The sequence below is a fragment of the Streptomyces sp. NPDC056734 genome (assembly GCF_042790455.1).
Lineage (GTDB): Bacteria > Actinomycetota > Actinomycetes > Streptomycetales > Streptomycetaceae > Streptomyces.
Genome location: NZ_JBHTZD010000032.1, coordinates 1 through 56,062, shown reverse-complemented (window position 1 = coordinate 56,062; position 56,062 = coordinate 1). Strand labels below are relative to the sequence as shown.

The following is a 56,062-nucleotide window of genomic DNA, read 5'->3' as shown; positions in this document are numbered from 1 at the left end:
TGCGCTCGGGCCCGAGGTGCGGGTGGGGCGGTATCGGGGGGTTGTGGCGGCGTTGCGGAGGCGGGATGTAGAGGGGGCGCGGAAGGCTTTGACCGGGGGCGCGTGACCCTCCGGGTGGGTTGGGGGCGCCTAGTCGTCCGCGGGGCTTGGGTGGGGTGGCGGGTGCGGGTTCGTCGTGGCTGGTCGCGCAGTTCCCCGCGCCCCTGACCGGCAGTGGTGCGGTCCGGTGTTTCGAGGCGTCCGGCGCTTTTTGCCTCAGGTCCTCCGGATGGTGCGTTCGCCTCACCGGGTTCCGTATGCGTGGCTGTCGTCGCGCCTCCGCTGTGGGCGGTATGGGCTGGGACACCGTGATCACGGCAAGGTCCCTCGAATTCCTCCACAACTGCTCGAAAACGCCGCCGATTTACGGATTCGAGCCGGGTGGTCACAAACGGCCGCGGAATTTTGGCCGAGGATTTCCCGGGCGCACGGTACCGTCGTGTTCGCACACCACCCGAGGTACCGAATCAGCCTCTGGCCATGACCAACACCCCCCAATGGCCAGGCACTTGTATCCCGGCGGAACAAAATCAGTCGGCGAGTCTACGGCCCGTCGCGCCGCCGTGAAGCCAAAAGCGTGAGATACGGAAAAGCCGGGGAGTCACGGGGCAGCACAAGGCGCGGCGCGATGCGTCGAAGAGGCGGAGGAAACGTTGAAAAAAATGCGGGCCGCAGGCGAAAGGGCCGGGATTTCTCCGGTATCCGGGCACGGCGAGGCGGTTCTGCTGTGAGTACGCCCAAGCCCCCCATCGGCGCGTACGTCGTCGACACCCGCACCGGCCAGGTAGGCGTCGTCATGGGCCACGAGGGGCCGTACGTGCAGCTGCGCCCCGTCGGCGGCGGCCGGGAGTGGGACACCCCGCCCGGCGCGGTCCGGGCGGCCAGCGGGGCCGAGCGGCTGCGCGCGGCCACGGCCTACGAGAACGCGCGCAGCCGCGGCGAGGTCCCTTGAAGGGGCTCCGCCGACCACACGCACCGGCCGAGTGGGCGAGAATGGGGTCATGACGCTGCCCCACCACCACGGCATCCCGCCGCGCCCCCCGCAGCCGGGTGAGCCGGACCGCGGGACGCCGTGCCCCGGGCCCCCGCGCGGAGGTGGGCGGCGATGAGTCTGTTCCGGGACGACGGCGTCGTCCTGCGCACCCAGAAACTCGGCGAGGCGGACCGGATCATCACGCTGCTCACCCGCGGTCACGGCCGGGTACGGGCCGTGGCACGCGGGGTGCGCCGCACCAAGTCCAAGTTCGGCGCCCGGCTGGAGCCGTTCTCCCACGTCGATGTGCAGTTCTTCGCCCGCGGCGGCGAGCTGATCGGCCGCGGGCTGCCGCTGTGCACCCAGAGCGAGACCATCGCGGCGTACGGCGGCGGCATCGTCACCGACTACGGCCGCTACACCGCGGGCACCGCGATGCTGGAGACCGCCGAGCGGTTCACGGACCACGAGGGCGAGCCGGCCGTCCAGCAGTATCTGCTGCTGGTCGGCGCGCTGCGCACCCTCGCCCGCGGTGAGCACACCCCGCACCTGGTCCTGGACGCCTTCCTGCTGCGCTCCCTCGCCGTCAACGGCTACGCCCCGAGCTTCGGCGACTGCGCGAAATGCGGCCTGCCCGGCCCGAACCGCTTCTTCTCGGTCTCCTCCGGCGGCTCGGTCTGCGTCGACTGCCGGGTGCCCGGCAGTGTCGTACCCTCACCGCGGACCCTGGACCTGCTCGGGGCGCTGCTCACGGGAGACTGGGACACGGCGGACTCCTGCGAGCCCCGGTATGTGCGCGAGGGCAGCGGGCTGGTCTCCGCCTATCTGCACTGGCATCTGGAGCGGGGGCTCAGATCCCTGCGGTACGTCGAGAAATTCGCCGCGCAGGAGAAGGCCGCCGCCGTACAGGAGAAGTCCGCCGCACAGGAGAAGTCCGCCGCGCGGGCCGAGTAAGAGACACGAGACACCGGCAAGACGGCAAGAAGAGACACGGGCAAGAGGAGACGAGAAGCACATGGTGGTACGCGGGATCCTGGGGCGCCAGCGCCGCGAGTACAGCACACCGCAACCGCACCCCTCCGGTGCCCGCCCGCCGAAGCTGCCCGGTGAGCTGATCCCGCGCCATGTGGCGATCGTCATGGACGGTAACGGCCGCTGGGCCAAGGAACGCGGCCTGCCGCGCACCGAGGGCCACAAGGTGGGCGCCGAGTGCGTCCTGGACGTCCTTCAGGGCGCCGTCGAGATGGGCGTGGGCAGCATCTCCCTGTACGCGTTCTCCACCGAGAACTGGAAGCGCTCACCCGACGAGGTGCGCTTCCTGATGAACTTCAACCGTGACTTCATCCGCAAGTCCCGCGACCAGCTCGACTCCCTCGGCGTCCGGGTCCGCTGGGTGGGCCGGATGCCCAAGCTGTGGAAGTCGGTCGCCAAGGAACTCCAGATCGCCCAGGAACAGACCAAGGACAACGACCGGCTCACCCTGTATTTCTGCATGAACTACGGCGGCCGGGCCGAGATCGCCGACGCCGCCAAATCCCTCGCCGAGGACGTCCGGGCCGGCCGCCTCGACCCCGGGAAGGTCACCGAGAAGACCTTCGCGAAGTACCTGTACTACCCCGACATGCCCGACGTCGACCTGTTCCTGCGCCCCAGCGGCGAACAGCGCACGTCCAACTATCTCCTGTGGCAGAGCGCCTATGCCGAAATGGTCTTCCAGGACGTCCTGTGGCCCGACTTCGACCGCCGCGACCTCTGGCGAGCCTGCCTGGAATACGCCTCCCGAGACCGCCGCTTCGGCGGCGCGATCCCCAACGAGGAACTCCTGGCAATGGAAGGCAGGCAGCAGTAGCGGAGAGGGGCGGGGGAGGGGAGGGGCGGGGGGGCGCAGCCCCCGCCCCTCCCCTCAGGGGCGCGGGGAACTGCGCGACCAGCCACGACGGCGGGACAGCCCGAACCCGGCATCAACCACCACGGCGCTCACGCCCCAGCGGCAGCACACTCCGCACAGGTGCCAAAAATCTCCACCGTATGCGCCACATTCACAAACCCATGCTCCGCGGCGATCGCCTCCGCCCAGGACTCCACGGCAGGCCCCGCCACCTCGACGGCCTTCCCGCAGGCCCGGCACACCAGATGATGATGGTGCTCCCCGGAGGAACACCGGCGATACACCGACTCCCCCTCGGACGTGCGCAGCACATCCACCTCACCGGCGTCGGCCAGCGACTGAAGCGTCCGGTACACCGTGGTCAGCCCGACCGCGTCACCCTTGTGCTTGAGCATGTCGTGCAGCTCCTGGGCGCTGCGGAACTCATCGACCTCGTCCAGTGCCGCGGCCACGGCGGCACGCTGCCGGGTGGCGCGGCCCTTCACGGGCGGTCCAGCGGTGGTCACTGGTTGCCTCCTTGCGTCTGCGGTGTGCCGGGCGCCATTGTGCCAGCCCAGCCGGTCCGCGGTCAGACGCCGATCCCCTTCTGCGCTCCCCGGGCGGCCGGGACCACGCATTCCGCAGGGTCCCCGGCGGGCTCGGCCGCGGCGGCGAGCCGGGCCCGGCGCCGGGCCAGCGGAGCCGCCAGCACGGTCAGTACCCCGAACGCGCCGATGGTCAGCAATACGATCGTCGCACCGGGCGGCACGTCCTGGTAGTACGAGGTGACGGTCCCGCCGAGCGTCACGGCCACCCCGAGCGCGACGGAGATCGCGAACGTCGCCGCGAAGCTCCGGCTCAGCTGCTGCGCCGCCGCCACCGGCACCACCATCAGCGCCGACACCAGCAGCAGCCCGACCACCCGCATCGCCACGGTGACCGTGACCGCCGCGGTGATCGCCGTCAGCAGATTCAGGGCCCGCACCGGCAGCCCCGTCACCCGCGCGAACTCCTCGTCCTGGCTCACCGCGAACAGCTGCCGCCGCAGCCCGAGGGTGACCAGGATCACGAACGCCGCCAGCAGACAGATCGCGGTGACGTCCGACTCCGAGACCGTCGACAGCGACCCGAAGAGATACGAGGTGAGATTGGCGTTGGAGCCGCCCGGCGCGAGGTTGATGAACATCACGCCGCCGGCCATACCGCCGTAGAAGAGCATGGCGAGGGCGATGTCGCCGCGGGTGCGGCCGTACCAGCGGATCAGTTCCATGAGGACCGCGCCGAGGACCGAGATCAGGGTCGCCATCCACACCGGGGACCAGGACAGCAGGAAGCCGAGGCCGACGCCGGTCATCGCGACATGGCCGATGCCGTCGCCCATCAGGGCCTGGCGGCGCTGCACCAGGTAGATGCCGACGGCCGGGGCGGTGATGCCGACCAGGACGGCGGCGAGCAGGGCCCGCTGCATGAAGGCGTAGTTCAGGATCTCCATCAGCTGAGCAGTCCCGTACGGATCGGCGACGCGCCCTCGGGGGCGTGCGGGTGGACATGGTCGTGGCCCGGCAGGGCGTGCTGGCCCAGGGCCTTGGGCGGCGGGCCGTCGTGCAGGACACAGCCGTCGCGGAGCACCACCGCGCGGTCGATCAGCGGCTCCAGCGGGCCCAGCTCGTGCAGCACCAGCAGCACGGTCGTACCGGCCGCGACCTGCTCGCGCAGGGTGCCCGCGAGGACCTCCTGGCTGGCCAGGTCCACGCCCGCCATCGGCTCGTCCATGATCAGCAGTTCGGGGGCTGCGGCCAGCGCGCGGGCGATCAGCACCCGCTGGTGCTGTCCGCCGGAGAGCGCGTCGACCGGGTCGCCCGCCCGGTCCGCCATGCCGACCTGCTCCAGGGCCCGGCGGACGGCCGCCCGGTCGGCCTTGCGGAAGACGCCGAAGCGGGTACGGGACAGTCGGCCCGCGGAGACCACCTCGGTCACCGTGGCGGGCACCCCGCCCGAGGCCGTGGTGCGCTGCGGGACGTAGCCGATCCGCGCCCAGTCGCGGAACCTGCCGCGCTCGGTGCCGAACAGCTCGATCCGCCCGGCGCTCACCGGCACCTGCCCGATGACGCTGCGCACGGCCGTCGACTTGCCGGAGCCGTTCGCGCCGAGCAGCGCGACGACCTCGGCGCGGCGGACGGTGAAGTCGATGCCGCGCAGCACCGGGCGCGAGCCCAGTTCCGCGCTCACCCCGCGCAGGGAGATCACGGCCTCGGTCTCGGCGCTCGCACCCATGGCGTCCTCCGTGTCTGTCATGCGTGGCTGTCCTGCGTGGCTGTCATACGGGTCTGTCCTGCGTGTCCTGCGTGTCTGTCATGCGCTTCCCAGGGCCTTCTGGAGCGCCGCCAGGTTCGCGTCCATGACCTGGATGTAGTCGTCGCCCCTGGACTTGTCGGTGATGCCTTCGAGGGGGTCCAGGACGTCCGTCTTCAGGCCCGCGTCGGCGGCGAGGGTCTTCGCGGTCTCGTCGGAGACCAGTGTCTCGTAGAACACGGTGGTCACTCCGTCCGCCTTGGCCTCGTCCTGAAGCTCCTTGATCCGGGCCGGGGTCGGCTCGCTCTCCGGGTCCAGGCCGTTGATGGCCTCCTGGGTGAGGCCGTAGCGCTCGGCGAGATAGCCGAAGGCGGCGTGGTTGGTGAAGAAGACCTTGGTGTCGGTGTTCTGGAGGCCCTCGGTGAAGCGGGTGTTGAGATCACCGAGCTTGTCGACCAGGGCGGCGGTGTTCTTCCGGTAGTCGGCCGCGTGGTCCGGGTCGGCCTTCTCGAAGGCGGCGCCCACGCCGTCGGCGATCTGGGCGTACTTCACCGGGTCCAGCCAGACATGCGGGTCGAGGGCGGGATCCGCGGCCCCGGACTCATCGGCGGGGGGCTCCTCGGCGGCGGCGTCCTCGCCCTCGTGGCTGTGCTCGATGTCGCCGTGGTCCTCCAGGCCGGTCAGCGAGGCGGCGTCGATCTTGGTCCCGACCTCGGACTGGGCGACGGCCTCGTCCACGGCGGGCTGGAGGCTCTTGAGGTAGAGCACCGCGTCGGCCTCGCCCAGCTGCGCGGTCTGCCGGGCGCTCAGCTCCAGGTCATGGGGTTCCTGACCGGGCTCGGTCAGCGTGCTGACGTTCACATGGTCCCCGCCGATCTGCTCGGCGAGGTACTGCATCGGGTAGAACGACGCGACGACATCGAACTTGTCGGTGTTGCCCGCCGCGGCGCTGCCGTCGGTGGAGCAGGCGGTGAGGGCGGCGAGACCCAGGGCGGTCACGGCCGCCGTGGGTATGAGGTGTCGACGTACGTTCATGACAGTCATTTTCAACAAATTTGGAAACCGTTGTCAACAAGTCGGTTCCCGCCCCCCTTCCCGACCTGCTCCGAGCCCTCCCTGAACCCTCTCCGGGCCCGCTCGCGGATCTTCCTCCCCGGGACCGATTTGATTGAGGGGGAGGCACCGCCGGTAACCTGAGGCATTCGCTCTGAAGCATCTCGCTTCGTCGCCCGTCGTCGTAATGAAGAGAGCACCGTGGCCGCCGACAAGATCGACACCATCGTCAGCCTGAGCAAGCGCCGTGGCTTCGTATTCCCTTGCAGTGAGATCTACGGCGGACAGCGCGCCGCCTGGGACTACGGGCCGCTGGGTGTCGAGCTCAAGGAGAACCTCAAGCGCCAGTGGTGGCGCTACATGGTGACGTCGCGCGAGGACGTCGTCGGTATCGACTCGTCCGTCATCCTGGCCCCCGAGGTGTGGGTCGCCTCCGGCCATGTCGCCACCTTCACCGACCCGCTCACCGAGTGCACCTCCTGCCACAAGCGGTTCCGCGCGGACCACCTGGAGGAGGCGTACCAGGAGAAGAAGGGCCGCGCCCCGGAGAACGGGCTCGCCGACATCAACTGCCCCAACTGCGGTACCAAGGGCCAGTTCACCGAGCCGAAGTCGTTCTCCGGTCTGCTCTCCACCCACCTCGGCCCCACCCAGGACTCCGGCTCGGTCGCGTACCTGCGCCCGGAGACCGCCCAGGGTATTTTCACCAACTTCGCCCAGGTGCAGACGACTTCGCGGCGCAAGCCGCCGTTCGGCATCGCGCAGATGGGCAAGTCCTTCCGCAACGAGATCACGCCGGGCAACTTCATTTTCCGTACCCGCGAGTTCGAGCAGATGGAGATGGAGTTCTTCGTCAAGCCGGGTGAGGACGAGAAGTGGCAGGAGTACTGGATGGAGCAGCGCTGGAACTGGTACACCGGCCTGGGTATGCGTGAGGAGAACATGCGCTGGTACGACCACCCGGCCGAGAAGCTCTCCCACTACTCCAAGCGCACCGCCGACATCGAGTACCGCTTCCGCTTCGGCGGCAGCGAGTGGGGCGAGCTGGAGGGCGTCGCCAACCGCACCGACTACGACCTCGGCGCCCACTCCAAGGCGTCCGGCCAGGACCTCTCCTACTTCGACCAGGAGGCCGGCGAGCGCTGGACCCCGTACGTCATCGAGCCCGCGGCCGGTGTCGGCCGGGCGATGCTCGCGTTCCTGCTGGACGCGTACATCGAGGACGAGGCGCCCAACGCCAAGGGCAAGATGGAGAAGCGCACGGTTCTGCGCCTGGACCCCCGGCTGGCCCCGGTGAAGGTCGCCGTGCTGCCGCTGTCCCGCAACCCCGAGCTGTCCCCGAAGGCCAAGGGGCTCGCCCAGGCGCTGCGGCAGAACTGGAACATCGAGTTCGACGACGCGGGCGCCATCGGCCGCCGCTACCGCCGCCAGGACGAGATCGGTACGCCGTACTGCGTCACCGTCGACTTCGACACGCTGGAGGACAACGCGGTCACGGTCCGCGAGCGGGACTCCATGAAGCAGGAGCGGGTGTCTCTCGACCAGATCGAGGGGTACCTGGCGGGCCGCCTGATCGGCGCCTGACGGTCTCCCGGTACGCCCGTCCCCTCCACCCCGGCCTCGGCTGTCGGGGTGGAGGGGACGGGCGTTTGCCGTCCGGTGTCTTCCTTCGAGGGGCCTGCATTGGTCCCCTTGAGGGGCCTGCATCGGTCCCCTGCATTGGTCCCCGATACGGGTCCCGGATTGGCCCTGTGGCCGGGCCGCGCGCGGCGGCACGCTGGGGCGTATGAGTCTCGCGTTCCTGCTGACCACCCTCGTCGTGGTCGCCACCCCCGGTACCGGCGTCGTCTACACCCTCGCGGCCGGGCTGTCGCGCGGGCGGCGGGCCAGTGTCGTGGCGGCGTTCGGCTGCACGGTCGGGATCGTGCCCCACATGCTGGCGACGATCACCGGCGTGGCCGCGCTGCTGCACGCGAGCGCCACGGCGTTCCAGGTGCTCAAGTACGCCGGTGTCGCCTATCTGCTCTACATGGCGTGGGCCACCCTCAGGGACCGGGACGCGATCGGGGTCGACGGCGAGGCCGCGCCGCTGTCGCCGGGGCAGATGATCTGGCGGGGCGTGCTGATCAACATCCTCAACCCGAAGCTGACGATCTTCTTCTTCGCCTTCCTGCCCCAGTTCGTCACCCCCGGTGAGCCGCACGCGCTGCTGCGGATGCTGGTGCTGAGCGGGGTCTTCATGCTGGCGACGTTCGTCGTCTTCGCGGTGTACGGGGTGCTCGCCGCGTCCGTGCGCAGCCAGGTCATCTCCCGGCCGAGGGTGATGACCTGGCTGCGGCGGAGTTTCGCGGGGTCGTTCGTGGCGCTGGGCGCGAAGCTGGCGTTCACCTCGCGGTAGCGGGCGGGGGCTAACGCCCTTGCAGGGCCTTGACGTTGTCGCCGAAGGTCCAGTTGCGGGAGCCGTCCCAGTTGATGGACCAGGTCATCAGGCCCTTGAGGCTGGTGCCGTAGTTCTGCCAGGCCTGGGAGACCAGGGACGGCGTCATGTAGCCGCCGCCCGCGCCCGACTGTGCGGGCAGGCCCGGGACCTGCTTGTCGTACGGGACACGGATCGTCGTGCCCTGGATGACCAGCCCCCGGTTGAGGCAGTCGGTCTGGGCGATGAAGCCCTGGACGGTTCCGGCGGAGTAGGAGTCGCCGGAGCAGCCGTAGAAACTGCCGTTGTAGTACTGCATGTTGAGCCACCACAGCCGGCCGTTGTCGGCGTACTTCTTGATGATCGGCAGGTACGCGCCCCAGATCGAGCCGTAGACCACGCTGCCGCCGGTGACGTACGCCGTCTCCGGGGCCATGGTGAGGCCGAAGTTGGCGGGCATCTGGGCGAGGATGCCGTCGATGATCCGGATCAGGTTGGCCTGGGACGCGGACAGGGTGTTGATGTTGCCGCTGCCGATCAGGCCGGTCTCGATGTCGATGTCGATGCCGTCGAAGTTGTACGTCTTGAGGATCGGGACGATGGTCGCGACGAACCGGTCGGCGACGGTGGCGGAGCTGAGGTCGATACCGGCGGTGGCGCCGCCGATCGACAGCAGGATCGTCTGCCCGGCGGCCTTCGCGGCGCACATCTCGGCGGGCGTGGCCACCTTCACCCCGTTGTCCATGCCGTCCTGCCACAGCGCGGTGCCGTCGGGCAGGATCACGGGGAAGGCCGCGTTGATCACGTTGTAGCCGTGCTGGCCGATCCGGGGATCGGTGATCGGGGTCCAGCCGAAGGGCGGATGGACCCCGTTGGCGGCGCCGTCCCAGTTCTCCCAGTAGCCCTGGAGCACCTTGCCGGTGGGTCGGGACTTGACCGCACAGGTGTCGGCGGCGGCGGCGGGCTGGGCGAGGGCGATGGTGAGGGGGGCGAGACAGGCGGTCGCGAGGGCGGCGGCCAGCAGGCGCAGTCTGCGGCGGAACATTCCTGACCTCCCGGTGGGAGTGGGTGAGTGGTGCAGGTGAATGTCGTAGACATGACAGTCGCGCGGTCCAGACCATTCGTCAATAGGTCTGGACCAATCGCGCGCACAGGGAGCCTGGCTGACAAATGACAGCTGACAGATATTGAAATCTGTCAGCTGTCGTGCCATCGTGGAGGCATGACGACGACACAGACACGTGCGCTCGGCCGGACCGGTCCCCGGGTCTCGGCCCTGGGCCTCGGCTGCATGGGCATGTCCGCGCTGTACGGGGACGTGGACCGGGCCGAGTCGATCGCGACCATCCACGCCGCGCTGGAGGCGGGCGTGACCCTGCTCGACACCGGCGACTTCTACGGCATGGGGCACAACGAACTCCTGATCGGCGAGGCCCTGCGCACGGCTTCCGCGGCCGGTCGTGAACAGGCGCTGGTCAGCGTGAAGTTCGGCGCCCTGCGCGACCCGGACGGCGGCTGGAGCGGGTACGACGGGCGGCCGGCGGCGGTGAAGAACTTCGCGGCGTACTCCCTCCAGCGCCTGGGCACCGACCACATCGACATCTACCGGATCGCCCGCCTCGACGCGGCCGTGCCGATCGAGGAGACGGTCGGCGCGATCGCGGAGCTGGTGGAGCAGGGGTATGTACGGCACATCGGCCTCAGCGAGGTGGGTGCCGGGACGATCCGGCGGGCCGCCGCCACGGCCCCGGTCTCGGACCTCCAGATCGAGTACTCGCTGATCTCGCGCGGCATCGAGGCCGAGATCCTGCCGACCGCCCGCGAGCTGGGCATCGGCGTCACCGCGTACGGAGTGCTGTCCCGGGGGCTGATCTCCGGTCACTTCAGCGCCGACCGGCAGCTCGCGGCCAATGACTTCCGCGCGCTGTCCCCGCGCTTCCAGGGCGAGAATCTCCGGCACAACCTGGGCCTGGTCGAGGCGCTGCGCGAGATCGCCGGGCGCAAGGGGGTGAGCGTCGCCCAGATCGCCATCGCCTGGGTGCTGTCCAGAGGCGAGGACATCGTGCCGCTGGTCGGCGCCCGCAGCCGGGACCGGCTGACCGAGGCGCTGGGCGCGCTCGCCGTGACGCTGGACGAGCCGGACCTCGCGGCGATCGAGCGGGCTGTCCCGGCGGGCGCGGCGGCGGGCGAGCGCTACCCGGCGGGACAGCTGGCCCACCTCGACAGCGAACGCTGACCGGACCGCCGGGTGCGGCCCCAGGTACGGTCAGTGACATGCCACCCACCAGCGAGACCCTCACCACCGAGCGCATCCTTGAGGTGACCGAGGAGGTGCTCCGCCGCCACGGCCCGGCCAAGGCCACCGTGGTCGACGTGGCCCGCGCGCTCGGCGTCAGCCACGGCAGTGTGTACCGCCACTTCCGCACCAAGGCGGCGCTGCGCGAGGCGGTGACCAAGCGGTGGCTGGACCGGACGTCGGAGCGGCTGTCCGTGATCGCCGGGGAGCACAGCGACCCGGAGGAGCGGTTGCGCTCCTGGCTGTGGGCGCTGTTCGATGCCAAGCGCCGCAAGGCGGGCGAGGATCCCGAGCTGTTCGCGACCTACATGGTGCTGGTCGACGAGGCGGTCCAGGCGGTCGACGACCATGTCACGGACCTCACCGCGCAGCTGACCCGGATAGTCGGCGACGGCGTGGCGACGGGCGTGTTCAGCACGTCCGACGAACAGCTCACGGCCCGCGCGCTGTTCCAGGCCAGCGGCCGTTTCCATGACCCGTGCTACGCGGCGGAGTGGGTGCGCCCGGAGGTGGAGACGGATCTGGAGGCGTTGCTGGAGCTGTTGCTGGGGGGGTTGCGTTCGCAGTGACGTGGGGTGGCGTGGGGTGCTGGCGGGGGTGACGCCGGGTGGGGTGCCGGGTGGGGTGCTGCCGGGGTGGCGCCGGGTGGGGGCTGCCGGGGTGCTGCCGGGTGTCGTGGTCTGGGTGGGGGTGTCCGGTTCGGGTTGACCTGAACCGCTCTTGAGGTTCTACGTTCCGAGTGGCAGGGCGGACCGGGCGGTGAGCCGGACGCGGGGCGCGGGCAGGGCACGGGCTCTCGGAGCGGAAGTGGTGATGGGGATGCGGGCGATCAGGGTGCGGGAGTTCGGCGGGCCGGAGGTACTGGTGGCGGAGCGGGTCGCCGATCCGGTGGCCGGGCCCGGGCAGCTGGTGATGGGGATGGCCGCCGCCGACATCATCTTCCTGGACACGCTGCTGCGCACCGGCTGGGGTGGGGAGTACTTCCCGCTCAAGCCGCCGTACATCCCCGGGGGCGGCGGCGCCGGGCGGGTGCTGTCGGTGGGGGAGGGGGTCGACGCCGGCTGGATCGGGCGCCTGGTGCTCGCGCGGGGCACGGGCGGCTATGCCGAGCGGATGATCGCCGAGGTCCAGGACACGGTGGAGGTGCCGGACGGTGTGACGCCCGCGCGGGCGGCGGCCCTGCTGCACGACGGGGTGACGGCACAGATGCTGGTCGGTGAGGGAGGCATCGAGTGGGGGGAATGGGTGCTGGTCGCGGCGGCGGCCGGGGGAGCGGGCTCGCTGCTGGTGCAGCTGGCGCGGGAGGCGGGCGCGCGGGTGATCGCGGCGGCCCGGGGCGAGCGGAAACTGGCGCTGGCACGGGAGTTGGGCGCACAGATCGCCGTGGACTACTCGGAGCCGGGCTGGCAGCGGCGGGTGGTGGAGGCGACGGGCGGCGCGGGGGTGGACCTGGCGTACGACGGCGCGGGCGGTCCCCTGGGCAGAGAGGTGTTCGAGACGGTGGCGAAGGGGGGCCGCTTCGTCACCTACGGCACGTCGAGCGGCTTCGCGGACATCGACCCGCACCTGGCGGCGCGGCGCGGTGTGACGGTGACCAACTCCCTGGAGTCCGGCTCGCCCGGCGCGGAGGAGGTGCGGAACCTCCTCACGACGGCCCTCACCCGCACGGCGCGGGGCGGGCTGCGTCCGGTGATCGGGGCGACGTATCCCCTGGAGCGGGCGGCCGATGCCCATCTCGCCCTGGCGAGGCGCGAGACGGTCGGCAAGTCCCTGCTGCTGATCCGGCCGGACGCTCAGCCGCTGCCGGGCGTGGAGTTCGTGGGGTCCACGGTCGCCTGATGGGCCTCGGCGAGATGCTCCTGCGCCTTCAGCCAGGGCAGGAACTGCGCGCTCTTGCGCCAGTCGCAGGTATCACAGCTGATGGTGCGCTGCACGCCGGTGCGTTCGACTCTCACCACATGTTCCCGTCCGTGCTGATCCCATCGGCTCACCTTGCTCGTATCGATCTGCGGCATGACGACTCCAGCCTTCGTTTCGACGATCAGTTCGATCCGATCCGGGGTGAACTCTTTCACGCGGCGAGGGGTGTGGGGTGGGAGCGGCGTCAACGGGGCTCACTTCATGGGGACTTCGGAGGTCAACGCAGGAGGGAGGGGGCGGGGCGGGGCCGTGGGAAGGGGGCGGGTCGCTTGCCGGTCGTCCCGGCGATCGAGGTGCGCCCGGCCCCGGCCCTTGGCAGCCCTCCGTCCGGGCCTCACCGAGCACCGGACGGAGGGTGCTCACGGGCTACCAGGCGCCGGGCGGTTTGTCGCCGGTGCGGCAGCGGGGGCAGTGGCAGGGGGGCCAGCGGAGGGTGTCGGCGAGGGTGAGGGGTCCGGGTCCGGGGCGGTAGACGCGTGTCCGAGTGCGGTCGACGCGCTCGCCGTCGGCCGCCCGGATGCGGTAGGTCTCGATGGTCAGGTGGGAGGTGCCCGGGGCGGGCGGGGTACCGGCGTTCATCGGGTGGCCTCGCCGTGCGGGGTGCGCTGGATGACAGCCTTGAGGATGTCGGAGAGGGCCCGCTGGAGTTCCGGGCTGTTTTCGATGGCTTCGTGTTCGGGGTCGGTGTACTGCCAGGTGTGGCATCCGGGGTGACCGGCGTACAGGATGCATGCCTCGTCCTTGGGGGTGGGCCCGGAGAGGGTGTTGCAGTCGGGCACGACCCGGAAGGCGTCGGGGCGCCGGCCGTCCGCCCACTGGGCCCACACCTCGCCCTCGCTCGCGTCATCCAGCTCCCACACCAGGTCGTGATGACGGCCGACGGAATGCTCCTGGAGCAGGCAGCGAGCACCGGCCGCACATTCTCCGGAGCACTGGAATCGTGGACCGACGCGAACATCGCCGCGATCAGACCGACCGGCATCAACGCGGTGGCACCACACACCCGAGGACGGGGAAGGGGCCAGGGCTGTTTGGTCAGCGAGATCACACCGCACCTCCCGACTTCGCCTGGGGCGCGGACGCGTCCCCGCACACGGGACCGACCGGACCGTCAGCTGCCCCCCACTTGAGCCCCAGCCCGCGCAAGCGCTGCCGCTCCCGTTCCTGCCAGTCCCGGATCCGCTGCCGTTCCCGCTCCCGCGCCGCCTCCGACACCGGGAGGTACGGCCGGACAACCACGGCCGTACCGGCGTCCAGAAGGACCCCGTCCCACCCCTCGGGGGAAACCTCCCCGAACGGCTGTCCCCGCCCCCGTAGTGATTCGGGCACGGTCACGGAACCCGATGCCCCCGTACCGTGCCCACCGGCCGCGAGCGGCAGGCGGGCACGACGGCGCCCGAACGGCGGCAGTAACAGCCGCAACAGACAGTCGAAGACCGGACCGATACGCTTCGGCACGTCAGCAGCTCCTCAAATTCCGGGCACAGGAAGTCGACCCGACCAGGTCAGGGCAACTTCCTGTAGGAAGTGGCTTCTTGTGGGAAGTTAGGGCACTCATCGGGTACGGTCAACCACATCTGATAGGAAGATTGAGGAGGCGGCAGTGGCAGGCACCGTGGCTCGGATGGCCGCATACCTGAAGGCCCGTATTGACCTGGGCACTCTCGAGCCTGGGAACAAACTCCCGCCGACTCAGGCCCTGATGAAGCAATTCGAACTGAGCGACAACGCCGTGTACCGAGGAATCGCACTGCTCAAGGCAGAGGGCTACCTCTACTCCCAGCAGGGCAAGGGCGTGTTCGTCTCCGACCGCCGCAGGCTGATCGTTGGCGAGAAGCGGATTGAGGGCATCGCTCAGCGGAACGAGACCATCAATCACCAGCGGAGCGTCCGGGTGGAGGCCCCTGACTGGGTCGCCGACCACCTGGGCTCGGGCCAGTGCGTGAACCGCGCCCGGACCGTGACCCGGGGGACCGTTGTACTGCAGGCGTCGCAATCCTGGGTGCACCTCGACGTCGCCGAGATCGTGCCCGAAGTGGATGAGCCCCAGGCATGTGACCCCACATGGCAGGCCGTCTACCAGGACCGTTCAGGCAACACCGTGCAGGTCGCCTCAAAGACCGTGGACACCCGGATGGCCACCGCCGACGACTGCGAGGCGCTCGAACTCACCGAGCCCGCACCCGTACTGGTGATGCGCAGCGTGTATGTGACGGGGAACAAGGTGATCGGCGTCGGCGAAGGTCTGTACGCCCCTGGCCATCCCCTCTCGCTCGCCTGAGCCCCGACTCAGCGGAGACGAGGGCGCCGGGAGGAGAACTGAGGAGGGCGTGATGGCAAACATGGCCCACGGCGGCGCTGAACAACCCTTCAGCCGGACTCCTCTTGTGGCGCGTTGAACCCACAAGCGGCCATCTCGTGTGGCCTGGACGGCCGTCCTGGCGACGCTGAGCGGTACCTGACGGAGGCGGATCGTACGGCGCAGCGGCACCCGCCGGGTACTCGCACACCCCCTGGCTGAGGCCGTGGGAGTGGCCGCCTAGTCCCTCGGGAACGGTCACCGCGCTGCGTCCGCCAGGAGTGGACGTTCGCCGCCCCGGCCCTCGGTGTGATCAAACCGCTGGCCGACGGAGACACCCCGTCCCTGGGTGAACTGGCGATAGCCTCCTCACTCCCCGCCGTCCACGTCGCAGCCCTCGTCTCCGAGCTGGTCGCGGCCGGTGTCGCCGCCGTCAGCCGGAGAAGGTAGCCGATGTTCACTGCCCCTGAGCAAGCCGTCAGGGACCGCATGTTCTCCGCCCGCGGCACGGCGTGCGCCCTGCTGGGCCTTGCCGACGTGGCGGGCGGAGGGGTGTGGGGGTACAGCGGCCGCACACTGTCCGGGGCCGTCGCCGCCCCGGACGGTCCCGCGTGGCTGCGGCTGGTCAGCGAAATGAGCGGCAAGGCGGGCGGGAAGCTGTGGGAAGGCCCTCGGGAGGCGGCAGGGGCCGTCCCCCCGGCCGTGCCCCGGCCGAGGCTGCTCGGGCTGGTGGACTGGTCGGCCGACGGCTGGGACTACCGGGCCGAGCTGTACGAGCAGGTCGACACACCGCCGGTGTCCTCCAGCCCGGTCCTTCGCGATGGGGTGGACGTGCCGGATGTCTGGTGGCACGACCTCCGCCGGGCCCTCGATCGACTCGCCCTCGTCGGCACCGGCCGCCAGGCCGTGCGCGAGCCGTACATCCGCCGCCGTGTCCCGGAGTTCACCGGCATCACCCCCGGCGAGATCACCTGGGCCACCGCACACGGTGACCTTCACTGGGCCAACCTCACCGGACCACGGCTGACCCTCATGGACTGGGAGGGCTGGGGCACCGCCCCCGTCGGATACGACGCCTCCTGCCTGTTCCTGCACTCCCTGCCGGTACCGGCCCTCGCGGAACGGGTCCGCAAGGAGTTCGCCCATGTCCTGGGCACCCCCGTCGGCCGGGTGGGTGAGCTGACAGCCTGCACCGAGATCCTCCAGGCAGCCGCCCGCGTGCCGTTCTACACCGACCTGGCGGACGCCGTCCGGCAGCACGTCGACCGCTTGAGGCAGGCCGTCGGGTCCGGCAGCTGACCCGGCCATCGAACCGGCACCCGTACGGACACCACGTCACTCACACGGGCACCACTTCAGTCGGCCCCTGACGCGACGCCTTCGCCGGGACCTGGCTCCCAGCGTCAACCCGCCTCCCCACCAGCGCCCCCCGGCGCCTACCGCCCCACCCCCACCACCTCCCGCGCCTCCCCCGACTCCAGCCGCTCCGCAGTCCGTTCCGCCGTCCCCCGGGCCCACCGTCCGCTGGTCAGCAGGCCGATGACGAGGACGGCGACGCCGCAGGCCACCATGACCCACCACCCCGGCCGGGCCGCCGCCACGAACGCGTCGGCGTACGACGCGCCCGCGAGCCCGGCCGCCAGTACCGCGCCGACGACCGCGACGCCCAGCGTCTGGCCCAGCTGGCGGCTGGTGGAGGCGACGGCGGAGGCCACGCCCGCCTGGGAGACGGGCATGCCGGACACCGCCGTATTGGTGATGGGCGCGTTCACGAAGCCGAAGCCGATGCCGAACAGCAGGTAGCCCAGGAACAGCGTCACATCGGACGTCTCGGCGTGGAGCGCGGCGAACATCAGCGAACCCGCCGTCATCGCCACCCCGGCGATCAGCAGCGGCACCCGTGGCCCCCGGCTGCCCACCAGCCGCCCGGAGATCGGGGCGCACAGCATCGTCGGTACGGCCATCGGCAGCATCCACAGACCGGCGTGCAGGGCGTCCAGGCCCCGGACGTTCTGGAGGTACAGCGTCGACAGGAACAGGAAGCCGCCCAGCGCGGCGAACGAAGCGATCGCGATCACCGTCGCGCCACTGAACGGCGCCGAGCGGAAGAACCGCAGATCGATCAGCGGCTCGGCGCGGCGCGGCTCCACCCGGAGCAGCGCGACCAGCGCGATCACCGCGACGGCGGCGAACGGCAGCACGTACCCGAGTCCCGCGTGCGGCGCCTCGATGATCGCGTACGTCAGGGAGCCGAACAGCAGGATGATCAGGATCTGCCCGACCGGGTCCGCGCGGCGCGGCTTCGCGGCCCGCGACTCCGGCACGAACCGCAAGGTCAGCAGCAGCGCGGCGATCCCCACCGGGATGTTGATCCAGAAGATCGCCCGCCAGTCCACCACCTCCACCAGCAGCCCGCCGACCAGTGGACCGATCGCCATCGAGATACCGACCACCGCACCCCAGGCGCCGATCGCCCGGGCCCGTTCACGGGGATCGGTGAAGGTGTTGGTGATGATGGACATGGCGACCGGGTTGAGCATCGAACCGCCGATCGCCTGGACCATGCGGAAGGCCACCAGCGTCTCCAGATTCGGCGCCACCGAACACAGCGCCGAGCCCAGCGTGAAGATGATCAGGCCCAGCTTGAAGACCCGTTTTCGGCCGATCCGGTCGGCCGTGGAGCCCGCCAGCATCAGCAGCGAGGCGAGAACGAGCGTGTACGCGTCGATCGCCCATTGCAGACCCGAGGTACTCGCGTGAAGATCGCGCTGAATCGACGGCAGCGCGACATTCAGAACGGTGTTGTCCAGGCTCACGATCAGCAGGCTCATACAGCAGATCGCGAGCACCAGCATGCGTCGGCGGGAGCTGAGCTGAGACATGAATTCCACTGTACGCCGACATCGATAGTGCGGCTAACTAACGAAAAGCCTCGCAACGGACATCGCCTCCTCCCCCCACCCGGCACAATGGAGGAATGCCCACGCCCGCCACCCCCGCGCAGCCCCCGCTGTCGATCGGTCCGTACACCGTCCGGCCGCCCGTCGTCCTCGCCCCCATGGCCGGGATCACCAACGCGCCCTTCCGCACCCTGTGCCGGACCTTCGCCGAAGGCGGAGCCTTCCCCGGAGGCGGAGACGGAGGCGGAGACGGAGAAGGGGAAAAGGACGGAGGGCGAGAAAGGGATGGCACCGGCGGCGGCAAGGGCCTCTTCGTCAGCGAGATGATCACCACCCGGGCGCTGGTCGAGCGCAACGAGAAGACCATGCAGCTGATCCACTTCGACGCCACCGAGACCCCGCGCTCGATCCAGCTGTACGGCGTCGACCCGGCCACCGTCGGCAAGGCCGTCCGCATGATCGCCGAGGAGGGCCTGGCCGATCACATCGACCTGAACTTCGGCTGCCCGGTCCCCAAGGTCACCCGCAAGGGCGGCGGCTCGGCCCTGCCCTACAAGCGCCCCCTGCTGCGCGCGATCCTGCGCGAGGCCGTCACCGGCGCCGGCGCGCTGCCGGTGACGATGAAGATGCGCAAGGGCATCGACGACGACCACCTCACCTACCTCGACGCCGGCCGGATCGCCGTCGAGGAGGGCGTCACCGCCATCGCCCTGCACGGCCGTACGGCCGCCCAGCACTACGGCGGCACCGCCGACTGGGACGCCATCGCCCGGCTGAAGGAACACGTCCCGGAGATCCCGGTCCTCGGCAACGGCGACATCTGGTCCGCGAAGGACGCGCTGCGGATGGTCGCCGCCACCGGCTGTGACGGGGTCGTGGTCGGGCGCGGATGCCTCGGGCGGCCGTGGCTCTTCGCCGACCTGGTCGCCGCCTTCGAGGGGCGGCCGCACGACGTCGCCCGTCCGGCGCTGCGCGAGGTCGCCGACGTCATGGTCCGGCACGCGACGCTGCTGGGGGAGTGGATCGGCGACGAGTCACGCGGCGTCATCGACTTCCGCAAGCATGTCGCCTGGTACCTCAAGGGCTTCGCCGTCGGCTCGGAGATGCGGGGGCACCTCGCGATCACCTCGACCCTCGCCGAACTCCGCTCCGGGCTCGACGAACTGGACCTGGATCAGCCCTGGCCGTCCGGCGCCGACGGGCCGCGCGGACGTACCTCCGGCAACAACCGGGTCGTCCTGCCGGACGGCTGGCTGAAGGACCCGTACGACTGCGCGGGCGTCGGGGTGGACGCCGAACTGGACACCTCCGGCGGCTGATCACTCCCCACCGGGAAGGCGTCCCCCAAGGCTCTCAAGGGGCGCGGGGCCGTATCGATGTGCGGCTCCGCCGCGTGGGCGCGAGCAACCCCAACGAACCCGCACCCGCGCAGCCACCGCACCCCTCACCCCCACAGGCGCCTAAACGCCCCCGACCGCGGTCAACAGGGCCAGGGGCGAGGCCGCGGCCCGAGACTCCCGCACGCACGCATGCGCATAAGGAACCGGCCCCTCCCCACCCCGCTCGTACCCCGCGTACACCTCCGGCAGCCGTCCGCCCATCGCCACGGACGCCGCCACCACGCCCTGCGCCACCGCCCGCGCCTCGTCGTGCAGCCCGTACCGGGCCAGGCCCAGCGTGATCAGCGCGTTGTCGTGCGGCCACACCGAACCGCGGTGGTACGACAGCGGGTGGTACGCCTGCTGCCCGGCCGCCAGCGTCCGTACGCCCCATCCGGAGAAGAAGTCCGGCTCCAGGAGCCGCCGGCCGACCACCTCCCCGTACTCCTTGTCCAGCAGCCCGGACCACAGCAGATGCCCGGCGTCGGACGCCAGCGCGTCCAGCGCCCGGCCCTCGCCGTCCAGCGCCAGCGCCGGGAACGCGCGCTCGGACATCCAGAAGTCCCGCTGGAAACGGTCCCGCAGATCCGCCGCGGCCTGTTCGAGCAGCGCCGCGTACGTCTCGTCGCCCCACACCGTGCGCGACAGCCACGCGGTGCGGCGCAGGGCGTCGTACGCGTACCCCTGCGCGCCCGCCGCCATCACCGGTCCGGACGGACGGCTGCCGTCGGCGGAGCAGATCGCGCCGGGGGAGTCCTTCCAGTTCTGATTGGCGAGGCCGCCGCGGTCGGCGCGGTAGACGAGATAGCCGCGCGAGGTCAGCCCGCCGTGGTCCAGCATCCAGCCGACGGCCGCGCGGGCGTGCGGCTCCAGGCGCCGGGCCAGCACGCTGTTGCCGGTCTGCTCGACATACGCGCCGAGCAGCACCAGGAAGAGCGGGGTCGCGTCCACCGACCCGTAGTACCGCCCGTACGGGACCTGCCCGAAGTGCGCCAGCTCGCCGTGACGCACCTCGTGCACGATCTTGCCGGGCTGGGCCACCGCGTCGGCGTTGGTCCGGGTGGCCTGGGTCGCGGCGAGCGCGGGGAGCGTGGCGGCGGCCAGCTGCGGCCGGTAGGGGAGCGCGAACAGGGAGGTCAGCAGGGCGTCCCGGCCCAGCAGGCTGAGGAACCAGGGGGCCCCGGCGGCCGGGACGCGCAGCTCCTCGCCGTCCGGGCCGGTCGCCGGTACGTGCAGGATGGCGAGGTCCGCCAGGCCGCGCGTACACGCCGCCGCCAGCTCCGGCCAGCCGGTCGGGAAGGCCACGCCCTCCATGAACGCGGCCTCCTGCGACCGTACCCACTCGGTCACCGCGCGCGGGGAGCGCGGCACCCGCAGGGCCCGCTTCTCGCCGTGCGGCCGGGCCATCACCCGCAGCAGCAGCTCGGCCGTGCCGTGCGGCGGGAGATCGAGGGCCCAGACGAGGCGGCGGGCGCCGGTGCCGGTCTCCTCGACGGCGTCCGGGGCGGGCTCGGCGGTGACCGTCGTGGAGGACGTCCACTCGCCGCGCCGGTAGCCGAACTCCACCCCGTCGTCCAGGATCTCGCGGCGGCGCACGGCACCGGTCTTGGCGTAGGTGCGGTGGTCGGAGCGGAGTTCGAACTGGTCGGTGAAGTCGGCGTCGACGGTGAGCGCCAGCTGCACGGTGACCGGCACCGGGCGGTTGCTGGTCACCCGCAGCGACTCCACGAAGGAACTCTCCGCGACCGCCTGTTCCCGAAAGAGCGTGCACGCGGGCGGCTCGGTGCGCCCGCCGCGCGGTACGAGCACACACCGCGCGGTGTCGCCGCCGCCGACCGGCGCGAGCGCCTCCGGCACCGCCCCGTCCACGGTGAGCTGCCAGCGGCTCAGATGCCGGGCGTCGCGCACGAACAGGCCCTCGGGGGAGCCGCCGTGCCGTACGCCGCTGATGTGTCCGCTGTCGTCGACGGCCGCGAACGTGCCGCCGTACACGAGCAGATGCTGACGGTCCGTCATCCCCGGTCCCCTCCCTCGGCCGTGGCGGAGTCCGCGGCCGGTGCCATGGCTTGCAGCAGGTCGAGCGTGAGCGCGGCGGTCCAGCCGAAGCCGGCCGCGCCGCATGCCTCGCCGGTGTACGGGTCGACGTACTCGGCGAATCCGGACGTGCGCGCGCTGTCCACGAGGGCCGCCCGCAGGGCGTCGGCCCGCTCCGGCTCGCCGTGGACGCGCAGCCCGCGCTCCACCAGCCAGCCGGTGTTGAACCAGGCCGGCCCGCGCCAGTACCGGTGCGGGTCGAAGGACTCGCCCAGCAGGTCGTAGCTGGGCACCAGCCGGGTGGTGGCACCCAGGCCGAAGTGCGGGCCGGTCAGGGTGGCGACGAGGGTGGCGGCGATCTCGCGCGGCAGCGTCGGCAGCAGCAGCGGGATCAGGCCGGACACGGCCCGCTCGGGGATCAGTCCGCCACCGCGCAGATCGCGGCACAGGAACATCCCGGCGGCCGGGTCCCACAGCCGCTCGATCAGCACCGCGGTGAGCCGCTCGGCCCGCGCGTGGCGGGCGGTGCCGCTCGCGCCCAGCTCGCGGGCGATGCCCGCCAGCGCGTGCTCGGAGGCGATCAGCAGGGCGTTGAAGGCGGGGTCCTCGACAGCGAAGCCGCCGACGCGGGCCGACGGGCCGACGTGGGCCGACGGGCCGCTGCGGGCCGAGCCGCCGATGTGGGCCGAGCCGTCGGCGTGGGCCGAGCCCCGGACGTGGGCCGAGCCGCCGGTACGGGCCGACCGGCCCGCGGGGGCGGCGGAGATGCCGGAGACACCGGAGATACCGGCGAGGTGGGCGTAAGGCACATCGGCGTACGCGCGGTCCCGGTAGTCCGCCGCCAGCCGCACATACCGCCCGTAGTCCAGGTCCGTCGGCCGGTCCTCGGCGGCGCCGTGGTCGAGGTCGGCGCGGCGGAAGGAGCGGGCCGGGGCCGGGACGACCCGGGCGAGCGGGGCGTCCCAGGCCGGGCTGTTGTCCATGCCCTGTTCCCACGGGTGGACCACGGACGCCAGCCCGCCGCCGCCGAGGTCGCGGCGGTGCAGCAGATACCGGTGCCAGGCGGCGAGCTTCGGGTACATCCCGGCCAGAAAGCCGCGCGCCCGGGACAGCACGGGGTCGGCCAGATGGGTCAGCCAGACGGCCAGCGCATGCACGGGTGGCTGCACGATCCCGGACGTCTGTACGGTGCGCGGAGCGCCGGCGGACCGTCCGGCGGTCGAGGAGCGCCAGAAGTCGGGGCTCGGGAAGTAGGCGTCGAGCGGCACGGAGGGGTTGAAGACGATGTGCGGGACCCGTCCGTCACCCCACTGGGCGCCGAACAGCGTCTCCAGCTCGATCTGGGCCCGTAACGGCGACAGATGCCGCAGGCCGATCGCGATGAACGCGGAATCCCAGGACCACTGGTGCGGATACAGCCCGCGTGAGGGCACCGTCGAGGTCCCGGTCCAGTTCTGCTCCAGCACCCGGGCGGCGGCGAGCCGGGACGAATCCGGCGGCGGGGGATCGTATGCGATCTCCCGGTGCGCAGGTCGGGCGGTGAGTTGGGCGGTGCGATCCACTCGGGGCTCCCCGAAAGACATCCGGTCGGGTCGGTTCGGTCTTGGCCATCGTAGAGTTACGTCTATTTAACATGCAAAACCCAGGATGTAATGCAGACTTGGGAAACACAAGGGGGTGCGCATGACCGGTCGGATCGGGACTCAGACCAGCGCCGGTGAGCTGCTGGAACTCGTCCGCAGCGGACGCGCCACCACACGCGGCGCGCTCCAGCAGGTCACCGGTCTGTCCCGGGCCACGGTCGGGCACCGCCTGGACCGCCTCTTCCGCGCGGGCTGGCTGCGCGAGGGCGCCGGCGGCCCGGTCGGCTCCCCGCTCGGCGGCCGCCCCTCGATCACCCTGGAGTTCGACGACGAGCATGCCGTCGTCCTCGCCGCCGACCTCGACACCCGGCACGCCCGCGCCGCGCTGCTCACCCTGACCGGCGAGATCCTCGCGGAGAGCGGCGGCACGCTGGTGGTGGAGGACGGCCCCGAGCCGGTGCTCGGTGAACTCGGCGGCTGGTTCGCCGAGTTGCTGCGCAAGGCCGGGCGGCGCCCCGAGGAGGTCTGCGGCATCGGCCTCGCGGTGCCCGGCCCGGTCGACACCGACACCGGCAAGGTGATGGAGCCCCCGATGATGCCGGGCTGGGACGGGTACGACATAAGGGGCCGCCTCGCCCGCTCCTTCACCGACCACACCGGCTCCACCGCCTTCGTCCCGGTCCTCGTCGACAACGACGCCAACCTCATGGCGTACGGCGAACAGCGCACCGGGCACCCGGGCTGCGCCGCCTTCGTCCTGGTCAAGGTCTCCACCGGCATAGGCGCGGGGGTCGTCGTCGGCGGCAAGCTCTTCCGGGGCATCGACGGCGGCGCGGGCGACATCGGCCACATCCGGGTCCCGGAGGGCGCGAAGGCGCTGTGCCGGTGCGGTTCCTACGGCTGTCTCGCCGCCGTCGCCAGCGGGGGCGCGGTGGCCCGGCGGCTGGCCGAGGCCGGGGTGCCCGCGGCGTCCGGCTCGGATGTGCGCGAGCTGCTCGCGGCCGGGCATCCGGAGGCGGCGGCGCTGGCCCGGGAGGCCGGGCGCAGTGTGGGGGAGGTGCTGGCGACGGTGGTGACGCTGCTCAACCCGGGCGTCCTGATGATCGCCGGGGACCTGGCGGGCATCCCCTTCCTGACCGGCGTACGGGAGCTGCTGTACCAGCGGGCGCTGCCGCGCTCCACCGCTCATCTGGAGGTCGTGACCTCGCGGCTGGGGGAGCGGGCCGGGCTGGTGGGCGCCGGGGCGCTGGTGGTGGAGCATCTGTACGCGCCGGAGCGGGCCGAGGAGCGGTTGCGGGCGCTCGGGGTGTGAGTTGCGGGCGCTCGGGGTGTGAGCGCACGCTCGGGAGATGAGCAGTGGGTTTCCTCCCGGGTTGCCTGCCGGGATTCCTCCCGGGTCGCCTCTCCGGATCTCTCCCGGGTCGCCTCCCCGGATTCCTCCTTGGTTTCCTCCCGGTTTCATCCGTTCGCCACCGGTCCGCATGGTGATACCCCGTCGCCCTCACGGGCGTGATTCTCGCCACCCTTGATAAGGGTTCCGCTCAGATGAGCGAGTTGTGATCGACTGCACTTCTCAAAGAGTGGCACTGAGTGCCAATCGATGATCGTTCATCGAGCGAAATCAAACGTGCCATATGGCGCTCATGTGAGCGGAATGTGGCGCGTGGATCGATGATCGCGTTCAAGAAGTGAACACATGCGCGCGCGATTTCTTGCCAAGCCTTGACTTTCGATCCGGTGGCGGACGCGTGGTTACAGGCGCATGACGCACAAGTGGACGTACCCAGGCGCCTTGGATCTGGGTATGTTCCCGGCTGTCAGGGCAGCCACCGAGTCCTTCGAGGAGTTGGGACCCGTGTCGGAAAACCAGAAATTCGTTTACGACTTCACCGAGGGCAACAAGGACCTTAAGGACCTTCTCGGCGGTAAAGGCGCGAACCTCGCGGAGATGACCAATCTGGGCCTTCCGGTCCCGCCCGGCTTCACCATCACCACCGAGGCGTGCAAGGTCTACCTCGACAGTGGCGAGGAACCCGCGGCACTGCGTGACGAGGTGAGCGCTCATCTGGACGCGCTGGAGCAGCGCATGGGCAAGAAGCTCGGCCAGGCCGACGACCCGCTCCTGGTGTCCGTACGCTCCGGCGCGAAGTTCTCCATGCCGGGGATGATGGACACGGTCCTGAACATCGGCCTGTCCGACAAGTCGGTGCAGGGTCTGGTGCGGCAGTCCGGCGACGAGCGGTTCGCCTGGGACTCCTACCGGCGCCTCATCCAGATGTTCGGCAAGACCGTCCTCGGCGTCGACGGCGATCTCTTCGAGGAGGCGCTGGAGAAGGCCAAGGCCACCAAGAAGGTCACGGTCGACACCGAGCTGGAGGCGGCCGACCTGAAGAAACTGGTCACCGCCTTCAAGAAGATCGTCAAGAGGGAAGCCGACCGGGACTTCCCGCAGGACCCGCGCGAGCAGATGGACCTCGCCATCAAGGCGGTCTTCGACTCCTGGAACGGCGACCGGGCCAAGCTCTACCGCCGCCAGGAGCGCATCCCGCACGACCTCGGCACCGCCGTCAACGTCTGTTCGATGGTCTTCGGCAACCTCGGCCCCGACTCCGGCACCGGCGTCGCCTTCACCCGCGACCCCGCCTCCGGCTACCAGGGCGTCTACGGCGACTACCTCCAGAACGCCCAGGGCGAGGACGTCGTGGCGGGCATCCGCAACACGGTCCCGCTGGCCGAGCTGGAGCAGATCGACAAGAAGTCGTACGACCAGCTGATGCAGATCATGGAGACGCTGGAGAACCACTACAAGGACCTCTGCGACATCGAGTTCACCATCGAGCGCGGCCAGCTGTGGATGCTCCAGACCCGGGTCGGCAAGCGCACGGCGGGCGCGGCCTTCCGGATCGCCACCCAGCTCGTCGACCAGGGCCTGATCGACGAGGCCGAGGCCCTCCAGCGGGTCACCGGCGCCCAGCTGGCCCAGCTGATGTTCCCCCGCTTCGACGAGGACGCGAAGGTCCAGCGGGTCGGCCGGGGCATCGCGGCGTCGCCGGGCGCGGCGGTCGGCAAGGCGGTCTTCGACTCGTACACCGCGGTGAAGTGGTCCCGCTCCGGGGAGAAGGTCATCCTGATCCGCCGCGAGACCAACCCCGACGACCTGGACGGCATGATCGCCTCCGAGGGCATCCTGACCTCGCGCGGCGGCAAGACGTCCCACGCGGCGGTGGTGGCGCGCGGCATGGGCAAGACGTGTGTGTGCGGCGCGGAGGAGCTGGAGGTCGACACCAAGCGCCGCCGGATGACCGTCCCGGGCGGTCATGTGGTGGAGGAGGGCGACGTCATCTCCATCGACGGCTCCTCGGGCAAGGTCTACCTGGGCGAGGTACCGGTGGTCCCCTCGCCGGTGGTCGAGTACTTCGAGGGCCGGATGCACGCGGGCGCGGACGACGCCGACGAACTGGTCGCGGCCGTGCACCGCATCATGGCCTTCGCCGACCGCAAGCGCCGGCTGCGGGTGCGCGCCAACGCGGACAACGCCGAGGACGCGCTGCGGGCCCGTCGCTTCGGGGCGCAGGGCATCGGCCTGTGCCGCACCGAGCACATGTTCCTGGGCGACCGCCGCGAGCTGGTCGAGCGGCTCATCCTGGCGGACCACGACGAGGAGCGCGAGAAGTCCCTGAAGGACCTGCTGCCCCTTCAGAAGAAAGACTTCGTGGAACTCTTCGAGGCGATGGACGGCCTCCCGGTCACGGTCCGTCTCCTGGACCCGCCGCTGCACGAGTTCCTCCCCGACATCACGGAACTCTCGGTCCGGGTGGCCCTGGCCGAGTCCCGCCAGGAGCCCCACGAGAACGAACTCCGCCTCCTCCAGGCCGTCCACCGTCTGCACGAGCAGAACCCGATGCTGGGCCTGCGCGGTGTCCGGCTCGGCCTGGTCATCCCCGGCCTGTTCACCATGCAGGTCCGTGCCATCGCCGAGGCGGCGGCGGCCCGTAAGGCGGCCAAGGGCGACCCGCGCGCCGAGATCATGATCCCGCTGGTCGGCACGGTCCAGGAGCTGGAGATCGTCCGCGACGAGGCGGACCGGGTCATCGCCGAGGTGGAAGCGGCGACCGGCACCCAGCTCAAACTGTCCATCGGCACGATGATCGAACTGCCCCGCGCGGCCCTGACCGCCGGTCAGATCGCCGAGGCGGCCGAGTTCTTCTCCTTCGGCACCAATGACCTCACCCAGACGGTGTGGGGCTTCAGCCGCGACGACGTCGAGGCGTCCTTCTTCACCGCCTACCTGGAGAAGGGCATCTTCGGCGTCAGCCCCTTCGAGACCATCGACCGCGACGGCGTCGGCTCCCTGGTCGAGCTGGCCGCCAAGGCGGGCCGGGCCACCCGCCCCGACCTCAAACTGGGCGTCTGCGGCGAACACGGCGGCGACCCCGAGTCCGTCCACTTCTTCCACGAGGTGGGCCTGGACTACGTATCCTGCTCCCCCTTCCGCATCCCGGTCGCCCGCCTGGAAGCGGGCCGGGCGGCGTCCCGGTCAAAGGGCAGCGACCACCGCTGACCCTGCCCGCCCGCCATGGAGAAGGGCGGCACCCTTGTGCGGGGGGTGCCGCCCTTTGCGCTGGGCCCGCCTCGCGTGGGCCCCCGTTCGGCGTCCGCCCCGCCCTGCGTTCACCCGGCCCGGCGTCCGCCCCGCTTCCGTCACGGCATGTCCATGACCTGTCCATCCCGTTCCCACCCCGTCCCCACCCCGCTCCCATAGCGTCCCACTCCGCACGACCCCGTCGCCGACCGGCGGCGGGCCGGTCACGGCACCTCCTGGAGTGAGAGTGGAACGTCGTCACCTTCTGCGTGCGGCCGTCCTCGGCGGCTCGGCGGCTGCCCTCGGGGGCAGTCTGTGGCGGGGCGCGGCCTACGCGGCCCCGGCCCAGCCCGGCACCGGTCCCTACGGGGCGCTCGGCGCGGCCGACGCCAACGGCATCAGACTGCCCAGCGGGTTCACCAGCAGAGTGATCGCCCGCTCCGGGCAGGCGGTCCCCGGCACCTCGTACACCTGGCACAACGCCCCCGACGGAGGCGCCTGCTACGCCGACGGCAGTGGCTGGATCTATGTCTCCAACTCGGAGATAAACCCCTCCGGCGGCGCGAGCGCGGTGAAGTTCTCGGCCGCCGGTACGGTCACGGCGGCGTACCGGATCCTGTCCGGCACCCGTACCAACTGCGCCGGGGGCAAGACCCCGTGGAACACCTGGCTGTCCTGCGAGGAGGTGTCCCTCGGCTACGTCTACGAGACCGACCCCTGGGGCGTCGGCGCGGCCGTCCGCCGGGACGCCATGGGCGCCTTCAAGCACGAGGCCGCCGCCGCCGACCCGGTCCGCCAGGTCGTCTACCTCACCGAGGACGAGACCAACGGCCGCTTCTACCGCTTCGTCCCGGCCACCTGGGGCAATCTCTCCGCCGGCACCCTCCAGGTGCTGGTCGCCGGCACCGCCACCTCCGGCTCCTTCAGCTGGGCCAATGTCCCCGACCCGGACGGCTCCCCGACCACCACCCGCACCCAGGTCTCCGGCTCCAAGTCCTTCAACGGCGGCGAGGGCTGCCACTACGCCGACGACACGGTCTGGTTCACCACCAAGGGCGACAATCGCGTCTGGCAGCTCAATCTGACGAACAACACCTATGAACTGGCCTACGACGACTCCCTCGTCACCTCCGGCACCGCGCCCCTGACCGGCGTCGACAACATCACCGGCGCCGCCTCCGGCGACCTCTACGTCGCCGAGGACGGCGGCAACCTGGAGATCTGCGTGATCACCCCGGACGACGTGATCGCGCCGTTCCTGCGCATCGACGGCCAGTCGGCCTCCGAGATCACCGGCCCGGCGTTCTCCCCCGACGGCCGTCGGCTGTACTTCTCCAGCCAGCGCGGCACCAGCGGCAGTTCGTCCGGCGGGATCACCTACGAGGTCACCGGCCCGTTCCGGTCGTAAGGCGGCTTCCGGGGCGGTCGAACCGGCCGTCCACCGGTGACGGGTGGGGCTCGCGGGAACTCCCGCCGGGGCGAAGGCGTTACGCACGAACGAAATCCCGGCGAGTTCACCGAGCCCCACCCGTCCACCGACACGGAGGCACGAACCATGACCCGGATCCACCCCTCCCGCCGCTCCTTACTGACCGGCGCCACCCTCGCGGCGGTCGCCGCGACCACCGGCACCGCCCGAGCCGACTCCGCCGACGGCGGCTCCGCGCCCTGGCCCACGGAGTTCCCGCTCCCCGACGGCTTCCTCCCCGAGGGCATCACCATCGGCAGCCGCCCGTACGCCTACCTGGGCTCCCGCGCCAACGGCGCGATCCTCCGCACCGACCTGCGCACCGGCCGGGGCGAGCTCCTCCACCCGGGCGCCCCGGGCACCGTCTCCATCGGCCTCAAACTGGACTCCGACGGCCTGCTCCACATCGCCGGCGGCGGGGGCGGCACCGCCAGGATCATCGACACCCGCACCGGCGAGCTGCGCGCCACCCACACTCTCACCACCGCCACCCCCGCCTTCATCAACGACGTCATCCTGACCGGCGACCGCGCCTGGTTCACGGACTCCCGCAACCCGGTCCTGTACGGCGTCCCGCGCGCCCAGGGTGCCAAGGACATCCGCGAGCTGCCCCTGACCGGCGACTGAGTCCAGCTCCCGGACGTCAACAACGCCAACGGTGTGGTCGCCACGCCGGACGGCAAGGACCTGATCGTCGTCAAGAGCACCCCCGGCGAGCTGTACCGCGTCTCCCTGCGCACCGGCGCCGCCCGCCGCTTCACCCTCACCGGCGCCGACTCGGTGGCGGCCGGCGACGGCCTCGTCCGCATCGGCCACACGCTGTACGTCGTCCAGAACCGCCTCAACCAGGTCACCGTCTGGGACCTGGACCTCGCCCGCACCCACGCCACCCTGCGGCGCACGATCACGGACCCCCGGTTCGACATCCCCACCACGGCCGCCCGCCACGGCAACCGCCTCTACCTGGTCAACGCCCGCTTCACCAGCCCCCAGCTTCCCGGCACCACGTTCAACGCGGTGTCGGTGCCGCTCTAGCTGCCGCCCGCTGACCTTGCCGCTCACCCGAAGGGGCGAAGCCTGCCCCTCCGGGTGAGCGGCGGGGGCCGAGGGGCGGGCACGCTGGCGGTCACAACGGTGGAATCCGCCGTTCCAGACCGCTAGGAGCTTCCATGACCAAGGTGTCCATCGACACGGACCACTGCATCGGGGCCGGCAACTGCTATCTCACCGCCCCCGCGGTGTTCGACCAGGACGACGACGGCTTCGGGACCGTACGGCCCGGCAAGGAGGACGGCGGGGGCGATCCGCTGTTCCGGGAGGCCGCCCGGGGGTGTCCCGCCCAGGCGGTCGTCCTCACGGAGGACTGACTCCACGCAGGACTGACTCCACGCAGGACTGACCGGGGACTGACCGGGGACCCGCCTCAGGCCGCCCGTACCTCGTACACCCGCACCCCCACCCCCTCCTCGTCCAGGCAGCGGCCCGACCGGAGGTCGTAGCGCTGCTTCAGGAGGGGGGACGCGACGAAGGGGCGGCCCTGGTGGGTGCCGGTGAGGCCGCGCGAGAGGACGGCCGCGCCGCCGAACGGGTCGCGGTTGTCGATGGCGTACAGCGCTCCCGTGCGGTCGCGGAACAGGGCCACCTGGTCGCCGTCCGGGAGCAGCGCGGCCACGCCCCGGCCGGGGAGCAGGGCACGCAGATCGCAGACGGTCAGCCAGGTGTCGGGCGAGAGGCGGATCTGGACCTGCTGACCGGTCGTCGCGGGCGGACCGGTCGTCTCCGGGGCCATGGTCATCGCTGGGCGGTTCCTTCCAGGACGGGGCCGGCGGCGGGGCGGCGGCCGATGGCGAGCAGGGGCAGATCGGGCTTGATCTGGTCGCGCTCGGGGACGAAGCCGACGACCGGGTCGGGCGTGTCGGGGGCGTTCACGAACGACACGAAACGGGCCAGCTTCTCGGGGTCGGCGATGGTCGTCGCCCACTCGTCGCGGTAGTGCGCCACATGGTCGGCCATCAGCCGCTCCAGCTCCGCGCAGATGCCCAGGGAGTCCTCCACCACCACGTCCCGCACATGGTCCAGGCCGCCCGGCAGCCGCTCCAGCCAGGTCGAGGTGCGCTCCAGACGGTCCGCCGTGCGGATGTAGAACATCAGGAAGCGGTCGATCAGACGGATCAACCCGGCGTCGGTCAGATCCTGCGCCAGCAGGTCCGCGTGGCGCGGGGTGGCGCCGCCGTTGCCGCCGACGTACAGATTCCAGCCGTTCGCCGTGGCGATCACGCCGAAGTCCTTCGACTGGGCCTCCGCGCACTCGCGGGCACAGCCCGAGACGGCCGACTTGAGCTTGTGCGGGGCGCGCAGCCCCCGGTAGCGCAGCTCCAGGTCGATCGCCATCCGCACCGAGTCCTGCACGCCGTACCGGCACCACGTCCTGCCCACACAGGACTTCACCGTGCGCAGCGCCTTGCCGTACGCGTGCCCGGACTCGAAGCCCGCGTCCACCAGCCGCGTCCAGATCAGCGGCAATTGCTCCACCCGCGCCCCGAACAGGTCGATCCGCTGACCGCCGGTGATCTTCGTGTAGAGCCCGAAGTCCCGTGCGATCTCACCGATCACGATGAGCTTCTCGGGGGTGATCTCACCGCCGGGGATCCGCGGTACGACGGAGTACGAGCCGTTCTTCTGGAGGTTGGCGAGGAAGTGGTCGTTGCTGTCCTGGAGCGCCGCCTGCTCGCCGTCCAGGACATAGCCGCTCGCGCCGATCGTGGGGGCGAGGGAGGCGATCACCGAGGCCACCGCCGGTTTGCAGATCTCGCAGCCGTCGCCGTCGCGGGCGCCCTCACGGCCGTACCGGCCGAGCAGCTCGCGGTACGTGGTGACGCGCAGGGCCAGGACGATCTCGTACAGCTCCTCGCGGGTCTGGGCGAAGCAGCCGCACAGGCCCTTGTCGACCTCGACGCCGCTCGCCTCCAGCTCGGCGGTGACCAGCTGGCCCAGCACCTTGACGCAACTGCCGCACCCGGTGCCCGCCCTGGTGCACTTCTTCACCTCGGGGACCGTGGCGCAGGAGTGGTCCGTCACCGCCGCGCGGACCGCGCCCTTGGAGACGTTGTGGCAGGAGCAGACCACCGCCTCGTCCGGCAGCGCGGACGGCCCGAGCTGGGCGCCGCCCACCGCCCCGGCCGGCAGCACCAGCGACTCGGGGGCGAGGGGCGGGACGGAACCGGTCAGCGCGCGCAGCGTCCCGTACGCGTCCGCGTCGCCCACCAGGATGCCGCCCAGCAGGGTGCCGTCCCGGCCCATGACCAGCTTCTTGTACAGCCCCGAGCGGGCGTCGGAGTACACCACCTCCAGACAGTCCGCCGCCGTGCCGTGCGCGTCGCCGAAGGACGCCACGTCCACGCCGAGCAGCTTCAGCTTGGTGGACAGATCGGCGCCCGTGAACGCGGCCTCGGCCGCCGCGATGGTCGCCGCCGCCGTCTGCGCCTGCTCGTACCCCGGCGCCACCAGCCCGTACACCCGGCCGTCCACCGTCAGCGCGCACTCGCCGATCGCGAAGACCGACGGATCGGTGACCGTACGGCACTGCGCGTCGACCGTGATGCCGCCGCGCTCACCCACCGCCAGCCCGCAGTCCCGGGCCAGCTGGTCGCGCGGGCGGACACCGGCGCTGAACACCACCAGGTCGACGGCGAGTTCACCCCCGTCCGACAGCCGCATCCCGCTGACCGCGCCCGCCGCGTCGGTGAGGATCTCCTGCGTGCCCACCCCCGTGTGCACGGTCAGGCCCATGCCCTCGATGGTCCGCAGCAGGGCCGCGCCTCCGCCGTCGTCCACCTGGACCGGCATCAGCCGGGGCGCGAACTCCACGATGTGCGAGGTGAGTCCGAGCCCTTGCAGCGCCCCGGCCGCCTCAAGACCGAGCAGCCCGCCGCCGACCACCGCGCCGACCTTCGCCCCCGCGCCCGCACCCGTCCCTGTCTCCGTTCCCGTCCCCGTCCCCGTTCCCGCCTTCGCGTACGCCTCGATGGCGAGCAGGTCGTCGATCGTGCGGTACACGAAACAGCCCTCGGCGTCCTTGTTCGCGACCGGCGGTACGAACGGGTAGGAGCCGGTGGCCAGGACGAGGGTGTCGTAGGCGAAGACGTGCCCCGAGCGGGCGGTGACCGTGCGCGCCGCCCGGTCGACCGTCACCGCCGGGTCGCCGATCCGCAGCTCGATGCCGTGCGCGTCGATGAACTCCGCGTCGGTGAGGGAGAGTTCCTCGGGGGTGCGGCCCGCGAAGTACGACGTCAGCCGGACCCGGTCGTAGGCCGGGCGGGACTCCTCGCACAGCACGACCACCCGGTGCGTGGCCGTCAGACCGCGCTCGGCGAGCGCCTCCAGGAAGCGCTGGCCGACCATGCCGTGTCCGATGAGCACGATCGTGGGGGTGGCCCCCGGGGCGTCGGTCATTCAGGTGCCTCCGTCGCTACCACTCGCGCATTCGACGTCATGCACCGCAGCCTGCGGGGCGGGTGTTACCCGGCCGCATCCCCCCTGTTTCCCGAGGGGAACGCTGCCCTCAGCGGGTGGGGCGGGCCGGTGTGAGGGGTGTGCGTCGCCGGCGCGGCCGGATGCCCGCCGTGTTCCTCGCGCCCCCCGGCAGACGGGCAGATGGGCCGACGGGCAGATGGGCAGACGGGCCGACCGTCCGGACCTCAGATCCCCCTCAGGATCATGGACGCCACCACAACCCCACACCTAGGGTCGCGATCATGCCCGACATATCGCTGACCACCCTGGCCGTACTGTGCCTCGCCGCCCTCGCGGCGGGCTGGATCGACGCCGTGGTCGGCGGGGGCGGGCTGCTGCTGCTCCCCGCGCTGCTGCTCGGCCTGCCCGGCGCCACCCCGGCCGCGCACGCCCTCGGCACCAACAAGGCGGTCGCCATCGTCGGCACCACGGGCGCGGCCATCACCTACGCCCGCAGAGCACCGGTCGACGTCCGTACCGCCGTGCGCATCGGGCTGGCGGCGCTGGCCGGATCGTCCGGCGGCGCCTTCTTCGCGGCCGGGATGAGCACCGAGGTGCTCAAGCCGGTGATCATGGTGGTGCTGCTGGGCGTGGCGGCCTTCGTGATCCTCAAGCCCGCCTTCGGCACCGCCGCGTCCCCGGGACCGGCCTCCCGCCGCCGCAACCTCGCCGCGATCGGCCTCGCCGGTCTCGGGATCGGCTTCTACGACGGTCTGATCGGCCCCGGCACCGGCACCTTCCTGGTCCTCGCCCTGACCGCCGTGCTCCACCTCGACCTGGTGGCCGCCTCCGCCACCGCGAAGATCGTCAACTGCTGCACCAACGCGGGCGCCCTCGCCATGTTCGCCTGGCAGGGCGCGGTGCTGTGGCAACTCGCGGCCCTGATGGCGGTCTTCAACCTCGCGGGCGGCATGCTCGGCGCCCGCACCGCCCTGAAACGGGGCAGCGGCTTCGTCCGGGTCGTGCTGCTGACGGTGGTGTTCGCGCTGGTGGCGAACATGGCGTACGAGCAGTGGATCGCGTGACCGGCGCCGCGGGTCGATCCACCTAGCCCCGCCGCACCAGCAGCTCCACCACCCCCGTGACGTCCTCGTCGCCATGCCCGTCGGCCAGCCTGCGGGCGCTCAGCCACATCAGCGGGGTGATCAGCTCCGGGCTGACGCCCTGCTCCTCGGCGGCGCGCAGCATGGTCCGGTTGCCGGCCACCTGCATGGCGAGGTTGGAGACCACGCCCTTGACGTAGTCGCCGGACTCCAGCTGCTCGGCCATCTGGTGGGCCGCCGGCGTCATCGCGTTGACCCAGTCGACCAGCAGCGGCGCGAACTCCTTCGGCGCGATGTCCTCCCGCCGCACCAGCGCGAAGGCGTGCAGCAGCCCCGAGATCAGCCCGTCCAGCGCGCTGAGCAGCGCGACATCGTGCAGCGCGGCGAAGCCGGGGTCATCGCCGACGTACGAGGTCCCGGCGGGGACGGCCAGGGTCTCCCGGTGCTCCTCGAAGAGCGCGGCCGAACCGCTGTAGAAGACATAGCCCCCGGAGTCCGGCACCCCGATCATCGGCGGTACGGCCATGATCCCGCCGTCCAGGAACCGCGCCCCCCGCGCCTTCGCCCAGGCCGCCCGGGCCCGGCCGTCCTCCGGGGTCCCGGTGGTCACATTGACCAGATCGCGCCCGGTCAGATCGGCGTCCGCGAGCGCCTCGCCGACGGAGGCGTCGTCCAGCAGACAGGCGACCACCAGCCGCCCCGCGGCCACCGCCTCGGCCGCGCTCGCGGCGACGGTCGCGCCTTCGGCGGCCAGCGCCTCGGCACGGGCGGGGGTGCGGTTCCACACGGTCACCGGATGCCCGGCGGCGAGCCAGGCACGGGCCAGGGCGGTACCCATGGCACCGGCGCCGAGCAGGGTCAGCGGGGTGCGGGTCGGGGGAGTGCGGGTGGCGGGAGTGCGGGTGGCGGGGGAGGTCGTCGTGTCGGTCATGGCGTTTAGCCTGGTCGCAGGGAACGTGCCCGCTCAAGTACGTACTTCGGAGTGGGTGGTTACCTCGGGGTGAGCGTCCTGGTCGGGGGCGTGACGACCAAAGCGTCCTGCCGGGGGCGTGACGACGGAAGGGGTCCGACATGCCGAACGGGCGACGGCCGGGAGCGCCGGGAGCGTACGTCTGCGGGATCGACGCGGCGATGGATGTGATCGGCGGCAAGTGGAAGGTGCTCATCCTCTGGGCGCTGGACGAACGGCCCCACCGTTTCGGCGAGCTGCGCCGGGAGCTGCCGGGCGTCACCGAGAAGGTGCTGGCCGCGCAGCTGCGGGAGCTGGAGGCGGACGGGATCGTGCACCGGGAGGAGTACGACGAGGTCCCGCCCCGCGTCGAGTACTCGCTGACCCCGCGCGGGGTCACCCTCAACGAGGCGCTGGAGCCGCTGGGGATATGGGGGAAGCGGAATGTGCTGGGGGTGGAGACGGCGCCTGTGCTGCCGTGACGTGTGAGCCGGCACCGACATGCGAGCCGTCACCCGGCAGTCCTGACGCTGTGACCTACCGGCTGCCCGTCAGATGGGCGAACACGACCACATTCCCCTGATACCCGGTGTCCCGCGAGTACCCGCCGCCACAGGTGATCACCCGCAGCTCGGGCCGGTCGGCGGCGCCGTACACCTTCTCGTCGGGGAAGGCGTCCGCGTCGTAGACCTCCACCGCGTCCACGGTGAACTCGGCGACCGAGCCGTCCCGCCGGTCCACCTCGATCCGGCCGCCGCGCTTGAGCGCGCCGAGCCGGTAGAAGACGGCGGGCCCCTGGGCGTTGTCGACATGCCCGGCGACGATCGCGGTACCGGTCTCACCGGGGGTGGTGCCGGCCTCGTACCAGCCGGCCAGGTTCTTCCGCGCGGCGGGCGGCACGTCCAGGCTGCCGCTCGGGGTCAGACCGAGGCCCATCAGGGGGGCGTCCACCCGGATCGCCGGGACCCGGATCCGGTCCGGCGGGGAGGGGGGCAGCGCGGGCGCGGCGGCGCCGGGCACGGCCGGGGCGGTGCCGGCCTGGGCGGCGGACGGCTGCGGCGGGGCGTGCGAGGCGCCGCCGCCGCCGAGCAGCCAGATGCCCGCGCACAGGGAGACGACGGTGACACCGGCTATCGCGGCGTCCCCCACTTTCCGCATGACGACCCCTCTCGTCGGCACTCCTCGGCGCCCCTTACGCCCCTCACACCTTTGGTGTCGCCCTTCGGGCTGGGCCCCGTGCCCCCTCCGGGCCGCGAGGGGCGTCGGACCCGGAGGGGAGGGGACATGCGGTACCGGTGGACGGACAGCGGAGGGTGCCCGTCACATCCCGTCGCCTCTCGCCCGGCGATGCAGGAGCCAGGTACCGCCCGCGGCGGCGACGGCCAGCGCCGCCACTCCGGCCGCGGTCTGCACGGGGTCGGGGCCAAGGGCACCGCCGACCCCCGTCTTCACACTTCCGCGCGGATACATCTGCCCATGGGCCGCGCTCAGCGCGACCACCAGGTCACCCACCGCCTGCCGCCCGCCCTCGGCGCACCTCGCGACGATCTCGTACGTCCCCGGCTGCGCGCTCGACGGCACCCGGAACTGGCCGATCGCGTTGCCCTCGTCCGCGCTGGGCGCCAGTGCGAAGCGCCCGGCGCCGACCGCGCTGGCGTCCCCGTCGATGGTCCCGCGCTCCCCGCACGCGTCGGTGGTCGCGGTGACATGCGCGCCCGGGGCGACCGAGTTCGGGGTGACCTTCAGGGTTCCGGCGGGCGGGGACGCCGTCGGAGCCCCGGCGGCCGGGGGTGTTCCGCCGCCGTACGCGGGTACGGCGAGGCCGGCCGCGGCGGTCACGCCTAGCGCGGTGGCGGCCAGCAGCCGGGCGGTACGTCGCATCGATGCTCCTTCGAGCGGTCAGGTCGGTCTGGTCGGGTCGTGGCCCTGCCCTTCGAGGAAACGGGCAGCGCGGCGAGCCCGCTTGTCGAAGCGGCGCCGGAAATGCGGTGAACGGGTGGCGGCGGGGGCGGCCGGACGCCGAAGTGCGCCGCGTTTCAGCAGGTCATGGCGGGAGCGGGAGCGCGGCGCGGGGAAAGTGTCCGAAGGACGGCCGGCAGGGGTGTGAATGGGTGACCCGGCCCGGGGACCGGCGACTTGACCTCAACCTTTCTTCAGGTACCAGCCTGTTGTGCATGACAACCGAGAGCACGATCCCGGCTCCCCTCGACGTCGTCGTCGTGGTCGGCAGCAACCGGCACGGCCGCTTCGGGCCCGTCGTCGCCGACTGGCTCCTCGACCGGATCCGCGCCCACCAGGAGCTGTCCGCGCAGGTCGTGGACGTCGCCGAGATCCCGTTGCCGATGACCATGAAGCCGACCCCGCAGGCCACGGCCGCGCTGGCCGACGTCACCCCACGACTGGCGGCGGCGGACGCGTTCGTCGTCCTGACCCCCGAGTACAACCACTCCTTCCCGGCGGGCCTGAAGAACCTGATCGACTGGCACTACGGCGAGTGGCGGGCCAAGCCCGTCGCCCTCGTCTCCTACGGCGGTCGCTCGGGCGGGCTGCGCGCGGTCGAGCAGCTGCGCCAGGTCTTCGCCGAACTCCACGCCGTCACCCTCCGGGACACCGTCTCCTTCCACCACGCCGGCGCCTCCTTCGACGACGCGGGCCGGCTCAAGGACCCGGCCACCCCGGACGCGGCGGCCAAGGCGATGCTGGACCAGCTGGTCTGGTGGGGCAGGACCCTGAAGGAGGGACGCGAGCGCCGCCCGTACGCCGCCTAGCGCGCCCCGGGGCGCAGATCGAACACACGGACGGGAGACAATCCCGTCCGTGACCCTTCCGTTCTTCGTCTACGGCACCCTGCGCCCCGGCGAGCCCAACCACGACGCCTACCTGCGCGGTCGCACCCGCACGGAGCGCCCCGCCCGCCTCGCCGACGCGGTGCTCTACGACGGCCCCGGCTACCCGTACGCCGTCCCCGAACCCGGGGGAGTGGTGCACGGCGACCTGATCACCGCCCTCCCGGACGCCTACGCGGAACTGCTCCACGCCCTGGACGCATTGGAGGAGTACGTCCCCGGCGACCCGCACAGCCTCTACGAGCGGACCACCCGCGAGGTCATCCCCGAGCCGCACGGAACCCCCGTCCGCGCCTGGGTCTACCTGGCCGCCCCACCCATAGCCACCGCCCTACGCACCCGTGGCACCCGTATCAAAACCGGCGACTGGCACTCCCGGAACCGCTGAACCGGGCCGGGCGGAAGGAGCGGGGGGAGGGGGGAACGGGGGAGCGGGAATGGGGGAGCGGGAATGGGGGAGGGGGGAACGGGGGAGGGCTGGACGCCCCGAACGCGGTGGCGCTGAACCGGCCTCGGCGACCAGACCAGCGAAGGCGAGGGGTGCACACCGGCCCCGCACCCCGCCCGCCGGGGACCCCGGCCCTCCGATCGGTGACCGTCTCTCAGGACGCCGCGACCAGCGCCCCGCCCTCCCGCACAAGCGACGAGGCCAGCCGCACAGCCGCGCCACCGGCCAGCGCCAAGCCGCACGCCCCTTACCCACGTACCCGCGGCACCCGCACCACGGACCCGCGGCACCCGCACCACGGACCCGCCCCTCACTCCGCCCCCGCAAGCGCCCGCCGCACCCCCGGCTCCTCCGGCCCCAGGAACGTCGGGTCCGGCTGGATCACCACGTCCCACACCGCCTTCCCGGCCGCGAGGATCTCCCGTACGCCGCCCTGGACCCGGTTCCGGTCCTGCTCGTCGGCCGCCACGCCGTACGAGGTCACCCCCGCCGCCTCGCAGAGCGCCACCGCCCTGGGTATGTGGTACGCCTGGCTGATCAGCACCGCCTCGTCGACGCCGAAGACCTGCTTCGCGCGGACGCAGGAGTCCCAGGTGTCGAACCCGGCGTAGTCGCTGACTATGCGCGCGTCGGGCACGCCCAGCCGGGTCAGATAGGCGCGCATGGCTTCCGGCTCGTCGTACTCCTCGCTGCTGTTGTCGCCCGTGACCAGCACGACCTCTATCCGCCCCGCCTCGTACAGCCCCGCCGCCGTGTCCAGCCGGTTCGCCAGCGGGGCCGACGGCTCGCCGTTCCACCGCAGCCCCGCGCCGAAGACGACGGCCACCTCCGTGGACGGCACATCGGCCACCGTGCGCAGCCGGTCGACGGTGCTCAGCCGTAGCCAGGTGACCGGCAGCAGCGCCAGCACGCACCCGGCCATCACCGACTGCACCAGCCGCCGCTTCCCGGCCGTGCTCCGCGGCAGCCGCGGACGACGAAACCTCACCACACCCTCCTCCACCCTTCACCAGCGAAACGCGATCAAGGGGCGAGGAGGTTCCCGTCCCCTCACACTCACAGCTGATGGCCGGTGAAGGCCCCGCAAACCCGCGTGACGACCGGGCAACGGCCACGCAACGTCCACACGTCACGATCCTCCAATGACCACCCCGCCCGCCTCCACGTCTGGGACCGCCTCCACGTCTGGGACCGCCCTCACCCCTAGGACCCCCACCCCTCGGCCCGCCCCCGCCCCTCAGACCACCCCACCCGCCCTCGTCCTCGTCCCCCACGGCAGCCGCGACCCCCGAGCCCTCACCGCCGTCCAGGCCCTCGCCGCCCGCGTCCGTGCCCTGTGCCCGGCCCTCCCCGTCCACCTGGGCCACATCGAGCTGAACGCCCCGCTGCTCCCCGACACCCTCGCCCGGCTCGGCGACGCGGAAGCCGTCCTCGTCCCGCTCCTCCTCAGCCGCGGCCTCCACATCAAGCGGGATATCCCGGACATGGCGGCGGCCTCACCCGCCCGTACGACGATCGCCGCCCCCCTCGGCCCCCACCCCCTCCTGGCCCAGGCCCTGCACACCCGGCTGACCGAGGCGGGCTGGCCCACCCGCATGACGGACGAGGACCGCCGCACGAGCGCGGTCGTCCTCGCGGCGGCGGGCTCCCGCGACCCCGACGCGGCCCTCGACACCGCACACACCGCCCGCCTCCTCGCCGCCCGCCTCGGCGTCCCCGTCCTGCCCGCCTACGCCTCGGCGGCCCGCCCGACCCTCCCCGAGGCCATCGACACCCTCCGCCGGGCAGGCCGCCCCCGTATCGCGGTCGCGTCCTACTTCACCGCCCCCGGCCTCTTCGCCACCCAATGCGCGGCCCAGGCCCCCTGGCTGGCCTCGGCCCCCCTGGGCCCCCACCCCGCCCTCCCCCACCTGCTCCTGACCCGCTACAAGAACGCCCACCAAAAACCCCGAGCACTGACAGCGCCCCTTCAGGGGCGCGGGGAACTGCGCGAGCAACCCCCCGCCACCCGCACCCGCGACACACCCGCACCCACCGGACGAATGGGCGATTCCCCACCCCCACCCCCACCCCGCATCCCCGTACTGTCGATGCCATGGAAGGCATGAAACACACGGAAGGCACGCAAGCCCCGACCCCCCGGCAAGACAGGAAAGCCCCTCCCTACGAACCGTCGGCGACAACCCGCTGGGCCCCCGAACCCGACAAACGCCCAGGCCGCACCGCCTTCCAACGCGACCGCGCCCGCATCCTGCACTCCGCCGCGCTCAGAAGGCTCGCGGGAAAGACGCAGGTCGTCACCCCCGGAGGGACCTCCCAGGCATGGGACCCCAGCCCCCGCACCCGCCTCACCCACTCCCTGGAATGCGCCCAGGTCGGCCGCGAACTCGGCGCGGCCCTCGGCTGCGACCCCGACCTGGTGGAAGCCGCCTGTCTCTCCCACGACCTCGGCCATCCCCCCTTCGGCCACAACGGCGAACAGGCGCTCAACGAATTCGCCGAGGACTGCGGCGGCTTCGAGGGCAACGCCCAGTCCCTGCGGCTGCTCACCCGCATCGAGCCGAAACGATTCACCCCAGAGGGCTCCGTCGGCCTCAACCTCACCCGCGCCACCCTGGACGCCGCCACCAAGTACCCCTGGCCGCGCGGAGCGCACCCCACCACCCCGGCCTCCCCGAAATTCGGCGTCTACGACGACGACCGCCCCGTCTTCGACTGGGTCCGCGAGGGCGCCCCCGCCACCCGCACCTGCTTCGAGGCCCAGGTCATGGACTGGTCGGACGACGTGGCGTACTCGGTGCACGACGTCGAGGACGGACTCCACGCGGGCCATATCGACCCCAACTGCCTGCACGCCGAACCCGAACGCCGCGCGGTCTACGCGGTCGCCGTCGGCCGGTACGTCCCGGCCGGCACCGACCCCGCCGAACTCGCCGCCGCCCTCGACCGGCTGCTCGACGAGGAGTGGTGGCCGCACGGCTACGACGGCTCGGCCCACGCCCAGGCCCGCCTCAAGGACGCCACCAGCCAGCTCATCGGCCGGTTCTGCCTGGCCGCCGAGGGCGCCACCAGACAGACGTACGGGGGCGGCCGGCTCACCCGGTACGCCGCCGAACTCGTCGTACCGCGCGCGACCCGCATGGAGTGCGCGGTGCTCAAGGCGGTCGCCGACCGGTATGTGATGCAGCGCGAGGAGCAGGCCCGGCTGCGCGCCGATCAGCGGATCGTGGTCGCCGAACTCGCCGAGGCGCTCACCGCGCGGGCGCCGGACGGACTGGACCCCCAGTTCCGCGCGCTGTTCGACACCGCGCCGGACGACCGGGCGCGCAAAAGGGTGATCGTGGACCAGATCGCCTCGCTGACCGACGCCTCCGCGCGCACCCTGCACCACCGGCTGACCGCCGGGCGCGGCACCGGCGCGGCACGGGGGTGACACAGAGCGACCGATGAGCCCCAGGAGCACTCGAAGGTGACCCTCCGTGGCCTGATCGGGTCACCCCCTCTTCCCCCATCACGCTGCGTGCGGGACGCTCACCTGTGGCGGCACTGCGGCACTGTCATGTGACGCCGTCTTTACGAGGAGGCATCAAGTGGTCGACGCGGATCAGACATTCGTCATCGTCGGAGGCGGTCTCGCCGGGGCGAAGGCGGCCGAGACGCTCCGGGCGGAGGGTTTCAACGGGCGGGTGATACTGATCTGCGACGAACGCGACCACCCATACGAGCGTCCGCCGCTGTCCAAGGGCTATCTCCTCGGCAAGGAGGAGCGCGACAGCGTCTTCGTGCACGAACCGGCCTGGTACGCGCGCAATGACATCGAGCTGCATCTCGGGCAGACCGTCGACAGGATCGACCGCGAGGCGCGGACGGTCCGCTTCGGCGACGACGGCACCCTCGTCCACTACGACAAGCTGCTGCTGGCCACCGGCTCGGAGCCGCGCCGCCTGGACATCCCGGGCACCGACCTCGTGGGCGTCCACCATCTGCGCCGCCTCTCCCACGCCGAACGCCTCAAGGGCGTGCTGTCCACCCTGGGCCGCGACAACGGGCACCTGGTGATCGCCGGTGCCGGATGGATCGGCCTGGAGGTCGCCGCGGCGGCCCGGGAGTACGGCGCCGAGGTCACCGTCATCGAGTCCGGGCCGACCCCGCTGCACGGCGTGCTCGGCCCCGAGCTGGGCGCCGTCTTCGCCGAGCTGCACGCCTCGCACGGGGTGCGTTTCCACTTCGGGGCGCGGCTCACCGAGATCGTCGGTCAGGACGGCATGGTCCTCGCCGTCCGCACGGACGACGGGGAGGAGCACCCGGCGCACGACGTCCTCGCCGCGATCGGCGCCGCCCCCCGCACCGGCCTCGCGGAGGCGGCGGGCCTGGCCATCGCCGACCGCGCCCAGGGCGGCGGCGTCCTCGTGGACGAACGGCTGCGCACCTCCGACCCCGACATCCACGCCGCCGGCGACGTGGCCTCCTTCCCGCACGCCCTGTTCGGCGCCCGGGTCCGGGTCGAGCACTGGGCCAACGCCCTCAACGGCGGCCCGGCGGCGGCCCGCGCGATGCTGGGCCAGGACGTGACGTACGACAGGGTCCCGTACTTCTTCTCCGACCAGTACGACCTCGGCATGGAGTACAGCGGCTGGGCGCCGCCGGGCTCGTACGACCAGGTGGTGATCCGGGGTGACGCCGCGAAGCGGGAGTTCATCGCGTTCTGGCTGAAGGAGGGGCGCGTGCTGGCCGGGATGAATGTGAACGTGTGGGATGTCACAGACGCCATCCAGAAACTGATCCGGTCCAAAGTGGTGGTGGACCCGGAGGCACTGGCCGATGCCCGGGTGGAGCTGGGGGCGCTGGGCGCCTGACCCGCCCGGCCCCACCCCGTTCCTGGCCGAGGTGTCGGTGCGGGACCGTAGTATCTCCTCGTGGCTGGACGGATCAACGACGAGGACGTGAAGGCGGTTCGGGACGCGGTCCCGATCGACGCCGTGGTGTCCGAGTACCTCCAGTTGCGCAGCGCGGGCGGTGGCAACCTCAAGGGCCTGTGCCCCTTCCACGACGAGAAGTCGCCGTCCTTCCAGGTCAGCCCGAGCAAGGGACTCTTCCACTGCTTCGGCTGCCAGGAGGGCGGCGACACCATCACGTTCGTGATGAAGGTCGACCACCTCTCCTTCTCCGAGGTGGTCGAGCGCCTCGCCGCCCAGGCCGGCATCACCCTGCGCTACGAGGAGGGCGGCTACAACCCCTCCCACCAGCGCGGCGAGCGCATCCGCCTGGTCGAGGCCCACAAGATCGCCGCCGAGTGGTACGCCGAGCAGCTCGCCCTGGGCCCCGAGGCCGAGACCGGCCGCATCTTCCTCGCCGAGCGCGGCTTCGACCAGGCCGCCGCCGTCCACTTCGGCATCGGCTACAGCCCCCAGGGCTGGGACCACCTGACCAGATATCTGCGCGGCAAGGGCTTCACCGACAAGGAACTGCTCCTGTCGGGCCTGGTGCAGGAGGGCCGCCGCGGCCCCATCGACCGCTTCCGGGGCCGGCTGATGTGGCCCATCCGGGACATCGGCGGCGAGGTCGTCGGCTTCGGCGCCCGCAAGCTCTACGAGGCGGACAACGGCCCGAAGTACCTCAACACGCCCGACACGGCGATCTACCGCAAGTCCCAGGTGCTGTACGGCATCGACCTCGCCAAGAAGGAGATCGCCAAGACCTCCCGCGCGGTCGTCGTCGAGGGCTACACGGATGTCATGGCCTGCCATCTCGCCGGGGTGACGACGGCCATCGCCACCTGCGGCACCGCCTTCGGCGGCGACCACATCAAGATCCTGCGCCGGCTGCTGATGGACAACGGCTCCGCGCGCGTCATCTTCACCTTCGACGGCGACGCGGCCGGCCAGAAAGCGGCGCTGCGGGCCTTCGAGGACGACCAGAAGTTCGCCGCCGAGACCTACATCGCCATCGCCCCGGACAACATGGACCCCTGCGACCTGCGGCTCGCCAAGGGCGACGAGGCGGTGTCCGGCCTGGTGGAACCCCGCACCCCGCTCTTCGAGTTCGCCCTGCGTCAGATCGTCTCCCGCTACGACCTGGACACCCCGGCCGGCCGCGCCTCCGCGCTGGACGAGGCCGCCCCCGTCGTCGCGAAGATCAAGGACCGTAGCGTACGGCGTGGCGTCGCGGTGCAGCTCGCCGGGCTCACCGGGTTCGTGGACCAGGAGTTCGTCGTGGACCGTGTGGGCCATCTGGTGCGCCGAGGCGGCGGCTTCGAACCGGAGCGGAACCGCTCCCGCACCCCCCGGATCGACGCGGCCTCGCGGCCCGCCCTCACCGGCCCGTCCCTCAACCTGCGCAATCCCGTCTACGCCACCGAGCGGGAGCTGCTCAAACTCGCCCTCCAGCGCCCCGAGCTGGTCGCCCCCGCGTTCGACGCGTACGGCGTCGACGAGTTCACCGCCGCCCCCTACGCCGCCGTACGCGAGGCCATCCTGGACGCCGGCGGCGCCGACCTGGGCACGGCGGACCCCCAGGAGTACGTGGCCCGGGTCCGCGAGGCGGCCCCCGACGACACCGTCCGCGCGATGGTGACGGAACTCGCGGTCGAGGTGATCCTGCGCAAGACGGTCGACGAGCAGTACGCGGGCTTCCAGCTCGTGGCGGTCCGCCGCCGGGCGGTCACCCGCCGGCTGGAGGATCTCCAGAGTCGGCTGACCCGCCTCAGCTACGAAGACCCCGCAGAGGCCGCCGCCGTCCAGAACGAGATGATGGTCCTCACCAGGTACGACAGAGCACTCCAGGACGAGGGTCCGTCCGCGCTCTGATCCGTCGGTCACTGCCCGGAACCAAAAAGTCACCGCACGCCCCTCGTGGCGGCGATGTGTCGTACCCCACACTGGGTGGCGGTGCCTGAGTCCTCGGAGCGCGGCCGATCCGTCCCCCACGGGTCCCACACCCCCGCGGTTCCGCTCATCGCGTACGGGACGGACAGCGGCAAGGCCGCCGACTCCGCTCCCCGAGCAGCGCTGCCGCACGCCTCAGCAGCGAACATCCTGGAGGTCGCCCCCGTGCAGACCCAGACCCTCGAACAGCTCGAACAGAACGACAGCACCACGGCCGGCGGTCAGCCGGACGCCGAGCCCGGAGTCCTGATGGGCGTGCCGCCCCAGCACCGGGCCGCGACCGACCCCGAGACCGCAGCCGCGACCGAGCCGACCGAGCCGGACGGACCACCGGCCGGGGCGCTGGAAGCCACGGAAGCCGTCGATCCCGTCGAGCCCATCGATTCCGTCGAGCCGGTCGAGCCCATCGAACGCGTCCGCCCCCGTGCCGTCGACACCTCCGGCCCCACCTCCGACCTCTTCCGCCAGTACCTGCGCGAGATCGGCCGCATCTCCCTGCTCACGGCGGCCGAGGAGGTCGACCTCGCCCGGCGCGTGGAGGCCGGACTGTTCGCCGAGGAGAAACTCGGCTCCACCCCCGACCTGGACAGCGAACTCGCCCTCGACCTGGACAAGCTGGTCGTCATGGGCCGGATGGCCAAACGCCGGCTGATCGAGGCCAACCTGAGGCTCGTGGTCTCGGTCGCGAAGCGGTACGTGGGCCGCGGCCTGACCATGCTCGACCTGGTCCAGGAGGGCAACCTGGGCCTGATCCGCGCGGTCGAGAAGTTCGACTACGCGCGCGGCTACAAGTTCTCCACGTACGCCACCTGGTGGATCCGCCAGGCCATGTCCCGCGCCCTGGCCGACCAGGCGCGCACGATACGGGTCCCGGTGCACGTCGTGGAACTGATCAACCGGGTCGTCCGCGTCCAGCGCCGCCTGCTCCAGGAGCGGGGCTACGAGCCGACGGCGGAGGAGGTCGCCGCCCAGCTCGACCTCGCGCCGGAACGGGTCGGCGAGGTCCTGCGGCTCGCCCAGGAACCGGTGTCGCTGCACGCGCCGGTCGGCGAGGAGGACGACGTGGCCCTCGGCGACCTCATCGAGGACGGCGACGCCGCGAGCCCCGTCGAATCGGCGGCGTTCCTGCTGCTCAGGGAGCACCTGGAGGCGGTGCTGTCCACCCTGGGCGAGCGCGAACGCAAGGTCGTCCAGCTCCGCTACGGCCTCGCCGACGGCCGCCCGCGCACCCTGGAGGAGATCGGCCGGATCTTCGGCGTGACCCGGGAACGAATCCGCCAGATCGAGTCCAAGACCCTCAACAAACTCCGAGACCACGCCTTCGCGGACCAGCTGAGGGGTTACCTGGACTGAGGAGGCCGTACGTCGTCTGCGGGTGAGTGGGGGCTGGTCGCGCAGTTCCCCGCGCCCCTGAAAGACAGGGCGTTGCTCCTCCGGCGACGCAGCGACCCCCACTCACGCTCACCCGCTCAGTCCACCTCCGCCACCGCCTCAGCGAACTGCGCCTTGTACAGCCGGGCATACGCCCCCTCCGCCTCCACCAGCTCCACATGCGCCCCCTGCTCCACGATCGCCCCGTTCTCCATCACCAGGATCGTGTCCGCGTCCCGGATGGTGGACAGCCGGTGCGCGATCACGAACGACGTACGGCCGTGCTGAAGCTTGGCCATCGCCTTCTGGATCAGCACCTCGGTACGGGTGTCCACGGAACTCGTCGCCTCGTCCAGCACCAGGATCACCGGATCCGACAGAAACGCCCGCGCGATCGTGATCAGCTGCTTCTCACCCGCGCTGACCCCCGACCCCTCGTCGTCGATCACCGTGTCGTACCCGTCCGGCAGCGTCCGCACGAACCGGTCCGCGTGCGCCGCCCGCGCCGCCTCCTCGATCTCCCCGCGGGTGACCTCACGGGAGGCGCCGTACGCGATGTTCTCGGCGATGGTGCCGCCGAACAGCCAGGTGTCCTGGAGGACCATGCCGATCCCGGACCGCAGCTCGTCGCGGGACATCGACGCGATGTCGACGCCGTCGAGGGCGATCCGGCCCCCGGAGACCTCGTAGAACCGCATCAGCAGATTGACCAGCGTCGTCTTGCCGGCGCCCGTCGGCCCGACGATCGCGACCGTCTGCCCGGGTTCGACCGTCAGGGACAGCTCCTCGATCAGCGGCTTCTCCGGGGCGTAGCTGAACGACACCCCTTCCAGCGCCACCCGCCCGCGCAGCTCCTCGGGCCGCGCCCCCGGCATCGGGTCCGCCGACTGCTCCTCGGCGTCGAGCAGTTCGAAGATCCGCTCCGCCGACGCCACCCCCGACTGCACCAGGTTCGCCATCGACGCGACCTGCGTCAGCGGCATCGAGAACTGGCGGGAGTACTGGATGAACGCCTGGACATCGCCGATCGACAGCGCGCCGGACGCCACCCGCAGCCCGCCGACCACGGCCACCAGCACATAGTTCAGGTTGGACACGAACATCATCAGCGGCTGCATGACCCCGCTGTTGAACTGCGCCTTGAACCCGGCCTCGTACAGCTCGTCGTTCTGCTCGGCGAACTGCCGTGCCGACTCCTCCTGCCGCCCGAACACCTTCACCAGGGTGTGCCCGGTGTACATCTCCTCGATGTGCGCGTTGAGCTTGCCGGTGGTGCGCCACTGCGCCACGAAGTGCGGCTGCGAGCGCTTGCCGACCCGGGTGGCGACCACGAACGACAGCGGGACGGTCACCAGGGCGACCAGGGCCAGGATCCAGGAGACCCAGAACATCATCACCAGCACACCGATGATGGTCAGCACCGAGTTGATCAGCTGGCCCATCGACTGCTGGAGGGTCTGGCCGATGTTGTCGATGTCGTTGGTCGCCCGGGAGAGGATCTCGCCGCGCTGGCGCTTGTCGAAGTAGGACAGCGGCAGCCGGGACAGCTTGGTCTGCATGTCCTCGCGCATCCGGTACATCGTGCGGTTGACGGCCCGGTTGACCAGGCGCGTCGCCACCGCCATCAGCAGACCGGCGACCAGGAACACCCCGAGCGCGAGCAGCAGCACCTGACCCACGGCGGTGAAGTCGATGCCCTCACCGGGCGTGAAGTCGGTGGAGCCGAGCATGTCGGCGACCCGCCCGTCGCCCTCCGCGCGCATCGCGTCAAGGACCTGCGCCTTGGTCTCCCCGGCCGGCATCTCGCGGCCGACGATCCCCGCGAAGACCAGGTCGGTCGCGTCACCGAGGATCTTCGGGCCGATCACCGACAGCCCGACGCTCACCACCACACACAGCAGCAGCGCGTAGATCGTCAGCCGTTCCGGACGGAACTGGCCGATCATCCGCTTCACCGAGGTCTTGAAATCCAGCGAGCGGTTGTCGGGGCCGGTCCCGGCCATCATCCGCCCCATGGGCCCGGCCATCAGGCAGCCTCCGCTTCCGTGAGCTGGGAGAGCACGATCTCCCGGTAGGTCTCGTTCGCCGCCATCAGCTCGTGATGGCGTCCGGTGCCCACGACCAGCCCCTCGTCCAGGACCACGATCCGGTCGGCGTCGCGGATCGTCGACACCCGCTGGGCGACGATCACCACGGTCGCCTCGGCGGTCTCCCGGCCGAGCGCCGCCCGCAGCGCCGCGTCGGTGGCGTAGTCGAGCGCGGAGAAGGAGTCGTCGAAGAGATAGATCTCCGGGCCCTGGACCAGGGTCCGGGCGATGGCCAGCCGCTGGCGCTGCCCGCCGGAGACATTGGTGCCGCCCTGCGCGATGGGCGCGTGCAGCCCGCCTTCGAGCCGCTCCACGAACTCCCTGGCCTGCGCCACCTCCAGCGCGTGCCACAGCTCGTCGTCCGTGGCGTCCGGATTGCCGTACCGCAGATTGGTGGCGACCGTCCCCGCGAAGAGATAAGGCCGCTGCGGCACGAGCCCCACCGTCCTGGCCAGCAACTGCGGATCTATCGTCCGCACATCCGTCCCATCGACCAGCACCTCGCCCTCGGTGGCGTCGAACAGCCGCGGCACCAGCCCGAGCAGCGTGGACTTGCCGCTGCCGGTCGAGCCGATCACGGCGGTGGTCTCGCCGGGCAGCGCGACCAGGTCGACATTGGTCAGCACCGGCTCCTCGGCACCGGGGTAGCGGAAGCCCGCGCCCCGGATCTCCAGATGGCCGTGCCGGCGCAGCTCCCGTACCGGCGCGGTGGGCGGCACCACGCTCGACGCGGTGTCCAGCACCTCGTGGATCCGCTCGGCGCACACCTCGGCACGCGGCACCATCATGAACATGAAGGTGGCCATCATCACGGACATCACGATCTGCATCAGATAGGCGAGGAACGCCGTCAGATCACCGATCGCCATCTGACCGCTGTCGATCCGCTGCGCACCGAACCAGACCACCGCGACCGACGACAGATTCACCACCGTCATCACGATCGGGAACATCAGCGCGAGCAGATTCCCGGACTTCAGCGATACGCCGGTCAGCTCGGTGTTGGCCGTCCGGAACCGCTGCTGCTCGTACTCGTCGCGGACGAACGCCCGGATCACCCGGTTGCCGGTGATCTGCTCGCGCAGCACCCGGTTCACCGTGTCGAGCCGCACCTGCATCGACCGGAACAGCGGGCGCAGCGCCCGCACGATCAGCGTCACGCTGATGCCGAGCACCGGCACGACCGCCACCAGCACCCCGGACAGCGGCACGTCCAGCCCGAGCGCCAGCACGATGCCGCCCACGCACATGATCGGCGCCGACACCATCAGCGTGAACGTCATCAGGGCCAGCATCTGGATCTGCTGGACGTCATTGGTGGTCCGGGTGATCAGCGAGGGCGCGCCGAAGTGCCCCACCTCGCGCGCGGAGAAGGACTGGACCCGGTCGAAGACGGCGCCCCGCACGTCCCGGCCGAGCGCCGCCGCCGTACGGGCGCCGTAGAACACGGCCCCGATGTTGCAGACGACCTGGACCAGCGAGATGCCGATCATCAGGGCGCCGAAACTCATGATGTAGCCGGTGTCGCCGTTGACGACCCCGTTGTCGATGATGTCCGCGTTCAGGGTGGGCAGATAGAGGGTGGCGGAGGTCTGGAGCAGCTGGAGCAGCACCAGCAGGGCGAGGTGTTTCTTGTAGGGCCTGAGATAGGCCCGCAGAAGTCGTATGAGCACGCTGGGGTCTCTCGGAGTCGGCGGGGTGGGGGCGGGAGTCGTTGCCCTTGGCCCCTATCGTCGGACACTCCAGTGGCGTTACCTCAACCGATTAATCCGTCGGCGGGGCCCGATACGGCCTTGTGGGTGCGCTTCCTACCGGACTCTTACATTCCATAGCGCCCAAAGAGACCGTTACACCCGGAATGCACCCGGATGAGTCTGCTCCCGCACCGACACGAACTGCTGCCGCACCGCCTGCCCCACCGCCAGCTCCTCACCCGGCTCCAGCACCTGCGCCACCGCGCCCTGCCAGACGGGCGGAGTGCGCGCGTCGAGCGTGCCCCGCGACACCCCGAGCGCCCAGGCCGCCTGCCGCGCGGCACCGATCGCCCCGTAATCCGCGGGCTGCACCACCACCACCTGCGCCCCGAACAGCGCGGGCGCCGCCGCCTGCACGGCCGGCAGCTCGGCGGCGGACCCGAGCAGAAACACCCGCCGTACGTCCACTCCGCGCCCGCGCAGCACGTCCAGCGCGTCCGCGAGCCCGCAGAGCATGCCCTCGAACGCCGCCCGCGCGACATGCTCCGGCTTCATCGACTCCCGCCGCAGCCCCGCCAGCGTGCCCGCCGTGTGCGGCAGACTCGGGGTGCGCTCGCCCTCCAGATAGGGCAGCAGCACCAGCCCGTGCGCCCCCGGCGTCGACTTCATCGCCAGCGCGGACAGCCCCTCCAGATCCGCCGCCCCGAGCAGCTCGGCCGCCCCGCGCAGGGTCCGTACCGCGTTGAGGGTGGTGACGACGGGCAGATGCATGCCGGTCGCGTCGGCGAGCGAGGTGATCATCCCGCTGGGGTCCTGGAGCGCCTCGGGATGCACGGCCATCACCGACCCGGAGGCGCCCAGCGACACCACGGCGTCCCCGAGCCCCAGCCCCAGCCCGAACGCGGCGGCCATCGTCTCGCCGGTCCCGGCGGAGATCAGCAGCCCCTCCGGCGTCGTACCGGCGGCGTCGGCCGGTCCGATCACCTCCGGGAGCATCGCCTGATGCCCGAGCGCCAGCTCCACCAGATCCGGCCGGTACGCCCCCGTCGCCGCCGACCAGTACCCGGTCGCCGAGGCCCCGCCCCGGTCGGTGGTCCGGCGCACCGGGCGCCCGAGCAGCTGCCACACCAGCCAGTCATGGGCCTGCATCAGCACGGACGCGCGCCGCGCGTTCTCCGGCTCGGCGCGGTGCAGCCAGCGCAGCTTGGTCACCGGCTGCCCGGCCTGCGGCACGCACCCGACGGCCTGCGCCCACTGCGCCCGCCCGCCCAGCGCGTCGACCAGATCGGCCGCGGCGACCTGCGCCCGCTTGTCCCCGCCGACCATCGCGGGCCGCACGGTGTTGCCCTGCGCGTCCAGCGGCACCAGCGCGTTCTGCTGCGCGGACACCCCGATGGCCTGCACGCCCTCCAGCAGCCCACCCCCCGCGGCCTCCCCCAGGGACAGCAGCCAGGCCTGCGGATCGACATCGCTGGGCCGCGCACCCCCGTCCCCCAGCGGATGCGCCGCATAGCCCGTGCGCAGCACGGTGCCGGTGTCCGCGTCGCAGACGACGATACGAGTGGAATCCGGTGAGCTGTCCAGCCCGGCGACTATCCCCATACCCGAGATTTTGCCGCATCCCCGCGCGGACTTCGGCCGGGGAGCGGGAGGGGACCGGCCGGGGACCCCGAAACCCACCCCGGCCACCCTCCTTCTCCGCCCTGATCACCCCACTATCAAGCGATATCGCCACCTATTACGACGTGCTACTAGGCACTACTACGCACTACCGCTAGGCACTACTACGCGCACTACCGCTGTCCCTACGTATTACTGGTGCCCCAGTCGTCCTCCGCGCCCGGGTTGGCGGCGCGCTCGCGCAGGGAGCGGACCCGGTCGGCCACCGAGTCGGGCATCCGGTCGCCGACCTTCTCGCTGACGGCGTGGTAGGCCTTGCCGGCGAACTCGCGGCCCTGCTGGGCGGCGGTCTCGGCGGTGTTGCGCACGGCGGGGTTCTGGGCGAACTGCCGGGCGGATTTCCTCAGCTGCTCGTAGCGCTCGCGCCCGGCCCTGGTGCCCAGTACGTATCCCACCGCGAGTCCGGCGACGAACATGAGCTTGTGGCGCACGGCGACCACCCTTTCTTGACGTGTCCAGCAGTCGGCGTCAGGCCCGGGGGAACCGATTGGCGGAGCACCCCCCTGCTTGCGCTAATGTATGTGTCGCAGCGAGCCCACGCCCCCTGGCGAATACCCAGGTAGGTGCGTTCGATGCAACGAGGCATTCCTCCGTAGCTCAATTGGCAGAGCAGCCGGCTGTTAACCGGCAGGTTACTGGTTCGAGTCCAGTCGGGGGAGCCTGATGAACGAGGGCCCTTCAGGGGTCCTTTTTCATGTCCCGGGGAACCGTTCACGGCGCGGCGGAGTCCTCTGGTCATGAACGCCGTGGGAAGCCGACCATCCGGAGCAGGAGATCGTATGAGCGGCTATGCTGCGGCAGACGGCGCGCACAAATGTGCGCGACACGCCGCTATGGGGCGGTAGCTCAGCCGGTTAGAGCAGCGGACTCATAATCCGTCGGCCGTGGGTTCGAGTCCCACCCGCCCCACCCTTCTCCGTCCGGGCAGAATCGATCTGACCTGCGAAAACGTGAAGGCGTGGGCCGACTCGCCGAGCGCGCGGCGCACCTTCATCCGCCTGGACCAAGATCAAGGGGACACACAGGGGACACGGGGCCGGTGCAGGGGACGGACGCACCCTCAGTTCACCTTTGGCGGCCTGCGGGCCTTCCTGCGGGAGGGCCGACCCGGTGTCGGCGGCAGGCCGGTCGGCAACGTCCAGCCGCTCTGCCCCGGGGGCTCGGGGCGAGTGATCGTGAAGCGCGTGAGGGAGTAGTCCGACCGCTGCTCCTCCGGGTAGCGGTCGTTGAAGTTCTCCACCCGGACCAACTCCAGTTCGTTCGCGGCACAGTGACCGCGTATCCACTTCACCGCCCCGTTGCTCCGACGGTCCAGGTGCCGGTGGACTGCCGGACGCCGTGGGCGAAGAAGACGGCGATGTCTCCTTGCCAGACCGTCTCGGGGATCTCCAGCGGCGTCTTCATCTCGTAGGGGGCATCCCGGGGGACGACGGTCAGTACCGACTCGGCCTCGGCCCGCATCATCTCGGGGAGGACGCTGGTGTAGGTGTCGGAGGTGATCTGGCGCGAGGAGTGGCCGAGCTTCTCCTGGACGACCTTGATGTCGTGGCCCGCGAGGAGGGCGAGGGTGGCGGCGAGGTGGCGCAGGTCGTGCGGGCGGACCGGTGGCGGGCCGGACAGTTCCACGGGGCGGGTGAAGCGGCGGGAGATCCAGTCCGGGTGGAGCCCTTCGCCGTTCTCGTGTGTCCGTACGCGGCCGGTCGGTGGTGGAGGTCAGGAGCGAGGCGGTCTCATCCCCGGCCGGGGTGCCGGAGCGGGCCGCCGCCAGCAGGGGCAGGGTGACCTCGCGCAGGCGCAGATCGCTGTAGGCGGGCTTGCCGGTGACGGCGGGATCGCCTCAGATGTCATCCACGTCGTCGGCGGGCCGTGCTTGTGCGGAGGTAGTCCTCGACCGTGGTGGTGGGGGGCAGTTCGCGGGTCCGGGTCGGGGTCGTGTCCGGGGATCGCGTCACGCACGGCTCGCTTTTCAGCAGTGACCTGAGGGTCTGGGCCTCGGCCGGTGAGGCACGCAGCAGGGCGGTGGAGACGAGGACGGTGTGCTGGGCGGTGCGGAGGTCGTCCATGGCGGACTTGCCGGTGTGTTCGGGGTCGCCGAAGACGCCGAGCATGTCGTCGCGGAGCTGGAACGCCTCGCCGAGGGGGACCGCGAGTCGGACAGGGTCTTCAGCTGCTCCACCTCGGCGCCGGCCAGTTCGGCGCCAGCCTCATGGTCCTCGGGTGCCAGGAAGAGCGTGCGGGCGAGGATGTCGACCATGAGACGGTTCATCACCTCGTCCGCGTCGATGACCTGTCCCGGCCTGAAGGACCCGGACAGCTCCTGCGCACAGTCGCGGAACCGTTCGGCCTAGCCGGGCATCCGGGCGCTCTGGAACGCGGGGCGCAGCAGGTTCCGCAGCGGACGGTGCTCCTCGGCCCTGATGGTGCCCAGGCCATCGCCCACCACCTGCCCCAACGACGCGAAGAACGGGCCGCCCTTGTCGAATTCCACACCGTTGCCGGCCAGCTGGATATGGCGGGCCAGCTCGGCGGTGGTGGCCGCGTACGACGCGGTGTGCCCCAGACGGATACGTACCAGCGGGCCCAGCGGGCGGAGGGACTCGACGAAACCGAGGGGATCGCGGGCCATCTTTCCGGAGTGCCCCAGAACCGGCAGGGCCCCTGGAGCAGTGGGACATTGCGGGTGGCGTTTGACGGGCAGAACGTGGCTGCTCCAGGGAAGGCGGAACCCGGTCCGTCCATCGATGATGCGTTTCGCTTCGAGCCTCACCTGGGGTGTTGGAGCGTAGGTGCACTCCGTTGGCCAGCGATACGGCGCATCCGGCATTGCAACTGCTCTCGCCCCCACGCGTGGCCGGGCCCCTCAAAGGCTCACACGAGCAGGTTCACGCCGTCGCCGTCTGCCGGTGCGGGGTGCAGCACGGGCAACGACACGAAGGTCCTCACCCTCCTGGACACGCCTTGGATGTTGCCCTGTCGGCGGTCGGCTTGCGAAGCGGATGCCGGACGGGCACACCTCAAGAGAGCCCTGTCCCCACCTCTCTGCCAACCCCCATACGCGCAACGAATCCGTGCACGCGTTGCACTCTTGCGCGATTGTGAAAGGATGCGGCCTGCTGCACGACCGGACGGAACTGTCGTGCAGCAAGGGAGCGGGGCTGGTCAGACAGTGGTGTACAGGTCCGCAGCCGTTCGGGGGCGCACCGTTTCGTGATACTCAGGGCTCGCACGATGCCCTCCCAGGGAGCATCCAACCCCCCTTACGCCGCCCCGCGTTGCTGCTGTGGGTGCTGTCGTCGCGGCTGTGGCGCCCGGGTCGACGTGGTGGACGCGAGTCTCACCGGACCCCGTCCGCACCGCTCGCCCCGTCCTCGACGGCTGATCCGCTCAGCCGGCCATCCGCACTCACGGTGCAGAGCCCGACCCGCACTGGAACTGCCCGCCGGGCGC

50 protein-coding genes, 2 tRNA genes and 2 pseudogenes (1 of these 54 cut by a window edge) are annotated in these 56,062 nt (G+C 71.3%); 28 read left to right on the top strand and 26 right to left on the bottom strand.

Features of this window, described 5'->3' with window-relative positions; genetic code table 11:
- The 4 genes and pseudogenes from ACFRFC_RS34235 to ACFRFC_RS34220 form a co-directional block, all read left to right on the top strand.
- A protein-coding gene (locus tag ACFRFC_RS34235; RefSeq protein ID WP_382689102.1) for a FadR/GntR family transcriptional regulator crosses the window boundary here: on the top strand, positions 1 to 106 show its 3' end. Its footprint begins 554 nt before the window's first position; the window shows 106 of its 660 coding nt (coding positions 555-660); its start codon lies off the left edge, out of view; its stop codon occupies positions 104 to 106.
- Positions 107 to 766: 660 nt separating this feature from the next.
- The gene (locus tag ACFRFC_RS34230; protein ID WP_382689103.1) at positions 767 to 991 is read left to right on the top strand and encodes a hypothetical protein; all 225 of its coding nucleotides are present in this window, start codon (positions 767 to 769) and stop codon (positions 989 to 991) included.
- A 153-nt stretch (positions 992 to 1,144) separates the two neighbouring features.
- Positions 1,145 to 1,888, top strand: a pseudogene (recO, locus tag ACFRFC_RS34225) (DNA repair protein RecO); the annotation flags it as partial.
- 139 nt (positions 1,889 to 2,027) lie between these two features.
- Positions 2,028 to 2,861 (top strand): isoprenyl transferase, encoded by an 834-nt coding sequence (locus ACFRFC_RS34220; RefSeq protein ID WP_382689106.1) that lies wholly within the window; start codon positions 2,028 to 2,030, stop codon positions 2,859 to 2,861.
- A gap of 128 nt (positions 2,862 to 2,989) precedes the next feature.
- Here the strand turns inward: ACFRFC_RS34220 and ACFRFC_RS34215 are convergent, their stop codons facing one another.
- The 4 genes from ACFRFC_RS34215 to ACFRFC_RS34200 all read right to left on the bottom strand — a co-directional run bounded on the left by ACFRFC_RS34215 (position 2,990) and on the right by ACFRFC_RS34200 (position 6,206).
- The gene (locus ACFRFC_RS34215) at positions 2,990 to 3,406 is read right to left on the bottom strand and encodes a Fur family transcriptional regulator (protein ID WP_382689108.1); all 417 of its coding nucleotides are present in this window, start codon (positions 3,404 to 3,406) and stop codon (positions 2,990 to 2,992) included.
- Positions 3,407 to 3,468: 62 nt separating this feature from the next.
- The gene (locus ACFRFC_RS34210; RefSeq protein WP_382689111.1) at positions 3,469 to 4,371 is read right to left on the bottom strand and encodes a metal ABC transporter permease; all 903 of its coding nucleotides are present in this window, start codon (positions 4,369 to 4,371) and stop codon (positions 3,469 to 3,471) included.
- Positions 4,371 to 5,174, bottom strand: a complete 804-nt coding sequence (locus ACFRFC_RS34205; RefSeq protein WP_382689113.1) for a metal ABC transporter ATP-binding protein — start codon at positions 5,172 to 5,174, stop codon at positions 4,371 to 4,373. Before ACFRFC_RS34205 ends, ACFRFC_RS34210 begins: the two co-directional genes overlap by 1 nt.
- 57 nt (positions 5,175 to 5,231) lie before the next feature.
- Entirely contained in the window at positions 5,232 to 6,206 is a 975-nt protein-coding gene (locus tag ACFRFC_RS34200) for a metal ABC transporter solute-binding protein, Zn/Mn family (RefSeq protein WP_382689115.1), read from the bottom strand.
- A 219-nt stretch (positions 6,207 to 6,425) separates the two neighbouring features.
- Between ACFRFC_RS34200 and ACFRFC_RS34195 the strand changes: the two genes are divergently transcribed.
- Positions 6,426 to 7,808 (top strand): glycine--tRNA ligase, encoded by a 1,383-nt coding sequence (locus ACFRFC_RS34195; protein WP_382689118.1) that lies wholly within the window; start codon positions 6,426 to 6,428, stop codon positions 7,806 to 7,808.
- Between the two features lie 202 nt (positions 7,809 to 8,010).
- The gene (locus ACFRFC_RS34190; RefSeq protein ID WP_382689121.1) at positions 8,011 to 8,622 is read left to right on the top strand and encodes a LysE family translocator; all 612 of its coding nucleotides are present in this window, start codon (positions 8,011 to 8,013) and stop codon (positions 8,620 to 8,622) included.
- A 10-nt stretch (positions 8,623 to 8,632) separates the two neighbouring features.
- Here the strand turns inward: ACFRFC_RS34190 and ACFRFC_RS34185 are convergent, their stop codons facing one another.
- Positions 8,633 to 9,685, bottom strand: a complete 1,053-nt coding sequence (locus ACFRFC_RS34185; protein ID WP_382689124.1) for a chitinase — start codon at positions 9,683 to 9,685, stop codon at positions 8,633 to 8,635.
- Between the two features lie 177 nt (positions 9,686 to 9,862).
- On the opposite strand from ACFRFC_RS34185, the gene ACFRFC_RS34180 reads away from it, so the two are divergent.
- The 3 genes from ACFRFC_RS34180 to ACFRFC_RS34170 all read left to right on the top strand — a co-directional run bounded on the left by ACFRFC_RS34180 (position 9,863) and on the right by ACFRFC_RS34170 (position 12,775).
- The gene (locus tag ACFRFC_RS34180) at positions 9,863 to 10,876 is read left to right on the top strand and encodes an aldo/keto reductase (RefSeq protein ID WP_382689125.1); all 1,014 of its coding nucleotides are present in this window, start codon (positions 9,863 to 9,865) and stop codon (positions 10,874 to 10,876) included.
- Between the two features lie 38 nt (positions 10,877 to 10,914).
- Entirely contained in the window at positions 10,915 to 11,505 is a 591-nt protein-coding gene (locus ACFRFC_RS34175) for a TetR family transcriptional regulator (RefSeq protein WP_382689128.1), read from the top strand.
- Positions 11,506 to 11,755: 250 nt separating this feature from the next.
- Positions 11,756 to 12,775 (top strand): zinc-binding dehydrogenase, encoded by a 1,020-nt coding sequence (locus ACFRFC_RS34170; protein ID WP_382689130.1) that lies wholly within the window; start codon positions 11,756 to 11,758, stop codon positions 12,773 to 12,775.
- On the opposite strand, the gene ACFRFC_RS34165 is transcribed toward ACFRFC_RS34170, so the two are convergent.
- The 4 genes from ACFRFC_RS34165 to ACFRFC_RS34150 all read right to left on the bottom strand — a co-directional run bounded on the left by ACFRFC_RS34165 (position 12,730) and on the right by ACFRFC_RS34150 (position 14,314).
- Positions 12,730 to 12,951 carry a hypothetical protein gene (locus tag ACFRFC_RS34165; protein WP_382689237.1) on the bottom strand — a complete coding sequence of 74 codons (222 nt, stop codon included), beginning with the start codon at positions 12,949 to 12,951 and terminating at the stop codon, positions 12,730 to 12,732. The two genes, ACFRFC_RS34170 and ACFRFC_RS34165, sit on opposite strands and share 46 nt — an antisense overlap.
- Positions 12,952 to 13,222: 271 nt before the next feature.
- Positions 13,223 to 13,435 carry a hypothetical protein gene (locus tag ACFRFC_RS34160; protein ID WP_382689132.1) on the bottom strand — a complete coding sequence of 71 codons (213 nt, stop codon included), beginning with the start codon at positions 13,433 to 13,435 and terminating at the stop codon, positions 13,223 to 13,225.
- Positions 13,432 to 13,716: a hypothetical protein gene (locus ACFRFC_RS34155; RefSeq protein ID WP_382689135.1), complete on the bottom strand. Its 285-nt coding sequence runs from the start codon at positions 13,714 to 13,716 to the stop codon at positions 13,432 to 13,434. Before ACFRFC_RS34155 ends, ACFRFC_RS34160 begins: the two co-directional genes overlap by 4 nt.
- Before the next feature lie 184 nt (positions 13,717 to 13,900).
- Complete coding sequence (locus ACFRFC_RS34150; RefSeq protein WP_382689137.1) at positions 13,901 to 14,314, bottom strand: hypothetical protein; 414 nt, start codon at positions 14,312 to 14,314, stop codon at positions 13,901 to 13,903.
- 166 nt (positions 14,315 to 14,480) lie between these two features.
- On the opposite strand from ACFRFC_RS34150, the gene ACFRFC_RS34145 reads away from it, so the two are divergent.
- Both ACFRFC_RS34145 and ACFRFC_RS34140 read left to right on the top strand, forming a co-directional pair.
- Positions 14,481 to 15,137: a GntR family transcriptional regulator gene (locus ACFRFC_RS34145; protein ID WP_382689140.1), complete on the top strand. Its 657-nt coding sequence runs from the start codon at positions 14,481 to 14,483 to the stop codon at positions 15,135 to 15,137.
- Positions 15,138 to 15,608: 471 nt separating this feature from the next.
- Positions 15,609 to 16,454, top strand: coding sequence for a hypothetical protein (locus tag ACFRFC_RS34140; protein ID WP_382689143.1), 846 nt, complete (start codon positions 15,609 to 15,611; stop codon positions 16,452 to 16,454).
- Positions 16,455 to 16,591: 137 nt separating this feature from the next.
- Here ACFRFC_RS34140 and ACFRFC_RS34135 read toward each other — a convergent pair whose 3' ends face one another.
- The gene (locus ACFRFC_RS34135) at positions 16,592 to 18,037 is read right to left on the bottom strand and encodes an MFS transporter (protein WP_382689146.1); all 1,446 of its coding nucleotides are present in this window, start codon (positions 18,035 to 18,037) and stop codon (positions 16,592 to 16,594) included.
- A gap of 95 nt (positions 18,038 to 18,132) precedes the next feature.
- On the opposite strand from ACFRFC_RS34135, the gene dusB reads away from it, so the two are divergent.
- The gene (gene dusB / locus ACFRFC_RS34130; RefSeq protein ID WP_382689149.1) at positions 18,133 to 19,374 is read left to right on the top strand and encodes a tRNA dihydrouridine synthase DusB; all 1,242 of its coding nucleotides are present in this window, start codon (positions 18,133 to 18,135) and stop codon (positions 19,372 to 19,374) included.
- Positions 19,375 to 19,515: 141 nt separating this feature from the next.
- Here the strand turns inward: dusB and ACFRFC_RS34125 are convergent, their stop codons facing one another.
- Both ACFRFC_RS34125 and ACFRFC_RS34120 read right to left on the bottom strand, forming a co-directional pair.
- The gene (locus tag ACFRFC_RS34125) at positions 19,516 to 21,450 is read right to left on the bottom strand and encodes a glycogen debranching N-terminal domain-containing protein (RefSeq protein WP_382689153.1); all 1,935 of its coding nucleotides are present in this window, start codon (positions 21,448 to 21,450) and stop codon (positions 19,516 to 19,518) included.
- Positions 21,447 to 23,030 carry a hypothetical protein gene (locus ACFRFC_RS34120; protein WP_382689156.1) on the bottom strand — a complete coding sequence of 528 codons (1,584 nt, stop codon included), beginning with the start codon at positions 23,028 to 23,030 and terminating at the stop codon, positions 21,447 to 21,449. Before ACFRFC_RS34120 ends, ACFRFC_RS34125 begins: the two co-directional genes overlap by 4 nt.
- A gap of 121 nt (positions 23,031 to 23,151) precedes the next feature.
- Between ACFRFC_RS34120 and ACFRFC_RS34115 the strand changes: the two genes are divergently transcribed.
- The 5 genes and pseudogenes from ACFRFC_RS34115 (at position 23,152) to ACFRFC_RS34095 (ending at position 30,468) form a co-directional block, all read left to right on the top strand.
- Positions 23,152 to 24,363, top strand: coding sequence for an ROK family protein (locus ACFRFC_RS34115; protein WP_382689159.1), 1,212 nt, complete (start codon positions 23,152 to 23,154; stop codon positions 24,361 to 24,363).
- A gap of 492 nt (positions 24,364 to 24,855) precedes the next feature.
- The gene (gene ppdK / locus ACFRFC_RS34110; RefSeq protein ID WP_382689240.1) at positions 24,856 to 27,612 is read left to right on the top strand and encodes a pyruvate, phosphate dikinase; all 2,757 of its coding nucleotides are present in this window, start codon (positions 24,856 to 24,858) and stop codon (positions 27,610 to 27,612) included.
- A gap of 268 nt (positions 27,613 to 27,880) precedes the next feature.
- The gene (locus ACFRFC_RS34105; protein ID WP_382689162.1) at positions 27,881 to 29,041 is read left to right on the top strand and encodes an alkaline phosphatase PhoX; all 1,161 of its coding nucleotides are present in this window, start codon (positions 27,881 to 27,883) and stop codon (positions 29,039 to 29,041) included.
- 147 nt (positions 29,042 to 29,188) lie between these two features.
- Positions 29,189 to 30,136, top strand: a pseudogene (locus tag ACFRFC_RS34100) (SMP-30/gluconolactonase/LRE family protein).
- A 134-nt stretch (positions 30,137 to 30,270) separates the two neighbouring features.
- The gene (locus ACFRFC_RS34095) at positions 30,271 to 30,468 is read left to right on the top strand and encodes a ferredoxin (RefSeq protein ID WP_382689165.1); all 198 of its coding nucleotides are present in this window, start codon (positions 30,271 to 30,273) and stop codon (positions 30,466 to 30,468) included.
- Positions 30,469 to 30,524: 56 nt separating this feature from the next.
- Here ACFRFC_RS34095 and nirD read toward each other — a convergent pair whose 3' ends face one another.
- Positions 30,525 to 30,896: a nitrite reductase small subunit NirD gene (gene nirD, locus ACFRFC_RS34090; protein WP_382689168.1), complete on the bottom strand. Its 372-nt coding sequence runs from the start codon at positions 30,894 to 30,896 to the stop codon at positions 30,525 to 30,527.
- The gene (nirB, locus tag ACFRFC_RS34085; RefSeq protein ID WP_382689171.1) at positions 30,893 to 33,553 is read right to left on the bottom strand and encodes a nitrite reductase large subunit NirB; all 2,661 of its coding nucleotides are present in this window, start codon (positions 33,551 to 33,553) and stop codon (positions 30,893 to 30,895) included. The genes nirD and nirB overlap by 4 nt, the downstream gene beginning before the upstream one ends.
- A 302-nt stretch (positions 33,554 to 33,855) precedes the next feature.
- Between nirB and ACFRFC_RS34080 the strand changes: the two genes are divergently transcribed.
- Positions 33,856 to 34,638 (top strand): sulfite exporter TauE/SafE family protein, encoded by a 783-nt coding sequence (locus ACFRFC_RS34080; protein WP_382689174.1) that lies wholly within the window; start codon positions 33,856 to 33,858, stop codon positions 34,636 to 34,638.
- 22 nt (positions 34,639 to 34,660) lie between these two features.
- On the opposite strand, the gene ACFRFC_RS34075 is transcribed toward ACFRFC_RS34080, so the two are convergent.
- On the bottom strand, positions 34,661 to 35,587 hold the full coding sequence (locus tag ACFRFC_RS34075) for an NAD(P)-dependent oxidoreductase (protein ID WP_382689177.1): 927 nt from the start codon (positions 35,585 to 35,587) through the stop codon (positions 34,661 to 34,663).
- 140 nt (positions 35,588 to 35,727) lie between these two features.
- Between ACFRFC_RS34075 and ACFRFC_RS34070 the strand changes: the two genes are divergently transcribed.
- Positions 35,728 to 36,087, top strand: a complete 360-nt coding sequence (locus tag ACFRFC_RS34070) for a winged helix-turn-helix transcriptional regulator (protein WP_382689180.1) — start codon at positions 35,728 to 35,730, stop codon at positions 36,085 to 36,087.
- A gap of 55 nt (positions 36,088 to 36,142) precedes the next feature.
- Here the strand turns inward: ACFRFC_RS34070 and ACFRFC_RS34065 are convergent, their stop codons facing one another.
- Positions 36,143 to 36,763, bottom strand: coding sequence for a class F sortase (locus ACFRFC_RS34065; RefSeq protein ID WP_382689183.1), 621 nt, complete (start codon positions 36,761 to 36,763; stop codon positions 36,143 to 36,145).
- Between the two features lie 162 nt (positions 36,764 to 36,925).
- Complete coding sequence (locus ACFRFC_RS34060; RefSeq protein ID WP_382689186.1) at positions 36,926 to 37,486, bottom strand: hypothetical protein; 561 nt, start codon at positions 37,484 to 37,486, stop codon at positions 36,926 to 36,928.
- 293 nt (positions 37,487 to 37,779) lie between these two features.
- Here ACFRFC_RS34060 and ACFRFC_RS34055 point away from each other — a divergent pair, with 293 nt between their 5' ends.
- Both ACFRFC_RS34055 and ACFRFC_RS34050 read left to right on the top strand, forming a co-directional pair.
- Positions 37,780 to 38,373: an NADPH-dependent FMN reductase gene (locus tag ACFRFC_RS34055; RefSeq protein ID WP_382689188.1), complete on the top strand. Its 594-nt coding sequence runs from the start codon at positions 37,780 to 37,782 to the stop codon at positions 38,371 to 38,373.
- Positions 38,374 to 38,422: 49 nt separating this feature from the next.
- A complete protein-coding gene (locus tag ACFRFC_RS34050) occupies positions 38,423 to 38,839 on the top strand; it encodes a gamma-glutamylcyclotransferase family protein (protein WP_382689190.1) in 417 nt (138 codons plus the stop codon).
- Positions 38,840 to 39,209: 370 nt separating this feature from the next.
- Here ACFRFC_RS34050 and ACFRFC_RS34045 read toward each other — a convergent pair whose 3' ends face one another.
- Complete coding sequence (locus tag ACFRFC_RS34045; protein ID WP_382689193.1) at positions 39,210 to 39,890, bottom strand: vancomycin high temperature exclusion protein; 681 nt, start codon at positions 39,888 to 39,890, stop codon at positions 39,210 to 39,212.
- A 151-nt stretch (positions 39,891 to 40,041) separates the two neighbouring features.
- Here ACFRFC_RS34045 and ACFRFC_RS34040 point away from each other — a divergent pair, with 151 nt between their 5' ends.
- The 5 genes from ACFRFC_RS34040 (at position 40,042) to ACFRFC_RS34020 (ending at position 47,136) form a co-directional block, all read left to right on the top strand.
- The gene (locus ACFRFC_RS34040; RefSeq protein WP_382689195.1) at positions 40,042 to 41,007 is read left to right on the top strand and encodes a sirohydrochlorin chelatase; all 966 of its coding nucleotides are present in this window, start codon (positions 40,042 to 40,044) and stop codon (positions 41,005 to 41,007) included.
- Entirely contained in the window at positions 41,004 to 42,332 is a 1,329-nt protein-coding gene (locus tag ACFRFC_RS34035; RefSeq protein ID WP_382689198.1) for a deoxyguanosinetriphosphate triphosphohydrolase, read from the top strand. The genes ACFRFC_RS34040 and ACFRFC_RS34035 overlap by 4 nt, the downstream gene beginning before the upstream one ends.
- A 157-nt stretch (positions 42,333 to 42,489) precedes the next feature.
- Positions 42,490 to 43,755, top strand: a complete 1,266-nt coding sequence (locus ACFRFC_RS34030; RefSeq protein WP_382689201.1) for an NAD(P)/FAD-dependent oxidoreductase — start codon at positions 42,490 to 42,492, stop codon at positions 43,753 to 43,755.
- 60 nt (positions 43,756 to 43,815) lie between these two features.
- A complete protein-coding gene (dnaG, locus tag ACFRFC_RS34025; protein ID WP_382689203.1) occupies positions 43,816 to 45,705 on the top strand; it encodes a DNA primase in 1,890 nt (629 codons plus the stop codon).
- 81 nt (positions 45,706 to 45,786) lie between these two features.
- The gene (locus ACFRFC_RS34020) at positions 45,787 to 47,136 is read left to right on the top strand and encodes an RNA polymerase sigma factor (protein WP_382689206.1); all 1,350 of its coding nucleotides are present in this window, start codon (positions 45,787 to 45,789) and stop codon (positions 47,134 to 47,136) included.
- Between the two features lie 116 nt (positions 47,137 to 47,252).
- Here the strand turns inward: ACFRFC_RS34020 and ACFRFC_RS34015 are convergent, their stop codons facing one another.
- From ACFRFC_RS34015 to ACFRFC_RS34000, 4 genes are all read right to left on the bottom strand, one after another.
- Positions 47,253 to 49,181 carry an ABC transporter ATP-binding protein gene (locus ACFRFC_RS34015; protein ID WP_382689208.1) on the bottom strand — a complete coding sequence of 643 codons (1,929 nt, stop codon included), beginning with the start codon at positions 49,179 to 49,181 and terminating at the stop codon, positions 47,253 to 47,255.
- Entirely contained in the window at positions 49,181 to 50,914 is a 1,734-nt protein-coding gene (locus tag ACFRFC_RS34010) for an ABC transporter ATP-binding protein (RefSeq protein ID WP_382689211.1), read from the bottom strand. The genes ACFRFC_RS34015 and ACFRFC_RS34010 overlap by 1 nt, the downstream gene beginning before the upstream one ends.
- A 174-nt stretch (positions 50,915 to 51,088) precedes the next feature.
- Positions 51,089 to 52,537, bottom strand: a complete 1,449-nt coding sequence (locus tag ACFRFC_RS34005) for an FGGY-family carbohydrate kinase (RefSeq protein ID WP_382689214.1) — start codon at positions 52,535 to 52,537, stop codon at positions 51,089 to 51,091.
- A gap of 203 nt (positions 52,538 to 52,740) precedes the next feature.
- Entirely contained in the window at positions 52,741 to 53,046 is a 306-nt protein-coding gene (locus tag ACFRFC_RS34000) for a YtxH domain-containing protein (RefSeq protein ID WP_382689216.1), read from the bottom strand.
- A 155-nt stretch (positions 53,047 to 53,201) separates the two neighbouring features.
- Between ACFRFC_RS34000 and ACFRFC_RS33995 the strand changes: the two genes are divergently transcribed.
- Both ACFRFC_RS33995 and ACFRFC_RS33990 read left to right on the top strand, forming a co-directional pair.
- Positions 53,202 to 53,274, top strand: a tRNA-Asn gene (locus tag ACFRFC_RS33995).
- Positions 53,275 to 53,450: 176 nt separating this feature from the next.
- A tRNA-Ile gene (locus ACFRFC_RS33990) sits at positions 53,451 to 53,524 on the top strand.
- A gap of 151 nt (positions 53,525 to 53,675) precedes the next feature.
- Here the strand turns inward: ACFRFC_RS33990 and ACFRFC_RS33985 are convergent.
- The 4 genes from ACFRFC_RS33985 to ACFRFC_RS33970 all read right to left on the bottom strand — a co-directional run bounded on the left by ACFRFC_RS33985 (position 53,676) and on the right by ACFRFC_RS33970 (position 55,241).
- Entirely contained in the window at positions 53,676 to 53,906 is a 231-nt protein-coding gene (locus ACFRFC_RS33985) for a hypothetical protein (protein ID WP_382689218.1), read from the bottom strand.
- Positions 53,903 to 54,265: a tyrosine-type recombinase/integrase gene (locus tag ACFRFC_RS33980; RefSeq protein ID WP_382689243.1), complete on the bottom strand. Its 363-nt coding sequence runs from the start codon at positions 54,263 to 54,265 to the stop codon at positions 53,903 to 53,905. Before ACFRFC_RS33980 ends, ACFRFC_RS33985 begins: the two co-directional genes overlap by 4 nt.
- 194 nt (positions 54,266 to 54,459) lie before the next feature.
- Positions 54,460 to 54,723 carry a hypothetical protein gene (locus ACFRFC_RS33975; protein WP_382689220.1) on the bottom strand — a complete coding sequence of 88 codons (264 nt, stop codon included), beginning with the start codon at positions 54,721 to 54,723 and terminating at the stop codon, positions 54,460 to 54,462.
- A 236-nt stretch (positions 54,724 to 54,959) separates the two neighbouring features.
- Positions 54,960 to 55,241, bottom strand: coding sequence for a hypothetical protein (locus ACFRFC_RS33970; RefSeq protein ID WP_382689222.1), 282 nt, complete (start codon positions 55,239 to 55,241; stop codon positions 54,960 to 54,962).
- Between the last annotated feature and the right edge of the window lie 821 nt (positions 55,242 to 56,062).

Excerpts from the sequence above, each read along its gene's own strand:
- ACFRFC_RS34220 (WP_382689106.1), top strand. The coding sequence starts at position 2,028 with ATGGTGGTACGCGGGATCCTGGGGCGCCAGCGCCGCGAGTACAGCACA.
- ACFRFC_RS34210 (WP_382689111.1), bottom strand. The coding sequence starts at position 4,371 with ATGGAGATCCTGAACTACGCCTTCATGCAGCGGGCCCTGCTCGCCGCC.
- ACFRFC_RS34205 (WP_382689113.1), bottom strand. The coding sequence starts at position 5,174 with ATGACAGACACGGAGGACGCCATGGGTGCGAGCGCCGAGACCGAGGCC.
- ACFRFC_RS34200 (WP_382689115.1), bottom strand. The coding sequence starts at position 6,206 with ATGAACGTACGTCGACACCTCATACCCACGGCGGCCGTGACCGCCCTG.
- ACFRFC_RS34190 (WP_382689121.1), top strand. The coding sequence starts at position 8,011 with ATGAGTCTCGCGTTCCTGCTGACCACCCTCGTCGTGGTCGCCACCCCC.
- ACFRFC_RS34185 (WP_382689124.1), bottom strand. The coding sequence starts at position 9,685 with ATGTTCCGCCGCAGACTGCGCCTGCTGGCCGCCGCCCTCGCGACCGCC.
- ACFRFC_RS34180 (WP_382689125.1), top strand. The coding sequence starts at position 9,863 with ATGACGACGACACAGACACGTGCGCTCGGCCGGACCGGTCCCCGGGTC.
- ACFRFC_RS34175 (WP_382689128.1), top strand. The coding sequence starts at position 10,915 with ATGCCACCCACCAGCGAGACCCTCACCACCGAGCGCATCCTTGAGGTG.
- ACFRFC_RS34170 (WP_382689130.1), top strand. The coding sequence starts at position 11,756 with ATGCGGGCGATCAGGGTGCGGGAGTTCGGCGGGCCGGAGGTACTGGTG.
- ACFRFC_RS34165 (WP_382689237.1), bottom strand. The coding sequence starts at position 12,951 with ATGCCGCAGATCGATACGAGCAAGGTGAGCCGATGGGATCAGCACGGA.
- ACFRFC_RS34160 (WP_382689132.1), bottom strand. The coding sequence starts at position 13,435 with ATGAACGCCGGTACCCCGCCCGCCCCGGGCACCTCCCACCTGACCATC.
- ACFRFC_RS34145 (WP_382689140.1), top strand. The coding sequence starts at position 14,481 with ATGGCCGCATACCTGAAGGCCCGTATTGACCTGGGCACTCTCGAGCCT.
- ACFRFC_RS34140 (WP_382689143.1), top strand. The coding sequence starts at position 15,609 with ATGTTCACTGCCCCTGAGCAAGCCGTCAGGGACCGCATGTTCTCCGCC.
- ACFRFC_RS34135 (WP_382689146.1), bottom strand. The coding sequence starts at position 18,037 with ATGTCTCAGCTCAGCTCCCGCCGACGCATGCTGGTGCTCGCGATCTGC.
- dusB (WP_382689149.1), top strand. The coding sequence starts at position 18,133 with ATGCCCACGCCCGCCACCCCCGCGCAGCCCCCGCTGTCGATCGGTCCG.
- ACFRFC_RS34125 (WP_382689153.1), bottom strand. The coding sequence starts at position 21,450 with ATGACGGACCGTCAGCATCTGCTCGTGTACGGCGGCACGTTCGCGGCC.
- ACFRFC_RS34115 (WP_382689159.1), top strand. The coding sequence starts at position 23,152 with ATGACCGGTCGGATCGGGACTCAGACCAGCGCCGGTGAGCTGCTGGAA.
- ppdK (WP_382689240.1), top strand. The coding sequence starts at position 24,856 with ATGTTCCCGGCTGTCAGGGCAGCCACCGAGTCCTTCGAGGAGTTGGGA.
- ACFRFC_RS34095 (WP_382689165.1), top strand. The coding sequence starts at position 30,271 with ATGACCAAGGTGTCCATCGACACGGACCACTGCATCGGGGCCGGCAAC.
- nirD (WP_382689168.1), bottom strand. The coding sequence starts at position 30,896 with ATGACCATGGCCCCGGAGACGACCGGTCCGCCCGCGACGACCGGTCAG.
- nirB (WP_382689171.1), bottom strand. The coding sequence starts at position 33,553 with ATGACCGACGCCCCGGGGGCCACCCCCACGATCGTGCTCATCGGACAC.
- ACFRFC_RS34080 (WP_382689174.1), top strand. The coding sequence starts at position 33,856 with ATGCCCGACATATCGCTGACCACCCTGGCCGTACTGTGCCTCGCCGCC.
- ACFRFC_RS34075 (WP_382689177.1), bottom strand. The coding sequence starts at position 35,587 with ATGACCGACACGACGACCTCCCCCGCCACCCGCACTCCCGCCACCCGC.
- ACFRFC_RS34070 (WP_382689180.1), top strand. The coding sequence starts at position 35,728 with ATGCCGAACGGGCGACGGCCGGGAGCGCCGGGAGCGTACGTCTGCGGG.
- ACFRFC_RS34065 (WP_382689183.1), bottom strand. The coding sequence starts at position 36,763 with ATGCGGAAAGTGGGGGACGCCGCGATAGCCGGTGTCACCGTCGTCTCC.
- ACFRFC_RS34060 (WP_382689186.1), bottom strand. The coding sequence starts at position 37,486 with ATGCGACGTACCGCCCGGCTGCTGGCCGCCACCGCGCTAGGCGTGACC.
- ACFRFC_RS34055 (WP_382689188.1), top strand. The coding sequence starts at position 37,780 with ATGACAACCGAGAGCACGATCCCGGCTCCCCTCGACGTCGTCGTCGTG.
- ACFRFC_RS34040 (WP_382689195.1), top strand. The coding sequence starts at position 40,042 with ATGACCACCCCGCCCGCCTCCACGTCTGGGACCGCCTCCACGTCTGGG.
- ACFRFC_RS34035 (WP_382689198.1), top strand. The coding sequence starts at position 41,004 with ATGAAACACACGGAAGGCACGCAAGCCCCGACCCCCCGGCAAGACAGG.
- ACFRFC_RS34015 (WP_382689208.1), bottom strand. The coding sequence starts at position 49,181 with ATGGCCGGGCCCATGGGGCGGATGATGGCCGGGACCGGCCCCGACAAC.
- ACFRFC_RS34005 (WP_382689214.1), bottom strand. The coding sequence starts at position 52,537 with ATGGGGATAGTCGCCGGGCTGGACAGCTCACCGGATTCCACTCGTATC.
- ACFRFC_RS33975 (WP_382689220.1), bottom strand. The coding sequence starts at position 54,723 with ATGCTCGGCGTCTTCGGCGACCCCGAACACACCGGCAAGTCCGCCATG.
- ACFRFC_RS33970 (WP_382689222.1), bottom strand. The coding sequence starts at position 55,241 with ATGGCCCGCGATCCCCTCGGTTTCGTCGAGTCCCTCCGCCCGCTGGGC.